General features: G+C 72.6%; 53 protein-coding genes (1 of these 53 cut by a window edge). 24 read left to right on the top strand and 29 right to left on the bottom strand.

Annotated elements, in window-relative coordinates; genetic code table 11:
- Positions 1–136, bottom strand: partial view of an SDR family NAD(P)-dependent oxidoreductase gene (locus ACWD4B_RS10390; protein WP_451420357.1) — the start only. Its footprint begins 626 nt before the window's first position; the window shows 136 of its 762 coding nt (coding positions 1–136); its start codon is at positions 134–136; its stop codon lies off the left edge, out of view.
- Between the two features lie 176 nt (positions 137–312).
- Between ACWD4B_RS10390 and ACWD4B_RS10385 the strand changes: the two genes are divergently transcribed.
- Both ACWD4B_RS10385 and ACWD4B_RS10380 read left to right on the top strand, forming a co-directional pair.
- Positions 313–1,647 (top strand): serine-threonine protein kinase, encoded by a 1,335-nt coding sequence (locus ACWD4B_RS10385; RefSeq protein WP_451420356.1) that lies wholly within the window; start codon positions 313–315, stop codon positions 1,645–1,647.
- A 186-nt stretch (positions 1,648–1,833) separates the two neighbouring features.
- Positions 1,834–2,445: a hypothetical protein gene (locus tag ACWD4B_RS10380; protein ID WP_451420355.1), complete on the top strand. Its 612-nt coding sequence runs from the start codon at positions 1,834–1,836 to the stop codon at positions 2,443–2,445.
- Positions 2,446–2,669: 224 nt separating this feature from the next.
- Here ACWD4B_RS10380 and soxR read toward each other — a convergent pair whose 3' ends face one another.
- Entirely contained in the window at positions 2,670–3,131 is a 462-nt protein-coding gene (soxR, locus tag ACWD4B_RS10375; RefSeq protein ID WP_451420354.1) for a redox-sensitive transcriptional activator SoxR, read from the bottom strand.
- Positions 3,132–3,187: 56 nt separating this feature from the next.
- Here soxR and ACWD4B_RS10370 point away from each other — a divergent pair, with 56 nt between their 5' ends.
- Positions 3,188–3,652 (top strand): MaoC family dehydratase, encoded by a 465-nt coding sequence (locus tag ACWD4B_RS10370; RefSeq protein WP_451420353.1) that lies wholly within the window; start codon positions 3,188–3,190, stop codon positions 3,650–3,652.
- Here ACWD4B_RS10370 and ACWD4B_RS10365 read toward each other — a convergent pair.
- Complete coding sequence (locus ACWD4B_RS10365; protein ID WP_451420352.1) at positions 3,637–4,266, bottom strand: TetR/AcrR family transcriptional regulator; 630 nt, start codon at positions 4,264–4,266, stop codon at positions 3,637–3,639. The genes ACWD4B_RS10370 and ACWD4B_RS10365 overlap by 16 nt on opposite strands.
- 158 nt (positions 4,267–4,424) lie before the next feature.
- On the opposite strand from ACWD4B_RS10365, the gene ACWD4B_RS10360 reads away from it, so the two are divergent.
- From ACWD4B_RS10360 to ACWD4B_RS10350, 3 genes are all read left to right on the top strand, one after another.
- A complete protein-coding gene (locus ACWD4B_RS10360; protein WP_451420351.1) occupies positions 4,425–4,973 on the top strand; it encodes a DUF2165 domain-containing protein in 549 nt (182 codons plus the stop codon).
- Between the two features lie 74 nt (positions 4,974–5,047).
- Entirely contained in the window at positions 5,048–6,406 is a 1,359-nt protein-coding gene (hmgA, locus tag ACWD4B_RS10355) for a homogentisate 1,2-dioxygenase (protein WP_451420350.1), read from the top strand.
- 192 nt (positions 6,407–6,598) lie between these two features.
- Positions 6,599–7,348 carry a GntR family transcriptional regulator gene (locus tag ACWD4B_RS10350; RefSeq protein WP_451420349.1) on the top strand — a complete coding sequence of 250 codons (750 nt, stop codon included), beginning with the start codon at positions 6,599–6,601 and terminating at the stop codon, positions 7,346–7,348.
- 87 nt (positions 7,349–7,435) lie between these two features.
- Here ACWD4B_RS10350 and ACWD4B_RS10345 read toward each other — a convergent pair whose 3' ends face one another.
- On the bottom strand, positions 7,436–7,714 hold the full coding sequence (locus ACWD4B_RS10345; RefSeq protein WP_451420348.1) for a hypothetical protein: 279 nt from the start codon (positions 7,712–7,714) through the stop codon (positions 7,436–7,438).
- A 238-nt stretch (positions 7,715–7,952) separates the two neighbouring features.
- Between ACWD4B_RS10345 and ACWD4B_RS10340 the strand changes: the two genes are divergently transcribed.
- Positions 7,953–9,566 (top strand): serine/threonine-protein kinase, encoded by a 1,614-nt coding sequence (locus tag ACWD4B_RS10340; protein WP_451420347.1) that lies wholly within the window; start codon positions 7,953–7,955, stop codon positions 9,564–9,566.
- Here ACWD4B_RS10340 and ACWD4B_RS10335 read toward each other — a convergent pair.
- On the bottom strand, positions 9,552–10,355 hold the full coding sequence (locus ACWD4B_RS10335; RefSeq protein WP_451420346.1) for an SGNH/GDSL hydrolase family protein: 804 nt from the start codon (positions 10,353–10,355) through the stop codon (positions 9,552–9,554). The genes ACWD4B_RS10340 and ACWD4B_RS10335 overlap by 15 nt on opposite strands.
- 310 nt (positions 10,356–10,665) lie before the next feature.
- Here ACWD4B_RS10335 and ACWD4B_RS10330 point away from each other — a divergent pair, with 310 nt between their 5' ends.
- From ACWD4B_RS10330 to ACWD4B_RS10305, 6 genes are all read left to right on the top strand, one after another.
- Positions 10,666–11,112 carry a hypothetical protein gene (locus ACWD4B_RS10330; protein ID WP_336415801.1) on the top strand — a complete coding sequence of 149 codons (447 nt, stop codon included), beginning with the start codon at positions 10,666–10,668 and terminating at the stop codon, positions 11,110–11,112.
- 1 nt (position 11,113) lies between these two features.
- Complete coding sequence (locus ACWD4B_RS10325; RefSeq protein ID WP_451420345.1) at positions 11,114–12,208, top strand: GNAT family N-acetyltransferase; 1,095 nt, start codon at positions 11,114–11,116, stop codon at positions 12,206–12,208.
- 406 nt (positions 12,209–12,614) lie between these two features.
- A complete protein-coding gene (locus tag ACWD4B_RS10320; RefSeq protein WP_390782411.1) occupies positions 12,615–13,451 on the top strand; it encodes a glycosyltransferase family 2 protein in 837 nt (278 codons plus the stop codon).
- A complete protein-coding gene (locus ACWD4B_RS10315; protein ID WP_451420344.1) occupies positions 13,448–14,518 on the top strand; it encodes a glycosyltransferase in 1,071 nt (356 codons plus the stop codon). Before ACWD4B_RS10320 ends, ACWD4B_RS10315 begins: the two co-directional genes overlap by 4 nt.
- Positions 14,515–15,315, top strand: coding sequence for a polysaccharide deacetylase family protein (locus ACWD4B_RS10310; protein ID WP_451420343.1), 801 nt, complete (start codon positions 14,515–14,517; stop codon positions 15,313–15,315). Before ACWD4B_RS10315 ends, ACWD4B_RS10310 begins: the two co-directional genes overlap by 4 nt.
- Entirely contained in the window at positions 15,308–19,030 is a 3,723-nt protein-coding gene (locus tag ACWD4B_RS10305) for a lipopolysaccharide biosynthesis protein (protein WP_451420342.1), read from the top strand. The genes ACWD4B_RS10310 and ACWD4B_RS10305 overlap by 8 nt, the downstream gene beginning before the upstream one ends.
- Positions 19,031–19,193: 163 nt before the next feature.
- Here the strand turns inward: ACWD4B_RS10305 and ACWD4B_RS10300 are convergent, their stop codons facing one another.
- The 5 genes from ACWD4B_RS10300 to asnB form a co-directional block, all read right to left on the bottom strand.
- Positions 19,194–19,805 (bottom strand): hypothetical protein, encoded by a 612-nt coding sequence (locus ACWD4B_RS10300; RefSeq protein ID WP_451420341.1) that lies wholly within the window; start codon positions 19,803–19,805, stop codon positions 19,194–19,196.
- Positions 19,802–20,059 (bottom strand): hypothetical protein, encoded by a 258-nt coding sequence (locus ACWD4B_RS10295; protein ID WP_336415808.1) that lies wholly within the window; start codon positions 20,057–20,059, stop codon positions 19,802–19,804. The genes ACWD4B_RS10300 and ACWD4B_RS10295 overlap by 4 nt, the downstream gene beginning before the upstream one ends.
- Before the next feature lie 125 nt (positions 20,060–20,184).
- Positions 20,185–21,549, bottom strand: coding sequence for a xylan 1,4-beta-xylosidase (locus ACWD4B_RS10290; RefSeq protein ID WP_451420340.1), 1,365 nt, complete (start codon positions 21,547–21,549; stop codon positions 20,185–20,187).
- A gap of 126 nt (positions 21,550–21,675) precedes the next feature.
- On the bottom strand, positions 21,676–22,050 hold the full coding sequence (locus tag ACWD4B_RS10285; RefSeq protein WP_336415810.1) for a GntR family transcriptional regulator: 375 nt from the start codon (positions 22,048–22,050) through the stop codon (positions 21,676–21,678).
- A gap of 51 nt (positions 22,051–22,101) precedes the next feature.
- Positions 22,102–23,955, bottom strand: coding sequence for an asparagine synthase (glutamine-hydrolyzing) (asnB, locus tag ACWD4B_RS10280; protein WP_451420339.1), 1,854 nt, complete (start codon positions 23,953–23,955; stop codon positions 22,102–22,104).
- Positions 23,956–24,076: 121 nt separating this feature from the next.
- On the opposite strand from asnB, the gene ACWD4B_RS10275 reads away from it, so the two are divergent.
- On the top strand, positions 24,077–25,012 hold the full coding sequence (locus ACWD4B_RS10275) for a GNAT family N-acetyltransferase (RefSeq protein WP_451420338.1): 936 nt from the start codon (positions 24,077–24,079) through the stop codon (positions 25,010–25,012).
- Between the two features lie 69 nt (positions 25,013–25,081).
- Here ACWD4B_RS10275 and ACWD4B_RS10270 read toward each other — a convergent pair whose 3' ends face one another.
- From ACWD4B_RS10270 to ACWD4B_RS10250, 5 genes are all read right to left on the bottom strand, one after another.
- The gene (locus tag ACWD4B_RS10270; protein ID WP_451420337.1) at positions 25,082–26,575 is read right to left on the bottom strand and encodes a carboxyl transferase domain-containing protein; all 1,494 of its coding nucleotides are present in this window, start codon (positions 26,573–26,575) and stop codon (positions 25,082–25,084) included.
- 4 nt (positions 26,576–26,579) lie between these two features.
- Positions 26,580–27,071 carry a DUF402 domain-containing protein gene (locus ACWD4B_RS10265; RefSeq protein WP_451420336.1) on the bottom strand — a complete coding sequence of 164 codons (492 nt, stop codon included), beginning with the start codon at positions 27,069–27,071 and terminating at the stop codon, positions 26,580–26,582.
- A 201-nt stretch (positions 27,072–27,272) separates the two neighbouring features.
- On the bottom strand, positions 27,273–28,157 hold the full coding sequence (locus tag ACWD4B_RS10260) for an esterase/lipase family protein (protein WP_451420380.1): 885 nt from the start codon (positions 28,155–28,157) through the stop codon (positions 27,273–27,275).
- Positions 28,158–28,356: 199 nt separating this feature from the next.
- A complete protein-coding gene (locus ACWD4B_RS10255; RefSeq protein ID WP_451420335.1) occupies positions 28,357–29,433 on the bottom strand; it encodes a DNA polymerase Y family protein in 1,077 nt (358 codons plus the stop codon).
- Positions 29,430–32,897, bottom strand: coding sequence for a DNA polymerase III subunit alpha (locus ACWD4B_RS10250; protein WP_451420334.1), 3,468 nt, complete (start codon positions 32,895–32,897; stop codon positions 29,430–29,432). Before ACWD4B_RS10250 ends, ACWD4B_RS10255 begins: the two co-directional genes overlap by 4 nt.
- Positions 32,898–33,043: 146 nt before the next feature.
- Between ACWD4B_RS10250 and ACWD4B_RS10245 the strand changes: the two genes are divergently transcribed.
- A complete protein-coding gene (locus tag ACWD4B_RS10245) occupies positions 33,044–33,772 on the top strand; it encodes a Crp/Fnr family transcriptional regulator (protein ID WP_451420333.1) in 729 nt (242 codons plus the stop codon).
- A gap of 13 nt (positions 33,773–33,785) precedes the next feature.
- Here the strand turns inward: ACWD4B_RS10245 and ACWD4B_RS10240 are convergent, their stop codons facing one another.
- Positions 33,786–34,271 carry a hypothetical protein gene (locus ACWD4B_RS10240; protein ID WP_451420332.1) on the bottom strand — a complete coding sequence of 162 codons (486 nt, stop codon included), beginning with the start codon at positions 34,269–34,271 and terminating at the stop codon, positions 33,786–33,788.
- Between the two features lie 225 nt (positions 34,272–34,496).
- Here ACWD4B_RS10240 and ACWD4B_RS10235 point away from each other — a divergent pair, with 225 nt between their 5' ends.
- Positions 34,497–35,606: an RNA-guided endonuclease InsQ/TnpB family protein gene (locus ACWD4B_RS10235; RefSeq protein WP_451420331.1), complete on the top strand. Its 1,110-nt coding sequence runs from the start codon at positions 34,497–34,499 to the stop codon at positions 35,604–35,606.
- A 269-nt stretch (positions 35,607–35,875) separates the two neighbouring features.
- Positions 35,876–36,199: a hypothetical protein gene (locus ACWD4B_RS10230; protein WP_451420330.1), complete on the top strand. Its 324-nt coding sequence runs from the start codon at positions 35,876–35,878 to the stop codon at positions 36,197–36,199.
- Positions 36,200–36,365: 166 nt separating this feature from the next.
- Here ACWD4B_RS10230 and ACWD4B_RS10225 read toward each other — a convergent pair whose 3' ends face one another.
- The 3 genes from ACWD4B_RS10225 to ACWD4B_RS10215 form a co-directional block, all read right to left on the bottom strand.
- Positions 36,366–36,503, bottom strand: coding sequence for a lasso RiPP family leader peptide-containing protein (locus ACWD4B_RS10225; protein ID WP_451420329.1), 138 nt, complete (start codon positions 36,501–36,503; stop codon positions 36,366–36,368).
- Between the two features lie 192 nt (positions 36,504–36,695).
- A complete protein-coding gene (locus ACWD4B_RS10220; protein WP_451420328.1) occupies positions 36,696–37,631 on the bottom strand; it encodes a DMT family transporter in 936 nt (311 codons plus the stop codon).
- A 161-nt stretch (positions 37,632–37,792) separates the two neighbouring features.
- Positions 37,793–39,106 carry an MFS transporter gene (locus ACWD4B_RS10215; RefSeq protein ID WP_451420327.1) on the bottom strand — a complete coding sequence of 438 codons (1,314 nt, stop codon included), beginning with the start codon at positions 39,104–39,106 and terminating at the stop codon, positions 37,793–37,795.
- A 78-nt stretch (positions 39,107–39,184) separates the two neighbouring features.
- On the opposite strand from ACWD4B_RS10215, the gene ACWD4B_RS10210 reads away from it, so the two are divergent.
- The 6 genes from ACWD4B_RS10210 (at position 39,185) to ACWD4B_RS10185 (ending at position 43,723) form a co-directional block, all read left to right on the top strand.
- On the top strand, positions 39,185–40,063 hold the full coding sequence (locus ACWD4B_RS10210) for a LysR family transcriptional regulator (RefSeq protein ID WP_451420326.1): 879 nt from the start codon (positions 39,185–39,187) through the stop codon (positions 40,061–40,063).
- A gap of 4 nt (positions 40,064–40,067) precedes the next feature.
- Positions 40,068–40,880, top strand: coding sequence for a maleylpyruvate isomerase family mycothiol-dependent enzyme (locus tag ACWD4B_RS10205; RefSeq protein ID WP_451420325.1), 813 nt, complete (start codon positions 40,068–40,070; stop codon positions 40,878–40,880).
- Positions 40,881–40,970: 90 nt separating this feature from the next.
- A complete protein-coding gene (locus ACWD4B_RS10200) occupies positions 40,971–41,333 on the top strand; it encodes an ArsR/SmtB family transcription factor (protein ID WP_451420324.1) in 363 nt (120 codons plus the stop codon).
- On the top strand, positions 41,330–41,464 hold the full coding sequence (locus tag ACWD4B_RS10195) for a DUF6126 family protein (RefSeq protein ID WP_227724521.1): 135 nt from the start codon (positions 41,330–41,332) through the stop codon (positions 41,462–41,464). Before ACWD4B_RS10200 ends, ACWD4B_RS10195 begins: the two co-directional genes overlap by 4 nt.
- A gap of 269 nt (positions 41,465–41,733) precedes the next feature.
- Positions 41,734–42,729, top strand: a complete 996-nt coding sequence (locus tag ACWD4B_RS10190; protein ID WP_451420323.1) for a DUF3533 domain-containing protein — start codon at positions 41,734–41,736, stop codon at positions 42,727–42,729.
- A 544-nt stretch (positions 42,730–43,273) separates the two neighbouring features.
- Positions 43,274–43,723: a subtilase-type protease inhibitor gene (locus ACWD4B_RS10185; protein ID WP_451420322.1), complete on the top strand. Its 450-nt coding sequence runs from the start codon at positions 43,274–43,276 to the stop codon at positions 43,721–43,723.
- Positions 43,724–43,816: 93 nt separating this feature from the next.
- On the opposite strand, the gene ACWD4B_RS10180 is transcribed toward ACWD4B_RS10185, so the two are convergent.
- The 8 genes from ACWD4B_RS10180 to ACWD4B_RS10145 form a co-directional block, all read right to left on the bottom strand.
- Positions 43,817–44,914, bottom strand: coding sequence for a S1 family peptidase (locus ACWD4B_RS10180; protein ID WP_451420321.1), 1,098 nt, complete (start codon positions 44,912–44,914; stop codon positions 43,817–43,819).
- A 305-nt stretch (positions 44,915–45,219) separates the two neighbouring features.
- Entirely contained in the window at positions 45,220–46,071 is an 852-nt protein-coding gene (locus tag ACWD4B_RS10175; protein ID WP_451420320.1) for a slipin family protein, read from the bottom strand.
- A gap of 168 nt (positions 46,072–46,239) precedes the next feature.
- Positions 46,240–47,133 (bottom strand): S1 family peptidase, encoded by an 894-nt coding sequence (locus ACWD4B_RS10170; protein WP_451420319.1) that lies wholly within the window; start codon positions 47,131–47,133, stop codon positions 46,240–46,242.
- Between the two features lie 249 nt (positions 47,134–47,382).
- Positions 47,383–48,174, bottom strand: coding sequence for a DUF1684 domain-containing protein (locus ACWD4B_RS10165; RefSeq protein ID WP_451420318.1), 792 nt, complete (start codon positions 48,172–48,174; stop codon positions 47,383–47,385).
- Positions 48,171–49,484 (bottom strand): NtaA/DmoA family FMN-dependent monooxygenase, encoded by a 1,314-nt coding sequence (locus ACWD4B_RS10160; RefSeq protein ID WP_451420317.1) that lies wholly within the window; start codon positions 49,482–49,484, stop codon positions 48,171–48,173. Before ACWD4B_RS10160 ends, ACWD4B_RS10165 begins: the two co-directional genes overlap by 4 nt.
- Positions 49,481–50,491, bottom strand: coding sequence for an LLM class flavin-dependent oxidoreductase (locus ACWD4B_RS10155; protein WP_451420316.1), 1,011 nt, complete (start codon positions 50,489–50,491; stop codon positions 49,481–49,483). The genes ACWD4B_RS10160 and ACWD4B_RS10155 overlap by 4 nt, the downstream gene beginning before the upstream one ends.
- A 27-nt stretch (positions 50,492–50,518) precedes the next feature.
- Complete coding sequence (locus tag ACWD4B_RS10150) at positions 50,519–52,363, bottom strand: FAD/NAD(P)-binding protein (RefSeq protein WP_451420315.1); 1,845 nt, start codon at positions 52,361–52,363, stop codon at positions 50,519–50,521.
- A 296-nt stretch (positions 52,364–52,659) separates the two neighbouring features.
- Positions 52,660–53,898 (bottom strand): DUF5685 family protein, encoded by a 1,239-nt coding sequence (locus ACWD4B_RS10145; RefSeq protein WP_451420379.1) that lies wholly within the window; start codon positions 53,896–53,898, stop codon positions 52,660–52,662.
- Positions 53,899–54,184: 286 nt separating this feature from the next.
- On the opposite strand from ACWD4B_RS10145, the gene ACWD4B_RS10140 reads away from it, so the two are divergent.
- Complete coding sequence (locus tag ACWD4B_RS10140; protein WP_336416744.1) at positions 54,185–54,622, top strand: cell division protein SepF; 438 nt, start codon at positions 54,185–54,187, stop codon at positions 54,620–54,622.
- A 35-nt stretch (positions 54,623–54,657) separates the two neighbouring features.
- On the opposite strand, the gene ACWD4B_RS10135 is transcribed toward ACWD4B_RS10140, so the two are convergent.
- Positions 54,658–55,842 (bottom strand): acyl-CoA dehydrogenase family protein, encoded by a 1,185-nt coding sequence (locus tag ACWD4B_RS10135; protein ID WP_451420314.1) that lies wholly within the window; start codon positions 55,840–55,842, stop codon positions 54,658–54,660.
- 81 nt (positions 55,843–55,923) lie between these two features.
- Positions 55,924–56,088 (bottom strand): DUF397 domain-containing protein, encoded by a 165-nt coding sequence (locus ACWD4B_RS10130; RefSeq protein WP_451420378.1) that lies wholly within the window; start codon positions 56,086–56,088, stop codon positions 55,924–55,926.
- Position 56,089 lies beyond the last annotated feature (1 nt).

The following is a 56,089-nucleotide window of genomic DNA, read 5'->3' as shown; positions in this document are numbered from 1 at the left end:
CGGCCGCGGCCTTGTCCGCGTCGAGGTCGTTGACCACGACGCGGGCCCCCTCGGCGGCGAAGCGCCGGGCGAGCGCGGCACCGATGCCGCCTCCCGCTCCCGTGACCACAACTCCCGCGTCCCGCACGCCATTCACTGTCGGCCTCCTCGGCTCGGCTGCACCGGCACACCAACCATTCGGTATGCGACGGTGCTTAGCACACGCGTACCCCTCAGCGGGAGCGAACATATGAACCCGTCACAGAACGGCTGGACACACCCCCTTGACAGCAGGACGATGCGCGCACATCTGACCTTCTTCAGGGGGACGCCATGGCGGGCATAGGCGTGCAGCCGTACTGGGAGTTGACCTTCGACGCGGAGGGGGATGTCGACCCCCACGAGCGCGAACTACTGGTCCAGGGCGTCCTGGAGCGCAATCTCACCGATCTGGTGCTGTTCGCACACGGCTGGAACAACGACCGCTCGTCGGCCACCGACCTCTACCACCGCTTCTACGCCCCCTTTCCCGCCCTGCTCGGCCACGCCTCCCGCGACATCCGGCTCGGCTACGGCGGAGTGATCTGGCCGTCGATGCGCTTCACCGACGAACCCATCCCCCACTTCCCGCCGCAGGCGACCGGCGCGGCCGCCGGGCCCGGGCTCCCGCCGGGCACCCGGGAGGCCCTGCTCAAGGTCTTCCCCGGCAGCCGGGCCGTGGTGAACCGGCTGGCCGAACTGGCCGAGGAGCAGCCGGAGGACCGGGCGCGGCTGGAGGAGTTCGTCTCCCTCGTGCGCACCCTGGTCTCCGAGCAGCGGCGCCGGGTCGCGGTGGCGGGCGCCGCGCCCGACGCGTTCGTCCCCGACCTGGAGCCGCCCGCCGCCGAACCGCCGGGCGCGGAGCCGGTGATGCTCACCGAGGACGCCGAGCGGGTGTGCGCCCGGTTCGCCGACGCCCTGGAGCGGACCGGGGCACGGACGGCCGCGCTGTTCGGCAGTGCGCTGCAGCGGCTGTGGGGCGGGGCCCTCGAAGTGCTGCGCCAGGGCTCGTACTGGGAGATGAAGCGCCGGGCCGGCACGGTCGGCCAGTGCGGGCTGGGCCCGGCGCTCACGGTGCTCGCGCGTTCGGCCCCGGGGTTGCGCGTGCACCTGGCGGGGCACAGTTTCGGCGCCCGGCTCGTGTCGTTCGCGCTGCGCGCCCTGCCGGACGGTGCGGGCGCCGTCCACTCCGTCACCCTGCTCCAAGGCGCCTTCTCGCACTACGTCTTCGCGCCCCGGCTGCCGTTCGACCACGACCGGGCCGGCGTGCTGCGCGGCCTGGAACACCGCGTCGACGGGCCGCTGGTGTGCTGCTATTCGCGCCACGACACCGCGCTCGGGGTGTTCTACCCGCTCGCCTCGATGATGGTGGACGACACGGCCTCGCTGTTCGGCCGGGACGACGACCGCTGGGGGGCGCTGGGCCACGACGGCGTCCTGTCCGTGACGCCCGTCGCCCGGATCCCCCTGGAGCGGGCTCTGGCAGGCGCGTTGCCGTCGCACGGCTTCGCCAGCGTCGACACGTCCGGGGTCGTCCGGCACGGGGGTCCGCCGACGGGTGCGCACGGCGACATCTGCCATCCCGAACTGGCCCGTCTCATCCTGGTCGCCGGGCGGATCGTCCGCTGAACGGAGGGCGAGGATCCGCCAGGTTCGCCCGCACCCCACATCGCTGCGCGCATCGGGGGTAGCAGAGCCGAGTCGGCCGTGACCGCGGCGGCGGCCGGCGGGTCCGAATTTCCGATGGATCCGATTGGCGACGTGTTACGTCCCTTCCATGTCGATCCGAGTCCGCGCTGCCGGAGGTGGGATGCAGTGGCAGGTTTCAGAGCTCTGGCCCGAGAGGTGCGCAATCCACGGAACACGATCGCACTGCGACGTACCTCCTTGCGCAAGTGTCTTGAGCGTTTCGCCCCGTACGGGCACCGCGCCACCTGGCGCCATCTGTGCACCCGGGCCGGCCTGGCCCCCGACGACCGCTCCCCGGACCCGGAGCGGCTCGTCGCGGCACTGGCCGAGCTCGAGGAGGCCCGTGAGGTCTGGCTGGCCTACGAGGTCGAGTTCGCCGTCCGGCGGCGGCGCGAGAAGCACGACGGCATCCGCCAGCCCAGTGCCGTCGACGACTGGCACCGCAACACCTGGGGCGGCTGCGACATCGTGCCCTGCGCGTCCCCCGACGTGCAGCCGGCCGCGAGCCTCGCGGAGGTGCTGCGCCGGGTGATCCGGGCCATGGAGTCCGCACCGGGCAACGCCTGCCCGGTCTGCGCGCAGGAGCGCATCGAGTGGCGCACCGACCTGGAGCGCTACCCGCTGCAGGGACCCGTCTGCACGGACTGCGGCATCGTGGTGCCGGAGTCCGTGCTCACCACCCCCGCCCTGTCGGCGGCCCGCCGCTACGCCCTGGCCGGGCGGTACGCGGCGGTGTGAGAGAGCGCCGGGGGCTTGCGGGCGTCCCGCCGAAGCCTCCCGGCGCACAGTGCCCGCCAGGTCTCAGGACGGCGCCCCGTAAGGGGCGCGGGGAACTGCGCGAGCAACCACGACGCATCCGCAGCCGAAGTACTCGGGGCTGCGCCCCGGACCCCTGGGGTGGTGCGTTCGGCTGCGCGCCGGTGGGGGCTTGTCGCGCAGTTCCCCGCGCCCCTTACGGGGCCCTAGGGGGCCGGCTCGCCGTAGAGCCGCGAGCCGGTGACGAGGCCGCCGAAGCGGTCGTCCGGGTTGGACAGGGCGCACTTGTCGAGCGAGAGGCAGCCGCAGCCGATGCACTGGTCGAGGCTGTCGCGCAGCCGGCCGAGCTGCTCGATCCGCCGGTCCAGCTCCGCGCGCCAGCTCTCCGAGAGCCGTGCCCAGTCCGCGCGGTTGGGGGTGCGCTCGTCGGGCAGCCCGGCCAGCGCCTCGCGGATCGTGGCGAGCGGGATGCCGACGCGCTGGGCGGCCCGTATGAAGGCGACCCGGCGCAGCGCGTCGCGGTCGTAACGGCGCTGGTTGCCGGAGGTCCTGCGGCTGCTGATGAGGCCCTTGGACTCGTAGAAGTGCAGTGCGGACACCGCCGCGCCGCTGCGGGCGGAGAGCTGGCCCACGGTGAGTTCCTGGACCTTCTGGGGGATCTGCGGCACGTGCCGACTGTACGCTCTCCGGCGATGTGCCCTGGTGAGCGGGAGGCGACGCGGACATGACCGAGCCCCGGATCTTCACTTCGCCCGAGGCCCTGCGGGCCGCCGTCGGCGAGGAGTTCGGCCCGAGCGGCTGGCTGGAGGTGGACCAGCGGCGGATCGACCTCTTCGCGGAGGCGACCGGGGACCACCAGTGGATCCACGTGGACCCCGCGCGGGCGGCCGCCGGTCCGTTCGGCACGACGATCGCGCACGGCTATCTGACGCTGTCGCTGCTGCCGTCGTTCGTCCCGATGCTGCTGCGGGTGGAGAACGTCCGGATGGGCATCAACTACGGTGTGAACAAGGTCCGTTTCCCCGCCCCCGTCCCGGTCGGCTCCCGGCTGCGGGCCCGGGCGCGCCTCGCGGAGGTGGCGGAGACCGAGGGCGGGGTGCAGCTGACGACCGTGGTGACCGTCGAGCGCGAGGGCGGCGACCGGCCGGTGTGCGTGGCGGAGTCGGTCAGCCGCTATCTCTGGGCGTAGCCGACCATGCGCAGGGCGAGGTCCGCGTAGAGCTCGCCCACCTCGCCGGGGGTGTGCCTGCCGTCCTCGCGGAACCAGCGGGCCACGTCGATGCACAGGGAGAGCACGGCACGGGTCGTGCCGCGGACGTCCGGGACGTCGAACTCCCCCGCCGCGACGCCGTCCTCGACGATCGAGCGGACCGCGGCGTCGGTCTCCCGGCGCAGGGCGACGATCTCGGTGTGGTGCTCCTCGCCGAGCGCGCCGAGCTCGTACTGCACGACGCGGGCGGTGGTGTGGTGCTCGGCGTGCCAGCGCACGAAGGCCCGGACGGCGGCGGACAGCCGCGCGGCCGGGTCGCCCGCGCCGTCGCGGGCCCGGCTCACGATGTCGAGGGCGAGGCGGTGGCCGATGCCGCTGATGCGGTAGAGGAGTTCTTCCTTGGTGCGGTAGTGGATGTAGAGCGCGGCGGGGCTCATGCCGGCGCGGCCGGCGATGTCCCGGGTGGTGGTGGCGTGGTAGCCGCGCTCGGCGAAGGCCTGGACGGCGGCGGTCAGGAGCCGCCGGGCGGCGTCGGGGGTGACGTCGGCCCACTCCTCGGACCGGCCCGCGTCCCGCTGCGTCTGCGCATCCATCCCGCGCCCTGCCCTCCCGGCCCGCCGCGGGCCTTCCGCCGACAGAACGACCACCATACCGCCGAACCTGAGCAAGCGCTTAGGGGGAGGTCCGCACGAGTGCCGCACCGGTCGTGCGGGCAGCATTCCCGCAGGTCCGGAGCACAGGAGGTCCTCGCATGCCCGACAAACACCCCGGCGGCCTGCCCGTGGCGGCCGCCGCGCTGACCGCGACGGTGGCGCTGTACATATCGCTGGTCGTCTTCGGCAACATCACCGACTTCGACACCAACCGGCAGTTCGTGCGACACGTGCTGGCGATGGACACGACGTTCCAGGACAAGGCCCTGATGTGGCGGGCGATCACCAATCATGCACTGCAGGACATCGCATACGTCGCCGTGATCGTCTGGGAGGCGGTGACGGCCCTGGCGCTCCTCCGGGCGACGGAGCTGTGGGCCAGGGCGCTGCGGCGGGCGCGGCGCGGGGGCACGGCGGAGTACGGTGCGGCGCGGCGGGCGAGCACGCTGGGGCTGGTGCTGCTGATGCTGCTCTTCGGGGCGGGGTTCATCGCCATCGGCGGCGAGTGGTTCGCGATGTGGCAGTCGGCCAAGTGGAACGGGCTGGCGGCGGCGGCGCGGAACTTCTTCCTGGCCGGCTTCGTGCTGCTCCTGGTGCAGCTGCCGTCACCGCAATGGGGCAAGGAGCGGCCCTCCGGGCGCGTCTGATCCGATCCATTGACTCCCACCGCCGCGAATCCTACGGTCATCCATAGGAATCCTCGGCGGGTGGGAGTCATGCCATGACCAGTACGGGCAGCGAGCAGGCGCGCAAGACGGCGGAGGGGCTGGAGTACCTGTCCGGCTTCGGCAACGAGCACAGCAGTGAGGCCGTGCCCGGGGCCCTGCCGCACGGGCGCAACTCTCCGCAGCGCGCGCCTCTCGGGCTGTACGCGGAGCAGCTGAGCGGCACCGCCTTCACCGAGCCCCGGCACAGCAACCGCAGGTCGTGGCTGTACCGCATCCGCCCCTCGGCGGCACACCCGGCGTTCACCCGCATCGACAACGGGGCGCTGCGCAGCGCCCCGTTCCCGGAAGGCGTGGCCGACCCCAACCGGCTGCGCTGGAACCCGGCGCCCGAGCCCGCCGCGGGCACGGACTTCCTGGCCGGGCTGTGGACGCTCGGCGGCAACGGCGACGCCGCCCAGCGCTCGGGCATGGCCGTGCACCTGTACGCCGCCAATGCCTCCATGACCGATCGGGTGTTCAGCGACTCCGACGGCGAGCTGCTGATCGTGCCGGAGCGCGGCGGGCTGCTGCTGCGCACCGAGTTCGGACTGCTGCGCGCCGAGCCGGGGCACGTGGCGCTGATACCGCGCGGGGTGCGGTTCCGGGTGGAGCTGCTGGACGCTGTGTCCGATGGCGGGCAGAGCCCGACCGCCCGCGGCTACGTCTGCGAGAACTACGGTCAGCCCTTCGTCCTGCCCGAGCTGGGGCCGATCGGCGCCAACGGGCTGGCCAACGCACGGGACTTCCTCGCTCCGGCCGCCGCCTATGAGGACGTCGAGGGACCGGTCGAGGTGGTCACCAAGTACTGCGGCAACCTCTGGTCGGCCACGTACGGCCACTCGCCGCTGGACGTCGTCGCCTGGCACGGCAATCTGGTCCCGTACGTCTACGACCTGCGCCGCTTCAATGTCATCGGCTCGATCAGCTACGACCACCCCGACCCGTCGATCTTCACGGTGCTGACCTCGCCGTCGGACACCCCGGGGCTGGCCGGCGTCGACTTCGTGGTCTTCGCACCGCGCTGGCTGGTCGGCGAGGACACCTTCCGGCCGCCGTACTTCCACCGGAACGTGATGAGCGAGTACATGGGCCTGATCGAGGGCGCCTACGACGCGAAGACAGCCGGAGAAGGGGGCTTTGTCCCCGGCGGCGGCTCGCTGCACAACATGATGTCGGCGCACGGCCCGGACCGGGACACCTTCGAGAAGGCGAGCGCGGCCGAGCTGAAGCCGCAGAAGCTGGACGACGGGCTCGCCTTCATGTTCGAGACCCGTTGGCCGGTGATCCTGACGCCGCAGGCGGCGCAGGCCGGTCACTTGCAGCGGGGCTACGACGGGGTGTGGCAGGGTCTGGAGCGTCACTTCCGGCCGTAGGCGGCAGCGCCCCGTCAGGGGCGCGGGGAACTGCGCGACCAGCCCCCACCGGCCCGCAGCCGACACACCACCCCAGGGGTCCGGGGCGAAACCCCGAGAACCTCGACTGCAGGCACGTCGTGGCTGAGCGCGCAGTTCCCCGCGCCCCTTACGGGGCGCGAAGATCCACCGGACACACCAGGAGCCCTCTCCGTGAACACCTTCGCCCCCGACTCCCTCACGCTCAACCGCAAGCTGCCGCTGTGGTACCAGGTGTCGCAGTCGCTGCGCGCCTCGATACTCGGGCGCCGGCCCGAGGACCCGCTGCGGCTGCCCACCGAGGACGCCCTCGCCGCCCACTACGGCGTCAGCGTCCTCACCATGCGGCAGGCGCTCAAGGAGCTGGAGGCGGAGGGGCTCATCACCCGGCACCGGCGGCGCGGCACCTTCATCGAGCCGAGCGCCCGCAGCGGTGCGCCCGTGCGGCTGCTGGGCTCGGTGGACGCGATCGTCGCCCAGCAGTCCGGGGAGCGCACGGAGGTGCTGAGCCACGGCCCGGTCCCGGTGCCGGGCGCGCTGGCCGAGCACTTCCCCGGCCTGGCCGAGGCGGTGCACTACCGGCGGCTGCGCTGCGACGAGACGACCGGCGAGCCGGTGAACTGGGCGGAGAACTTCGTCCGCCCGGAACTGGCCGGGCACATCGGCCCCGCGGACCTGGAGCGCTGGCCGATGACCAAGGTGCTGCGGGACGTGGCGGGCGTGCGCATCGGCCGGATCACGGACACGGTGCAGGCGCGGCTGGCGGACCCGGAGACGGCGCAGCTGCTCCAGGTGCCGCTGCTGAGCCCGATCCTGCACTACACGGGCATCACGAGGGACGAGAGCGGCCGGGTGGTCGACGTCGCCCTGATCCGCTACCGCGGGGACCGGTTCTCCTTCAGCGTCACCGTCGAGGCGCAGTAGCGACGACGGTCACGTGGACGGGTGTGCCGGAGGATCCGGCCGGCCCCGGGGAAAGGGCGGGCCGTGCCGTACGGGCCGGGGCCGGGCTCAGGCGGTGTGGCTGCGGTTGCCGAAGAGCGAGCGCCGCAGCCGGCGCAGCGGGGCCAGCAGGGAGACCCGGGCGGTACGGCCCCGGCTCTTCGCGGCGCGGGCGTGATCACGCGACGTGAGCTCGCGCATCAGCACGGTCGCACCCTCCACCTCCCGCTGCGGCAGGGCGGGGCCGCCCAATACCGCGAGATGACGGTCGAGGCGCGCACTGGACGCACTGCTCCCGTAGCTGATCGCAGGCACACGCGGCCTGCTGCGCATTGCTATCTGGTCCATTGAGACTCCCCACCCGTACGAGGCACCCGGCCAAGGCAGAGTAACCCTATCGCCCCATCGCGTCACCCGCGCATCGGCGGGGCGGATTCACCACCCCGTCAAGGGCGTTGACGCACCTGGCGTGAACCTGTCGTAACAGCCCGCGAGTTGGCCGGTACGAACAGAAACCGGAGAGGAGGCAATCACGCTCCGTTGCGGTACATTCACCCCGAATTGCTCTCTCGGCGGAGGGACGCACATGAGCGGGGAACCGGGTGCCGGGCGGCTTCTGGCGGGCCGTTACCGGCTGCTGGACGGGCTCGGACAGGGCGGGATGGGGACGGTGTGGCGGGCGCGGGACGAGGTCCTGGACCGCGACGTGGCCGTCAAGGAGGTCCGGGCGCCGGACGGAATGCCTGATGAGGAGGTACGCACCCTCTACATCCGGCTGGAGCGGGAGGGGCGCGCGGCGGCCCGCGTGGCGCACCGCAACGTCGTCGGCATGCACGACGTGATCACCGAGGACGGCCGGCCCTGGATCGTCATGGAGCTGGTGCGCGGGCTCTCGCTCGCCGAGATCCTGGAGGCGGAGGGCCCGCTCGCGCCCGCGCGCACCGCGCACATCGGCGCAGAGGTGCTCGCCGCGCTCCGGGCGGCGCACGCCGTGGGCGTGCTGCACCGGGACGTAAAACCGGGAAACGTACTCGTCTCCAACGACGGGCGTGTCGTCCTCACCGACTTCGGCATCGCGACGGTCGCCGGCAGCTCCACTCTGACGACGACCGGACAGCTCCTCGGCTCGCCGGAGTTCCTGGCCCCCGAGCGCGCGCTGGGCGGACCGCCGGGACCAGAGTCGGACCTGTGGTCGCTGGGGGTGACGCTGTACGCGGCGGTGGAGGGCTTTTCGCCGTTCCGTCAGGACACCGCGCTGAGCACGCTGCGCGCCGTGGTGGACGAGGAACTGCCGCCGCCGCGCCGGGCCGGCGGGCTCGCACCCGTGCTGGAGGGCCTGCTGCGCAAGGACCCCCGGCTGCGCATGGGAGCCGAGGAGGCGGCGCACCTGCTGCGGACCGCGGCCGCGGGCGGTGCGCCGCGCGCGGTGCCGGCCGCCTACGCCCCGACGGTGGCGGCGCCGCCGCCTCCGGAACCCCCGCAGGAACCCGGACCGGCCACCACGACGGCCGTTCCCGCGCAGCCGCGCCGGGGGCGGGCGGCGCTGCTCGTGGCCGGGGTGCTCGTCGCGGCGCTCGCGGTGGGCGGGCTGGTGTGGGCGCTGGCGGACCGCGGGAGTTCGGGGAACGAGGGGAAGAAGGGGAGCACATCGTCGGCGGGCAGTTCGGCGCCGGGCGACGACGGGAACAAGGAGACGCCGTCGGGCGGCGCCGCGGAGACGGGCGGGAAGGCTGCCTCTCCTGGCTCCCCCGGCGCCTCCGTCGGCGTCGCCCTCACCGCGGTGCGCGACCACTACAACGGGCCCTGCCCGCCGCCGGACGCCGCCGCCCCCTCCTTCACCGCGGCCCTCACGGTGACCCGCGCCCCGGTGGACGTGGTCTACCGCTGGGTGACGGACAGCGAGGGCGGCGACTGGCAGACCGTCAGGTTCGCGGACACCCGGCCCCGGGTCGTGCAGCACGCGGAGACGGGCAGGAGCTCGGGGAAGGGCTGGGCCGCCGTCGAGGTGAAGAGCCCGCAGCAGGTGACGTCCCGTCATGTCTCCTTCACGCTCACGTGCCGGGCGACGCCGCCGACGAGCAACGCCCCGTCCTCCGGTTCGTCCTCCGGGTCGTCGGGTCCGACGAGTTCGGCGTCGCCCTCGCCGGGCCCGGCGACCGCCTACACCTACAACAGGGCGTACGGCTCAGGCGGCCGATGAGAGGACCGGCAGGTATCCGCCGGACTGCCCGGCGGCGGTGGGGTGGTAGGACTCGTCGACGGGGAAGGTCAGGCTGTTGAGCCAGGGGTCGTCGGAGCAGATCTCGTGCCCGGCGAAGGTGGAGCCGACGTCGCCGTAGGCGAAGCCGTGGTCGGCGGCGCGCTTGGCGATGACGGAGTCGAGGACGTCGGCCGCGTCGTTGATGGCCGTCCTCTTGGTGTCGCTGAGTCCGACGCAGTCGACGCCGGTTCTGTAGAAGCGGGGGTAGCCGAGGACGACCACGTGCGCCGAGGGCGCCTTGGCGCTGATGGCGGAGTAGACGCGGTCGAGCTGTGCGGGCAGCTGATTCTGGACATATGTGCGCGCCTGGGCGATGCGGTCCAGGCAGGAGCTGTCGGAGCCCAGCACACAGCTGGACATGACGTCCGAGAAGCCCGCGTCGTTGCCGCCGATGGTGATGCTGACGAGCCCGGTGGAGGTGGAGAGCGGGCCCAGCTGGCTGTTGAGGACGTCACCCGTCCGGGCTCCCGAACAGGCGGTGAAGGCGAAGTCCGCGGGGGAGTTGGCGGCGGCCCAGAGCGCGGGGTAGGCCTTGGTGCTGCGCTTGCAGTCGCCGCTGGACGAGTCGTAGTCGCCCGCTCCGACGCCGGACGAATACGAGTCACCGAGCGCCACGTAGGCGGGAGTTGTATCCTGCGACGCGGCGTGTGCGGCGCCGGCCCCGCCGAGGGCGAGGGTGGCGGTCAGGGCCAGGGCGGTGAGGGCGCCCTGGAGCCGGGACGGATTCATGGAACCTCCTCTACCAGGCTTTTCTCCTACCTCGGTGGTAGCAGCGACCTGGCGTCGCTGGAAGTGTCCATGCCAAAAGTGGTCCTTGATCCGTCTCCTCGGCGGGCGAGGCGCGAACAGAAGGCGACGAATCGGTGGCCGGAAACACGCCGAACGCGGATTCCCCGGATGTTCATCCGACGGACGTCGTCCGGTTGTGGCGGAAGCGCCGCCCGGAAGCTGCTTGCGTGGTCTTCACACCTTGACGGGCCTCCGGCGACTGCGCGACATTGAAGCCCGGCATCCGGCGCTTCGGGGGGCAAAGTCGCCAATGCAGAGCTTCACAGATCTCCACGGTCCCGCCGAACCTGCGGAATCCGGCGGCACGGACGAGCGCACCGGGGGGAGGCAGCCGCTCGGCGACTCCCTCCCCGTGATCGCGGGAGCCGCCGCGGCCATCGCGGGAGCCGGCTGGGCCCTGGCCCTCGCCGACATCGGCTCGCCGCTGCGGGCGCCGTTCACCCTGTTCTTCCTGATCATGGCGCCGGCGTGCGCCGTGGGGGCCGCGCTGCACGGCCTCGACCCCCTGAGCCGGTCGGTGGTGGCCGCCGGCGGGGCCGTCGCCGTGGACCTGCTGGTCGCGCAGACCATGCTCGCGCTGCACGCCTGGACCGTGCGGGGCGGTGTCGCCGCGGTCGCGGCCGTCAGCCTCCTCGTGTTCCTGCTGGCCCACGCGCGGCGCCACCGGAGCCGCACGACGAGAAGTCGGGCTTCCTGACGTGGACATCAGCGTGTACCGGCCCGGCGAACTCACGGCGGCCGACCGGGCTGCGTGGTCCGCCCTGCAGTCGCGGGCGGTGGAGGACGGCTCCCCGCAGCTCGCGAATCCTTTCCTCGCACCGGAGTTCGCCCTCGCGGTGGGGCGCACCCGGCACGGCACCCGTATCGCGGCCGTCCGGGAGGACGGCGAACCGGCGGCGTTCTTCCCCTTCCAGCGCTCACGGCTGGGCGTGGGCCGGGCCGTGGGGCTGGGCGTCTCGGACGCCCAGGGGCTGGTGCACCGGCCGGGCTTCCAGTGGGACAGCCGCGAACTGCTGCACGCCTGCGGGCTGTCGCTGTGGGAGTTCGACCATCTGGTGGAGGGTCAGAAGCCGTTCGAGCTCGCGGCCTCCGGCTCCTTCGCCTCCCCCGTCATCGACGTCGACCAGGGCTTCGCCCACTATCTGCAGGCCCTGCGCAAGCAGTCGCCCAAGTTCACCCGCACCACGCTGGCCAAGGAGCGCCGCCTCGGCCGGGACGTGGGCGAGGTGCGCTACGTGCACGACGAGCGCGATCCGGCCGTTCTGCGCGTCCTGACCGGATGGAAGTCGGCGCAGTACCGAAGAACGGGACGCAGCGACCGCTTCGCCCGCCCCTGGATATCCCACCTCGTCGACCAGCTCTTCCACACCCGCACGGCGTCCTTCTCCGGGCTGCTGTCCGTGCTCTACGCGGGTGACCGGCCGGTCGCCGCGCACTTCGGGCTGCGCACGCAGACGGTGCTCGCCTGCTGGTTCCCCGCGTACGACCTGCGGTTCGCCAAGTACTCGCCGGGGCTGGTGCTGCATCTGCGGATGGCCGAGGGCGCGGCGGCCGCGGGAATGGCCTATCTGGACCTGGGCCGGGGCGGCAAGTCCTACAAGGACTCCCTGAAGACTCGCGAACTCAGCGTCTCCGAAGGGTGGGTGACGAGGCGTCACCCCGTCGCCCTGGGGTACCGGGCACGCCGTGCGCCGGTGCGTGCGCTGCGCAACACCGTGCTCGCGCGGCCCGAGCTCTTCGACCCCGCCGACCGGCTGCTCAAGCGCGTGGGGCGCATCCGCGAGAGCGGCTGAACCCCCTCGGGTGCCCTGTTCCGCGCCCAACTGCCCGTGCAACCATGGGTGGTTGCATCGGGCATAAACACACCAAAGGAGGAGTCTCCGCCTCAGCTCTTGCCATTCAGTCTCAAGCTTCAATACCGTCGTACATCTACCCGCATCGGCCCATCATGTCCACGCGGCTCGGGGAGGGCTCAGAGCGCCGCCATGGTGTCCGGCGCGGGGCGCGGCAGGGGGTGCCGCGCTCGGCCGTCAACACTGCCGAGTCGCGTGCCGCGCGGCCGGTAACACATGCCAACTCGCCCGGGAACGACGGCGGTTCCCCGCCGTGCGGACGGGGCGAGTACCCCCTTTTCGAACCGGACAACCACCGGACCGCTCTTGGGCGGGCGGTCCACCGGACGAGAGGGAAACAGGACTCATGAGTGCGTTCCTGCGCCCGCCGGCGAGTCAGGACCAGGATCCGGACCCGGAGACATCCGGACGCCGATACCGCCCGGTGACCTCGCAGTTCGCGATAAGGCCACCGGTGAGCGTGGTGATTCCCGCCATGAACGAGGCGGAGAACCTTCCATACGTCTTCAAGACACTTCCCGACTGGATCCATGAAGTGGTCCTGGTCGACGGCAACTCCACCGACGACACGGTCCGGGTCGCCCGCGACCTGTGCCCGGACGTCAAGGTGGTCCAGCAGCTGGGCAAGGGCAAGGGCGATGCGCTGATCACCGGCTTCGCCGCCTGCACCGGCGAGATCATCGTCATGGTCGACGCCGACGGCTCCGCGGACGGGGGCGAGATCCTGCGCTACGTCTCCGCCCTCGTCGGGGGCGCCGACTTCGCCAAGGGATCCCGCTTCGCCAACGGCGGCGGCACCGACGACATGACGCTCATCCGCAAGCTCGGCAACCGTGTGCTGTGCTCCATCGTCAATCACAAGTTCGGGGCCCGCTACACCGACCTTTGCTACGGCTACAACGCGTTCTGGAAGCGCTGCCTGGACGAGATCGCCCTGGACTGCGCCGGTTTCGAGGTCGAGACGCTGATGAACATCAGAGTGGTCAAGGCGGGCCTGCGGGTCCAGGAGATTCCCAGCCATGAGTTCGTCAGGATCCACGGCACCAGCAATCTGCGGGCCGTGCGCGACGGACTGCGGGTGCTGAAGGTGATCCTCCGCGAGCGCGGCGAACGCCGCGGCCGGCCACGGCAGCAGCCCCGGCTCGCGATCGCACCGGCCGCCAACCGCGGGGACGTCTCTTGACCACCGCGGACACGGACCCGGAAGGTCGCCCCGGGGGACGGGCGGCGGGCCCGTCCGTCTCGGTGGTCATCTGTGTCTACACCGAGGACCGCTGGGGCGACATCCTCGCCGCGGTGGCCTCGGTGCACGGCCAGTCCTACCCGGCGCTGGAGACGCTGGTCGTCGTCGACCACAACCCGGCCCTGCTGCGCCGCCTGGCCAAGGCCCTCGGCGACGACGGCGCCGGCGCGGAGCCGGGCCGGGTGCGCGTCCTGGCCAACACCGGCCCGCGCGGCCTGTCCGCCGGGCGCAACACCGGAACGGAGGCCGCCGCCGGCGAGGTGGTGGCCTTTCTCGACGACGACGCGGTGGCCGAGCGGGACTGGCTGCTGCACTTCGCCGAGGGCTACACCGACCCCCGGGTCATGGCGGTCGGCGGGCGCACCATGCCCGTCTGGGCGTCCCGTCGCCGGCCCGCGTGGTTCCCCGAGGAGTTCGACTGGGTCGTGGGCTGCACCTATCGCGGCCTGCCGCCCGGCCGGGTGCAGGTGCGCAACGTCCTCGGCGGCAACGCCTCCTTCCGCAAGTCGGCGCTCACCGCGGTCGGCGGCTTCGCCGGCGGGATCGGGCGTGACGGGCAGCGGCTGCCGCTGGGCGGCGAGGAGACCGAGCTGTGCATCCGGCTGACCAGGGCCGTGCCGGATGCGGTGCTGATCGTCGACGACCGCTCGGTGATCCACCACCGGGTGCCCGCCGTCCGGGAGCGCTTCGGCTACTTCCGCACCCGGGCCTACGCCGAGGGCCTGTCCAAGGCCCTGGTCGCGCGAAGTGTCGGCGCGCAGCAGGGACTTGCCTCCGAGCGCCGCTACACCACGCGGGTGCTGCCCGTGGGCGTGGCCCGCGGGCTGCGGGACGCCCTGCTGGGCCGGCCCGGGGGCGCGGGCCGGGCCGGGGCCATCGTGGCCGGGGTGGCCGCCGCCAGCGGGGGCTACGTCCTGGGCAGCCTGCGGGCGCGCCGGGGCGGGCAGCGGTTCGCGGTGGCACGGCCGGTGCCGCCGGGGGCGAGAGCCGGGGAGGAAGGAGCATGAGCGGCAGCCCGGTCCCGATCCTGATGTACCACGCCGTGGGGCATGCGCCCGCCCGCGCGGCCTACGGCCTCTCGGTCTCGCCGGAGGCCTTCGCCGAGCAGATGCGGCTGCTGCACGGCTTCGGTTTCACCCCGGTGACGGTCGCGATACTGGCCGCCGCCTGGCGCGAGGGGAGCGTGCTGCCGCCCAAGCCGGTACTCATCACCTTCGACGACGGTTATGAGGGCGTGCACCGCTACGCCCTCCCCGCCCTCGCCGAACACGGCTTCGCCGCCACGCTGTTCGCCTCCACGGGCTGGCTGCGCGGCGAGCACGACACGGGCGGCGCGCTCGACCTCATGCTCGACTGGGACCAGGTCCGCGAACTCGCCGCGGCCGGGATCGAGATAGGCGGCCACAGCCACACGCACCCCCAGCTCGACCAGCTGCCCGAGGAACGGCTGGCGTACGAGGTGGAGCGCTGCCGCGAGCTGATCACCGCCGAACTCGGGCGCCCGCCGGTGTCGTTCGCCTATCCGTACGGCTATTCCACCCGGCGGGTGCGCGGGGCGGTGCGGGCGGCCGGCTTCTCCGTCTCGCTCGCCGTGGGCAACGGCATGGCGGTGCGCCGGCAGGGACCGTACGCGCTGCAGCGGGTGACGGTACGGCGCACGACGGGTATAGCCGACTTCGAGCGCATGGTGGAGGGCCGGGCAGTGGGCCGGCTGTTCGCCAGGGACCGGGCTCTGACGAAGGGGTACGCCATCGTCCGCAGGAGCCGCCAGGCCGTCAGGAAGGCAAGCGAAGCACGTGTCTGACACGTCCACCCGGACCGAGGAGCGGGCAGCGGAGCCGAACGGCCGGAGGCTGCGGCTGCCCGGGAGAGGAGGCGGCAGCCCGCTGTTCCGCAATGCCTTCGCGTTGATGCTCAACACCGGCATCAGCGCCGTCCTCGGCCTGGGTTACTGGCTCGTGGCCGCGCGCTACTACACGGAGTCGGCCGTCGGCCAGGGGTCGGCGGCCATCGCGGCGATGAAGCTCCTCGCGGGGATCACCGCGGTGACGCTCACCGGCGCGCTGGCCCGCTTCATCCCGGTCGCGGGGCGCACCACGGGCCGGCTCGTCTTCCGTACGTACGCGGCCAGTTCGCTGGTGGTGGCGGCCGCGGCGGGCGTATTCCTGCTCACGCTGGGGATGTGGGGTCCGTCGTACCGGTCCCTGCACGGGCTGCTGCCCGGGATCGGCTTCGTCGTGGCCGTCGTCGCCTGGTCGGTCCTGACCCTGCAGGACGGGGTGCTGACGGGGCTGCGCAGCGCGCCGTGGGTGCCGGTGGGCAACACCGCCTTCTCGGCGGTGAAGCTGGCGCTGCTGATCGGGCTGGCGGCGGTGCTCCCGGTGTCCGGGGTGTTCGTCTCGTGGGTCGTCTCGATCGCCGTGTCCGTACTGCCGCTGGGCTGGCTGGTCTTCCGGCGGCTGGTGCCCGCGCACGTGCGGGCCACGGAGCAGACGGCCCGGCCCGCCTCCTACCGGGAGATGGGCCGCTTCCTCGCCGGGGACTGCACCGGCTCGCTGTTCTCGCTGGCCGTGGTCTACCTGATCCCGGTGATCGTCGCGGCGCAGGTGAGCTCCACCGACAACGCCTACTTCTACATCACCTCCACCATCGGCGGCACCGTCAACCTGCTCGCGATCAACATGGGCGCCTCGCTGACCGTCGAGGGCTCGCACGACCCGGCCCGGCTGGCGGACAACTGCCGGGCCGCGCTGCGCCGGATGGCCAAGATCATGATTCCGGTCTGTCTGGCGATGTTCTTCCTCGCGCCGTACATCCTGCAGGTGTTCGGGCCGGGGTACGCCCACGCCGCGACGCCGCTGCTGCGCTGGTACGCGGTCGGGGCGGCGCTGCGCGTGGTGATGGAGGTCTACTTCGCGGTGCTGCGGGCGCAGAGCCGCACCGCCGGGCTCGCCTATCTGCAGGGGCTGCTCTGTGTGCTGGTGCTCGGGCTGACGCTGCTGCTGCTCCCCCGGATGGGGATGACGGGCGAGGGCGTCGCGGAGGTCTCCAGCCTGGCGGTGATCTGCTCGGTCGCCGCGGTGCGGCTGCGGGCCGTGCTGCGGGGCGCCTCGCCCGCGCCGGACGCCGCGCAGCGCGCCGACGGGGCCGCTCCCGACGGCGACCTGGCGGACCTGGCGGTGGACGGCGACCGGCACGACGCGCGTCCCGATACGGAGGGCGAGGAACCGCCCGCCGAGCGCGGGCGGTTGCGCGACAGCACCGTCCGGGTGCTGCGCGCCGCGCTCGACGTGGACACCATGCCGCTGGGCGTCCGGGTGGACTTCGACCACCCGGAACGGCGCCCGGACATATGGCGGATGCCGCCACCTGCCGCTTCGCCCGCCGCGGAACCCGAACCCTCTGCACCCTCCGAACCGTCCGAACCCCCCGAACAGCCGGAGCAGTCCGAACAGTCCGAGCGATCCGCACAGCCCGAACCGCCCGCCCCGCGCGAGCAGCAACAGCAGCGCGCATGGCCCCGGCCCGGCCCCGGGGCCGCCGTCTGGGGGCTGCTGGTCGCCGCCCTGGCGCTGTACTGGGTGCCGCTGTGGGCCGCCGGCCGGGTGGACCTGGACGGCATGGGCGGGCTCGGGCTGATCTCCGTCCTGCCGGTGGCGACACTCGTGGGCGCGGCACTGCTGGTGCTCTCGTTCGTCTCCGCCCTGTGGCTGGACCGGCCGCGCACCCTGCTGCTGACGGCCGTCCTGCTGCTGACGGTCGTCTCGCTGCACGCGGTGCCCGCCCTGCTGGAGGGGCAGCCGCGGTTCGCCACGGCCTGGCAGCACGCGGGCTTCATGGACTACATCGACCGCACCGGGGTGGCCGCGCCCGATCTCGACGCGCGCTGGAGCTGGCCCGGCTTCTTCGCCCTCGCCGCGTTCGCGGCCCGTGCCTGCGGCGTCACCGACCTCACCGAAGTGCTGCGCTGGTGGCCGCCGGTGATGCAGCTGCTGTGCCTCGCGCCGCTGGCGCTGCTGCTGCGGGCGGTGCGCGCGGACTGGCGGGCGAAGTGGACGGCGCTGTGGCTGTTCGTGCTGTGCGGCTGGGTCGGGCAGGACTACTTCTCGCCGCAGTCGCTCAACTACCTGTTCTACCTGCTGTTCGTGGCCGTGCTGCTGGTGTGGTTCCGCTGGCCCGGGCAGCTCCGCGGCAAGCTGCTGCCCGGCGAGCAGGAGGTCGCTCCCGTCGGACACGGGCAGCAGGCGGTGCTGCTGGCGCTGCTGGTCGCCCTGTTCGCCGCATCGGTCTCCAGCCACCAGCTGACGCCGTTCGTGATGCTGGGCGTGCTGACCGTGCTCGTGCTGGTACGCCGCTCGACCCTGCGCGGGCTGCCGCTGCTGTGCGGCGTGATGCTGGCGGTCTGGATCGGCTTCCTCGCCGAGCCCTACTGGTCCGGGCACTTCAACGAGCTGTTCGGCGGCCTCGGTTCGCTCGGCGGCAACGTCTCCTCGTCCGTCTCGGGCCGCATCCAGGGCGGCAGCAGCACGCACAAGCTCGTGCTGTACGTACGGGTCCTGCTCGCCGGCGGCATGTTCGCCTTCGCCGCCCTCGGCTGGTGGCGGCGGCGCCGCGCCGGGGTCGGCGACCTGTCGCTGCTGGTGCTGACCTGTGTGCCCTTCCTCGCCTTCGGCGCGCAGTCCTACGGCGGCGAAGTCGCCCTGCGCGTCTTCCTGTTCGCCGTGCCCGGCGCGTGCGTCCTCGCCGCGCTGGCGCTCTTCCCCCGCACACGCACGGGGAAGGGGCACGGCCCGGTGGTCCCGACGGCGGCGGCCCTGCTCGCCGGGCTCGTCCTCGTCTTCGGCTTCCTCGTGGCCCGCTGGGGCAACGAATCCTTCGAACAGGTCCGCCCCGGCGAGGTTGCCGCCATGGACTACGTCTACGCCCACGACCGGCCGACCGTGCGGCTGCTGTGGATGAGCAGCAACACCGTCAGCGACGTCACCCCCGCCATGCCCTGGGGTTCGCGCGACATGGAGCGGGTGTTCTACGACCCCGTCCTGGCACCCCGCACGCCGGTCGACGTCCCCGGGCTGGTGACCCGGCTGCGCGAGGCCGGGCCGAACGCTTATCTCATGATCAGCACCGGCCAGTCGATATACCTCGAACTGAGCGCCGGCTACTCCCCCGGCTGGGAGCGGGAGATCCGCGGCGCCCTCGACAAACGGCCGGAGCTGCGCCGGGTGCTGTCCAACGAGGACGCGGTGCTGTACGAGCTGAAGCAGAAGCCGTCCGGGGAGGCGGCCCGGCCGCGGCCGGGCCCGGCGGGGCCGCGGGTGACGTGGACGCCGGCGTCGGTGATCGGCGGGCTCGCCGCGGCGGCCCTGCTGGCGCTGCTGACGGCGCGCGAACTGGTACGGGTCGGCCTCCGGCCGGGGGTGCGGCAACTGCGGTGGATGCAGGGGTCGTTCTGGTTTGCGTTGCCGCTGTTGGGGGTGCTGGTGGTGGTGTTGGTGCAGCGGTTGGTGACGATGTCGTAGCCCCTAAGGGGCGCGGGGAACTGCGCGAGCAACCACAGCCGGCCCGCAGCCGACACACCACCCGGGGTCCGGGGCGAAGCCCCGGGGCAGCACCTCATCTGCGGGCGCGTCGTGGCTTGTCGCGCAGTTCCCCGCGCCCCTTACGGGGCACGGAAAAGTCCGCTCAATAGAGCGCGCGATAGCAGAGTGCGGCCACCGCATTCAGCCCGGGCGCCGGCCCGCCGGGCCGGTGGTGCGGGACGCGGTACCCGTTGAGGGCGGCAACCCCGGTCGCCGGGTAGCGGACGCGAGTCCCCCCGGTGCGGTCCCAGCTCGGATCGCTCTCCAGCGATCCGAGCTCCGCCGCGGTCCGGCCGGCCAAGTCCGGGTGCACGTGCAACGGACCCACCGCACCGCAGGCCGTGGTGAGCAGCGTGAGGTCGCACTGTGCGGTGTCGGTGTGCAGATACACCGCGTCGTCGCCCTCGTAGTAGCCGTAGGCCGCGAAGGTGGGCACCAGGAGCCGTCCGCTCAGGGCCCGTGCCGTGCCGGTCAGGGCCAGGTGGAGCCGGGCGAGCAGCGGGCCGTTGGCGGCCGGGGTGCCGGGGCGTCCGGTGCGCCGCCGGGCGGTGACGGGGGTGCGGGGTCCGTACTCGGGTATCCGGGCGTGGGGGCGGCGCGCGCGGGCCTCCGCGGCGAGCCCGTCGGCCAGGTCGCGGTCCCACAGGCCGGGGAGGCGGACGAATCCGTCGGCGGCGAGGGCGCGTTGGTCGGCTCGGGTGACGGTGACCGTCACGAGGCGTCGGCGGCGTTCGGCCAGGACACGTCCGGTGTGTAGTGGGCCAGTTCGCTCTCGGCCGGGACGGTCAGCACTCCGGCGAAGCAATAGCCCTCGGCCAGCGGCACCTTGGCGCGGTCGGCCAGCCGCTCGGCTATCGCGTCCCTGGCCTCGGGGGCCGCCTTGGCCAGGGAGATGACCTCCCCGGGCAGCACGTAGTAGTTGTCTTCCGCATCGACGATGACCAGCGCCTTGGTCGCGCTTTCGCACATGGGTGGAGCCCTTTCGGACACGGCGGGGAAGTGGGGGCGGTCCGGACGCCGCTCGCAGTGTTGCGGCGCCCGGGGCCGTAAGGCAACCGCCGGGACGCTGCCCCACCCGGCGCACGGGAGGCGCCCTAGGTCAGCCAGCGGACCTCGTACGCCCCCAGCCCGATGTCGTGCCCGTCCACCTTGGCGGTGACGGGCCGGTCCAGCGTGTTGACGACCAGCGCCGTCCGGTCCGAGGCGAGGGCGCGCACGTGATCGGCGTCGGACCCGCCGACGTCGGGCGTGCGCAGGTGCGTGCCCGGGTGGAAGGCCGTGACGAAGCGCTGCAGCAGGTCCATCATCGGCAACTTGCCACCGCCGCCGCCGAGTTGGGTGGCGCTCCACAGGCAGCCCGGGCAGTCGGCGGTCTGCTCCTCGGGGTTCCAGTAGAAGGCGGTGGCCACGCCGGCCCCGGCGAGCTCCATCATGGCCGTGGCCTGGACGGCGATGCGGTGCGGCTCGGTCCAGCCGCGGCGGTTGTCCTGGGCGTCGGGCGGCTCGACGTACCACTCGGCCCACCACACGGGCAGCCCCGTGGTCTTCGTCAGCCACGTGCTGACGTCGGCGAACTTACGGGTGGCCGCGAACTCGTCGGGCAGCATCCGGCTGCCGTCCCGCGTGTAGCTGGAGCCGTCGACCACGACGAAGTCGGCTCCCGCCTTGTGCTTGTCCCAGTACTCCAGGGCGTCGACGGCCCGTTGGTCCACCACCCCCCACGGGCCCTGCAGGGAGGAGGCGTTGGAGGCATTGCCGGGTGTCTCGGTGTCCATGACGACGTACGGACCGCCGACGAGGGCGTTCCTGTTCTGTTTCTTGATCTCCGCGTAGACGAGGTTGTAGAGCTCGGTGTACCCCTCGTAGTCCCAGCGCTTCCTGGAATCGTCGTAGAAGCCCTTGAACTCGTTCCACACGATGAAGTGCCGCACGTCCGGGTAGCGTTGGGCGATCACGCCCGCGAGGTGGGCGAAGTCCTTGTAGTGGGCCCGGTCGGGGGCCGTCTCCAGGGACTTCTGGGACCAGTTGGTACGGTCCCCGCCGCCCTTCATCCAGTCCGGGGCGCAGCACAGCGTCAGCACCGGCGTGGCGCGGGTGCTGCGCATGAGGGCGACGCGGCGGTCGAGGTCGCCGAAGTTGTAGGACCCCGGTCTGGGCTCGGGGTTGTCGGCGCCCCAGCCCATGATGTGCTGGTTCTGCGGCATGGGGTCGGCGGAGAGCACGCCGGCGGCGTTGCTGCGGGCGCCGTCGTTGCCGAGGTCGGCGCTGTACTGGGTGTGCGTGAACCCGAAGCCGAGGTAGGCGGGGGTGCCGCCGCCGGTGTTGCCGGGTGCGCCCTGGGCGCCACGGGCACGGCCGCCGGACTGGCAGCCGCCGGCACAGAGCAGCAGTACGAACGCGGCGACGACGGCCGCGACCAGGGCGACGAGGCGCGCCCGATTTCCGTCATGACGTCCCATCACGGGCCAGGGTATCGCTCGCGCTTCCGCTGCCGGGCACAATCGCGCCCCGTAAGGGGCGCGGGGAACTGCGCGAGCAACCGGCGACGGGCCGCAGCCGAAGAACTGTGCTCCCGTCGGAGGCGCTCAGCCCTCGTACACGGCCCGCAACGCGTCCTCGGCGGCGGCGAGGGCCGCAGCCCGGTCCAGGCCCAACCGATGGGCCCGCTCGGCAAACGCCCGCGCGGCGTCCGCAGCCGCACGGGCCCCCGCATCGCCCTGGGCCGCAATGAACGTACCGTTGCGGCCCCGGGTCTCGATCACTCCGTCCGCCTCGAGCGCCCGGTACGCCTTGGCCACCGTGTTGGCCGCGAGTCCCAGGTCCTCCGCGAACCCCCGTACCGTCGGGAGCTTGTAGCCCACCGGCAGTTCGCCGGAGCGGGCGCGCTCCGCGATGCGGGAGCGGATCTGCTCGTAGGGCGGTTCGGCCGCTTCCGGGTCGACGGTCAGGTGCAACGCCACGGTGGAACTCCAGGCTGTGGGATGTGGTCGCACCTATTGTGCGTCAGGACGCTACAGCGCGAGCGCCGTTCCGTACGACGCGAGCCACGTGTTGAGCCCCAGCACGAGCTCCGTGCTCGTCCGGAAGCCCTCCCCCGCGTCCTCGGAGAGGGCGCGGGCGACGGCGGCGGTGTCGAGCAGCGGCCGTACGGGGGCGTCCTGGTCGGCGAGCACGCGCCGCAGCTCGGCACCGAGGGCGTCCGCGTACCGCGGGTCCTGGGTGCTGGGGTACGGGCTCTTGACCCGGTCGGCCACGATGTCGGGGAGCACGTCGCGCACGGCGGCGCGCAGCAGGGACTTCTCGCGCCCGTCGAAGGTCTTGAGCGCCCAGGGGGTGTTGTAGACGTACTCGACCAGCCGGTGGTCGCAGAACGGCACCCGCACCTCCAGCCCGACGGCCATGCTGGCGCGGTCCTTGCGGTCGAGCAGCAGCTGCACGAAGCGGGTCAGGTGCAGATAGCTGACCTCGCGCATGCGCCGCTGCAGTCCGCTCTCGCCGGGCAGGTACGAGATCTCGGCGAGGGCGTCCCGGTAGCGGGCGTCCTGGTAGCCGGGGAGGTCGAGCTTGGCGAGGACGCCCGGGTCGAGCAGGGCGGTGCTGCCGCCGCTCTGCTCCCCGGCGAAGCTGTCGAAGATGCCGCCCGCGATCCACGGGAAGGTGTCGGCGTGCACGGCCTCGGGGTCGTGGAACCAGCGGTAGCCGCCGAAGACCTCGTCCGCGGACTCCCCGGACAGTGCGACCGTGGACTGTTCGCGGATCGCCTTGAAGAGGAGGTAGAGCGAGGTGTCCCCGTCGCCGAACCCCATGGGCAGGTCACGGGCGTTGAGGACGGCGTCGCGGTTGGCCCGCTCCATCAGCGCGGCGGTGTCGAGCACGATGTCGCTGTGGTCGGAGCGCACGTGCTCGGCCAGGGCGTGGGCGTACGGCCCGTCGGGGGTGGGCCGCAGCGTGTCGGCCTTGAAGTTCTCCGTGTAGCCGGTGAAGTCGACCGAGAAGGACCGCACCGGGCCTCTGCCCGCGTCGGCCAGGCCCTTGGCGGAGAGGGCGGTGATGGCGGAGGAGTCGAGCCCGCCGGAGAGCAGGGTGCACAGCGGGACGTCGGCTATCAACTGGCGGGCGACGATGTCGTCGAGCAGTTCGCGGACGTGCCGGACGGTGGCGGCGGTGTCGTCGGTGTGCTCGCGGGCTTCGAGGGACCAGTAGCGCCGGACGGTCAGCCCGGTGCGGCGGATGCGTGCGGTGTGGCCGGGGCGCAGTTCGTACATGCCCCGGTAGACGGCGTGACCGGGCGTCTTGGTCCAGCCGACGAGCTCGGCGAGGCCCTCCGCGTCGACGGCGGGGCGCACGGCGGGGTGGGCGAGGATGGCCTTGGGCTCGGAGCCGAAGAGCACGCCGTCCGAAGTGGGCCAGTAGTAGAGGGGTTTGATGCCCATGCGGTCGCGGACCAGGAGCAGTTCCTCGGTGCGCGGGTCCCACAGGGCGAAGGCGTACATGCCGTTGAGGCGCCGGGTGAAGTCCTCGCCCCATTCGAGGTAGGCGTGCAGCACCACTTCGGTGTCGCTGCTGGTGCGGAAGGTGTGGCCGTGGGACTCCAGTTCGGCGCGCAGCTCGCGGTAGTTGTAGACCTCGCCGCTGTAGGTGGTGGCGAGCAGCGTGCGCCCGTCGTGTTCGACGAGCATCGGCTGCCTGCCGCCCTCGATGTCGATGACGGCCAGCCGGCGGTGCCCGAAGGCGGCGTGGGTGTCGAGCCAGATGCCCGCGGCGTCCGGGCCGCGGCAGGCCATGGTCCGCGTCATCGCGTCAAGGGTGCCGCGCTCGGTGGTGAGATCCCGGTCGTAGGAAACCCATCCCGCGATACCGCACATTGCTGTACCCCTCTCTTCGACGGATCGGGGCATGACGCTACGCCGATATAAGTGCACACACCATCTATGAGGAGGTAAAACCTTTTGAATCCGGCCAGTTGAGCCGCTTACGGTTCGCGGCATGACTTCGACGACACACATTCTGGTCCGCGACCTGCGCCCCGGCGACCCCGAGGACGCGGCGGCCGCGGCCGGGACGCGGCGCGCGGCCCTGCCGTTCATGCTGGTCACGCCCGAACTCCTGGCCTGGGAGGCGGAGCACTCGCCCGCGGAGGCGCACTACCGGCTGCTGGTGGCCGAGCTGGACGGCACGGTCGTGGGCACCGCCCGGACCGGCCTGTTCTTCGACAGCCCCGAGCCCGGAAAGGCCTATTGCAACCTGTACGTCCATCCGGACGCGGCCGGCCGGGGCGCGGGGTCGGCGCTGCTGGCGGCGGCCGAGGAACACCTGGCCGGGCTGGGCGCCCGGTCCGTGTACGCGTGGGCCCTGGAGGACGGCCGCTCCGTCGCCTGGGCCGGACGCCGGGGCTACGAGCCCCGGCGCCGGGCCCGCTTCCTGCGCCTCGACCTCGCCGCGCTGCCGCCGGAGACGGCACCGCCGGCCGGGATCGAGCTGCGGACGGTCGCGGACTTCGCGGACGATCCGCGGCCGTTGTACGAGCTGGACGCGGCGGTGTCGCTCGACGAGCCGGGGGAGGTGGAGACGGAGCCGATCCCGTACGAGGAGTGGCTGGCCGCCCACTGGGAACGGCCGGGCACGGACCGCGACCTGTCGGTGGTCGCGGTGGCCGACGGCACCCCGGTCGCGTATTCGCTGGCGCGGACGGACGGTCGGGGCCGGTACATGTCCGCGATGACGGGCGCCCTCCGGGCCTGGCGGGGGCAGGGGTTGGCGCGGCTGGTGAAGAACCGCTCGCTCCACCTGGCCCGCGAGGCGGGGTGCACGGAGGCCTTCACGGGGAACGATGCGGGGAACGTGCCGATGCTGGCCGTGAACCGCTGGTTCGGGTACGAGCCGGCGGCGGACGAATGGCATTGCGTGCGGGTACTGGGGTGACCGCGGGGTGGTGCGCCCCGTAAGGGGCGCGGGGAACTGCGCGATCAGCCACAGCGGACCCGCAGTCGCTCACAAGCGCCGGTACCGTGCCCGCCGCTCCGCGCGCCGCGCCTCAGGCGCACGCACCCGCAACGCGCTCAGCTCCGCACCGGCCACCCGCCCGAGCCGCGACAGGAAGTCGTCACCCCCCTCCTCCACGATCCGGTCCACGATCCCCCGCCCCAACAGGTCGGCGGACCGCACCCCTTGCCGGTCGGCCACCTCGAACGCCCGCTCCGTGGTGCGGTGGAGGATCGCCGAGGCACCCTCCGGCGGCAGCGGTGACAGCCAGGCGTGCCGCGCCGCGACCACCCGGTCGGCCGGGAGCAGGGCGAGCGCGGCGCCGCCCGCGCCCTGGCCCAGCAGCAGGCACAGGGTCGGCGCGTCCAGGGTCACCATGTCGGCGAGGCAGCGCGCGATCTCGCCCGCGAGCCCGCCCTCCTCGGCCTCGCGGGACAGCGCGGCGCCGGCCGTGTCGACGACGGTAAGCAGCGGCAGCCCCAGTTCGGCCGCGATGCGCATGCCCCGCCGCGCCGCCCGCAGCCCGGCGGGCCCGAGCGCCTGCCCGTGCTCCGGGACGCCCGCGGCGGGCGTGGCCCGGCTGCCGCGGTCGTGACCGAGGACGACACAGGCGGCACCGCCGACCCGGGCGAGGGCGAGCAGCAGCCCCGGGTCGCGCTCCCCGGCGCCCGTACCGCTGAGGAGCGTGACGTCATCGGCGGCGACCGCCAAGAACTCCCGCACACCGGGCCGTTCGGGCCGGCGCGAGCGCCGGATCGACTCGGCGGTGGACGGCGGTTCCCCTGCGGGGGGCTCCACCACAGCGGGCAGCGGCAACGGCAACGGCTCCGCACCGTCGTCGCACAGCACCGACAGCGCCCGCGCCGCAACCCCGGCCAGGCGTGCCGCAGGCAGCACCGCATCGACGAGCCCGTTCGCCAGCAGGTTCTCCGCGACCTGCACGCCCTGCGGGAACTCCTCGCCGTACAGCGCCTCGTGGACCCGGGGGCCCAGGAAGCCGATGAGCGCGCCGGGTTCGGCGGAGGTGAGGTGGCCGAGGGAGCCCCACGAGGCGAGGACGCCGCCGGTCGTGGGGTGCCGGAGGTGCACCAGGTAGGGCAGCCCGGCGGCCTTGTGCTCGGTGATCGCGGCGGCGACCTTCACCATCTGCAGGAAGGCGATGGTCCCTTCCTGCATCCGGGTGCCGCCGGAGGCGGGCGCGGCCAGCAGCGGCAGCCGCTCGGCCGTCGCCCGCTCCACGGCCCGCACCAGCCGCTCCCCCGCCGCGACCCCGATCGACCCGGCCAGGAAGCGGAATTCGCAGGCCACGACGGCCACCCGGCGTCCGTGCAGCAGCCCTTCGCCGGTGATGACGGACTCGTCGAGCCCGGTGCGCCTGCGCGCGGCGAGGAGGTCGGCGCGGTAGTCCGGGTCGTCCTCGGTCAGCGCGAGGGGCTCGTCCCAGCAGCGCCAGCTGCCGGGGTCGACGACGGCCGCGACGAGGTCGAGTGCGGGAGTGTGCATGGGGTCACCCTGCCACGGGAAGGCGGAGCAGTTCCTCGAACCCGCCTGCGGTGCGGGCGAGGTCCTCCAGCTCGTCGAGCGCCGCGACGGCCCGCGCCGCTGCGACGGGGTCGCGGTCGGCCAGGCCGCTCTCGGCGAACTCGTCCTCGTCGAGGCGGAGGACGGCGGTGCCGTCCGCGGAGCGCCACAGGTCGAGGTCGAGGTCGGTCACGACGAGCGTGCCGTCCTCGACGCGGGCGGGCCGGGTGATGTCGCAGTACCAGCCCTTGAGCGTGCCGTGGGCGTCGCGGACCTCCTTGACGGAGTACCAGCGGTCGCGCCAGTAGTGCTCGGTGAACACGTCGCCCTCCTCGAAGCGGACGAAGCCGAAGTCCCGGGCGGCCGTGCCGGCCCAGGGGGCGCGGACGACGACACGGGTGCCGTCGTCGTGGACGAGGGTTGCGGGGTAACGGGTGTCGGGGCGGGGGGTCTTGACGAGCCGCACGGTAGTGATCATGGGTGCAGCGTCTCCCGCGAACGGCGGGCCGGGCCAGTGGTTTTCGCCCCGTAGGGGCGCGGGGAACTGCGCGACCAGCCCCCACCGGCCCGCAACCAGACGCACCACCCCAGAGGTCCGGGGCGAAGCCCCAAGCAGCTCAGCTGCAGGCGCGTCGTGGCTGAGCGCGCAGTTCCCCGCGCCCCTTACGGGGCGCAGCCCCTAACCCCGGACCATCGCCGAGCAGTCGCTCGGCGTCGCGTTCTCCGGATCGAGCGCATTGGCCGCCTCATGGAAGGCCACCCGGTCGATCGTCCCGATCGCCAGGTGCTCCGAGATGTCCACCGGGCACAGGTCCTGCAGCAGGACGTTCTTCACATCGGGCCCCGACAGGAACTGCGTCTGGTAGGGGGTGACGACCTCGTCCCACTTGGTGGCGATCACCGTGTAGCGGATCCCGGGCAGCGTGTCCCCGCCCTCGTTGAGCTTCCGCATGAACGGCGAGCCCACCACCTGGTCCGTCAGGCCGGGTGCGGTCGCGTTGATCACCTTCCGCGCGGCGGGGCCGATGCCGGGGACGATGTCCATCAGCTTGGCGATCCCGGACAGCGTCGTCCCATGGCTGTTGGGCGCGATGCCGACGATCGCGTTCACCTTGTCGGCGCCGCCGAGGAACTTCGTGTAGTAGCGCGGCAGCATGCCGCCCTGCGAGTGCCCGACCATGTCGACCTTCGAGGCTCCGGTCTCGGCGAGCACCTTGTCGACGTACGCGGCGAGCTGCTCGCCCGACTTCTCGATCGAGCCGAGCCCGTAGAAGACCGGCACGCCGGGCAGCTGGCCGTAGTCGAAGGAGAAGACGCAGTAGCCGCGGCTGGTCAGGTAGGGGGCGAAGGACCACCAGTTGGTGGAGCCGTTCTCCATGGTGCCGTGCACGAGGACGACGGGGCGCGGGTGCGCGGCGGAGGGCTTGCAGGAGTAGTCGTTCCAGCCGCTGGTGACGGCGGACGCGGCGCTGCTCCGCGGGGCCGCCACGGCCTCCGGTGCGGCGGCGACCATCGTCGTCAGGGCGACGACGGGCAGCAGGGCACGGAGGGATCTCCAGCGCATCTTCGGGCGCAGCTTCACAGGGACTCCTTGCTGTGGGGGAATCGGTGGGGAAGGCATGGCGGAGCAGCGGAGTGAGACGGCTCACTCGCGCGTGAAAAGTTGGTTAACTTACCTGCGAGTAGGTTGCGGGCGATCTTTGCTTGCGTCAAGGAAAATTTCCGAGGTTCCCCACCCGAATCACGACGTAACGCCGAACGTTTCAGGCCACATTGGTCCAGGCCTGGTCCAGGGTCGCCGCGGGCCCCGCCGCGCCCGGGCCGAAGAGCTCCCGCACCCGGTCGACCGCTTCCTCGATGCGGCGCGCCTTCTCGTCGGCGGGGTCGAAGGTCAGCTGGTGCGCAGCGTGCCCGGCGTCCGTCAGCCCCTCGGCGCGCAGCGCCACGGCCCGTACCCGCGCCCGCTGCAGACCGAGCGCGGCGTGCAAGGCGTAGGCCGCCGCGGTCAGTTCCGGCGTGTGCGCGGTCGGCTCGGCGAAGGTCCGCGCGCGGGTGGTCGACGAGCCGTCCGCGTACCGGACGGTGAGCTTCAGGCCGTGCGCGACCCGGCCGCTCTCCCGCAGCCTTGCCCCGAGCCCGTCGGCGAGCGTGAGCAGCGCACGGCGCCGGTACTCCGGGTCCAGTTCGTCGGCGGCGAAGCGGTGTTCCGCGCCCATCGAGCGGGCCTGCGCGGCCGGGCCGACGGGGGTGGGGTCGATGCCGTGCGCCAGTTCGTGGACCCGCCGCCCGGCGGCCGCACCGAGGATGCGCTGCAGCACGGGCAGCGGTGCGGCGGCGATCCTGCCGATGCTGTCCAGCCCGTAGGCGCACAGCGTACGGGCGGTGGCGGGCCCGACCCCGTACAGCGCGGCGGCCGGCCTGCGCGCCAGGAAGGCGGCCGCCGCCCCCGGCCCGGCCGGAACCGTCCGCACGCCCCCGGCCGGCCCGTCCTGGGCGGCCATCCGCGCCAGCATCGGGTTGCCGCCGATCCCCACCGTGCAGTCGGCCCTGTACCGGGCGAGCGCGCGCACCCGCAGCAGGGTGGCCAGTTCCTGCGGGCCGTGCCCGAAGTACCGCACGGCACCGCGCACTTCGGCGAGCGCGGCGTCCGGCGGCAGCGCCTGCACCAGCGGCGTCAGTTCGCCGAGCAGCGCGAGCAGCCCGTCGTAGGCGTCCTCCCCCAGGGGGCCGCCCGCGACGGGCCGGAAGTGGACGTACAGCACGGTGGGGGCCGGCGGCTCCGGTTCGTATACCGCTTCGTATACCGCCGGGACCGTGGAGAGGTGCGCTTCGCCGTTCATCCCGCGCTCCCCGGGCTCGCGTGCCACAACTTGCGTCCGGTGGCCGGGCCTTCGCCCGCGGGCTGCAGGTCGGACCAGGGGTGCAGGGTGTAGCCGGTGGACAGGGCGATGCGGCGGCCGTCCACGGCGTCCGGCCCCGTCGCGAGCGGCCGCGCCAGCTCCGCGGCCACCGCGTCGAGTCCGCCCTCCGCCCGCAGCCGGGTCAGCTCCCCGAGGTCCCAGGCCGCCGAGCCGACCACGCTGAGGCTGCGGGGGCCGCGGCGCTGGACGACGCCGCGCACGAGCAGCAGCCAGGAGTGGAAGACGGTGCGGGCGCAGGCCGGGTGGCTGTCGTCGAAGAAGGCGCAGTCGACCAGGCCCGTGCCGTCGTCGAGGGTGGTGAAGATGACGCGCCGGCCCGACCGGACCGGCGGCGTCTGGATGGCGGCCTTGGCGCCCGCCACCAGCACCGTCTCGCCGTGCCGCGCATCGCGCAGCCGGCGGGCCGGGATCGCGCCCAGCTCCGCCAGGAACGCCCGGTGGTCGGACATCAGGTGGCGCGAGGCGTCCATGCCGAGCACGCTCAGCTCCGCGCCGAGCCGTTCGGCCGCGTCGAGGTCGGGCAGGCCGATCGGCTCGGCGCGGGCGCTGTCGACCAGCGTGGGCTGGGCCGGGGACACCGGCCCGTGGTGCCGCCGGTGCAGCTCGGCGATGTGCAGCAGCAGGTCGCGGCGGTTGGCGCCGAAGGCGTCCAACGCGCCGACGCGGGCGAGCCGTTCGGCGACGGGTCTGCGGGGGCGGCCGCGCTGCCACAGGTCCTGCAGCGAGGTGTACGGGCGCCCCTCGACGAGGCGCCGGGTCTCGGCCTCGGTGATGCCCTGCACCTCGGAGAGGGCGAGCCGGATGCCGTACCCCTTATTCCCGGACACCAGTTCGATCCGATAGGCGGCGTCCGAACGGTTCACGTCCAGCGGCAGGATCGGCACCCCACGCCGCCGCGCGTCCGCGAGCAGCAGCCGCTTGGGGTACATCCCCGGGTCGTGCGTGAGCAGCCCGGCGTAGAAGGCCGCCGGATGGTGGGCCTTGAGCCAGGCCGACTGGTAGGTCGGCACCGCGAAGGCCACCGCGTGCGCCTTGCAGAACCCGTACGAGCCGAACGCCGCGACGATCTCCCAGGTGCGCCGCACGACGTCTTCGCCGTACCCGCGGGCGGCCGCACGCTCGGCGAACCAGGCCCGTACCCGGCCCACCAGTTCGGGATCCGACAGGGCGCGCCGGGTCTCGTCCGCGAAGCCGCGGTCGCAGCCGGTCATGATCCGCAGGATCTCGATGATCTGCTCGTGGAAGACGACCACGCCGTACGTCTCGCGCAGGGTGTCCGCCAGGTCCGGGTGCGGGAGGCGGACGGGCGCGCGGCCGTGCCGGGCCTCGATGAACGGCCGCACCATGTCGGCCGCGACCGGGCCGGGCCGGAAGAGCGAGATGTCGACGACGAGATCGTGGAAGCCGGCCGGCTGGAGCCGCCCGATCAGGTCGCGCTGGCCCGGCGACTCGATCTGGAAGCAGCCGAGCGTCTCGGCGGACCGGATCAGCTCGTACGTGGCCCGGTCCCCCGGCGGCACCTGCGCGGGGTCGTCCAGGTCGAGGCGGCGGCCGGTGGCCCGTTCGACCTCGCCCACCGCGTGCGCCATCGCGGACTGCATCCGCACGCCGAGCACGTCGAGTTTGAGCAGTCCGAGCCGTTCGACGTCCTCCTTGTCGAACTGCGACATCGCGAACCCCTCGCCGCTGGTCGGCACCACGGGCGTACGGGCCCGCAGCGAGGCGTCCGACAGCAGCACCCCGCACGGGTGCATGGCGACCCCGCGCGGCAGCGCGTCCAGCGCCTCGACCAACTCCCACATCCGCCGCCCGTAGCGGGCCGCGTCGATGCCGCGCAGCTCGGGCAGTTCGGCCAGCGCGGCCCGGGCGTCGCGGGCCCGGATGTGCGGGAACGCCTTGGCGAGCCGGTCCGTCTCGGCCGGGTCCATGCCGAGGGCGGCGCCCACGTCGCGGATCGCGTGCCGCACCCGGTAGGTCTCGGGCATGGCGACGGTCGCGACCCGGTCCTCGCCGAAGCGGGCGAAGACGGCGCGATAGACCTCCAGGCGGCGCGCGGACTCGACGTCGATGTCGATGTCGGGCAGCGCGCGGCGGTGCGGCGACAGGAACCGCTCCATCAGCAGGCCGTGTTCGACGGGGTCGGCGTGCGCGATGCCCAGCAGGTGGTTGACGAGGGAACCCGCGCCGGAGCCGCGGGCGGTGACGCGGATGCCGAGCGCGCGGGTGTCGTCGACGACCTGCGCGACGGTGAGGAAGTACGAGGCGAAACCGTGCCCGTCGATGATCCGCAGCTCCTCGTCCAGCCGGTCCCAGTAGGTGCGGTCGCGGTCGTGGCCGCGCAGCACCAGGGCCGCCGCGCAGCGGGACCGCAGCACCCGCGCCGCGGTGCGGGGCCCGGCGCCGACCAGGTGCGGCTCGGGGAAGTGGACGGTGCCGAGGCCCAGGTCGCCCTCGGGGTCGACGCGGCACTCGGCTGCGGTCTCCTCGGTCGCGGCCAGCAGCCGGCGGGCGGCGTCCCGGCGGAGGCCGGCGGCCTCCGCGATCCGCTCGGCGACGGCGGCCATGGCCTGCGGCCCCTTGAGCCAGCGCTCCCCGCTGTCGCGGGCCTCGGGCCGGCGGCGGTCGACGGGCACCAGCCGGCGGGCCGCGTCGAGCACGTCGGCGACCGGCCCCTGCCCCGGGTCGGCGTAGCGCACGGCGTTGCCCAGGACGGCCCGCACCCCCTGCTCGGCGGCGAACCCGGCGGTGCGCGCGGCGAGCCGCAGCGAACCCGGTCCGGTGCCGGTGCGCCCGTGGCAGACGACCTCCAGCCGCAGCGCCGCGTCACCGAACATTTCGCGCCAGGGCGCGAGCAGCCGGGCGGCCCGGTCCGGGCGCCCGGCGGCGAGCGCCCGCCCGACCTCGGAGTCGGGCCCGAGCAGCACGGTCAGCGGGGCCCGGATCCCGGCGGCGGCGTGTGTCAGATCTTCGTGGTCCAGCGCGGGCCGCTGGGCGCCCCCCGCATGGGCGGCGGAGACGAGCCCGCACAGGGCGGCCCAGGCGGCCGCCCCGTCGCGGGCGAGGAAGACGGCGCGGGGCGCGGACTCGTCGACGAAGGCGCCGCCGCGGACGGGGGTGCGCGGGCGGGCTGCCTGCTGTTTCTGCTCCTGCTCCTGCTCCCGCACGGCTTCCCGCACGGCCAGGTCCACCCCGAACAGCGGCCGCACCCCGGCGGCGGCCGCGGCGTCGGCGAACCGGACCGCGCCCGCGAGGGTGTCGCGGTCGGTGAGGGCGAGCGCGTCCATGCCGCGCTCGGCGGCCCGGGCGGCCAGCTGCCCCGGGTGCGTGGCGCCGTACCGCACCGAGAAGCCCGATGCGGTGTGCAGGTGCGTGAACGCCGCCATCGCACCTCCTGCGCTTGCCGTGCTGTTGTCTGTTGCCTGCCGCTCCCCCCCTGGCCGGATTTCGACCCTCCGAGCTCCACGATAGACCACTTCTCGAAAATTAGTTCGACTGCTTGTTCGAGGATGTCACGCGCTACGTTGCCCCCATGAGGCTGGACGTCCCGCACGGCGGCCGTCGCCATGACTGGCAGCCGCAGACCTTCATGACCCGGCTCCCCGAAGACGCTCGCCGCGAGCTGCTCGCCATGGCCCGCACCAGGCATCACGGCGCCGGTGAACTCCTCATGATGCAGGGGGACATGGCGGACCACGTCCTGGTGCTCGGCTCCGCCCGGGACGCCGGATCGTCGGCCTGCGCCAAGATCACTTCAAGCCTGGCGGACGGGACAGAGAGCCTCCTGGGCATCAGGGTGAGCGGGGACGTCGTCGGCGAGACGGCCGCCGTCCGCGGGTCGGCACGCTCGGCGACGGTCACGTGCTGCAGCCCCGTACACGTCCACGTGCTCACCCGGGACGCCTTCGTGGGGTTCCTCGACCGGCACCCCACCGCCTGGCGGGCCCTGGCCTGCACACTCGCCGACCGGCTCGACGCCGCCAACCGCCGCCGGCTGGACTTCGCCGCCTTCAGCGTGGCCGTCCGACTGGCGCGCGCCCTCGTCGAACTCGTCGAGCGGCACGGCTGCCGCACCGCGAGTGGCCACGAGCTGGGCGTCCACCTGTCCCAGACGGAACTGGGCCGGCTGATCGGGGCCCGTGAGGACGCCATCGGCCTGGCGATGCGGCAGCTGAAGCGTGACGGCCTGGCCGTCACGCACTACTGCGGGGTGACCATCACCGACCTCGACGGGCTCCGACGCTTCGCCCGGCTCCTCTGAAGCACCCGCTCAATCACCCCCCGGCGACGGCCGCGGCGATCCCCAGGCACAGCATCAACGCCGTCCAGGGCACGGCCCGCTGTACGTGCCGGTTCTTGACCAGCGCGATCTCCCCCAGCAACTCCGCCATGGCCCAGGCCTGTTCGCACTGCGCCTGCCGGCAGGGCGGGGGCGGAAGGCCGACTCCCGTGATGCCGAAGGGATTCAGCGGGGTGGGTGCATGCAGCCGCGGCCTTATCGCCTGCACGATATGGAAACCCGAGATGAGGAATGCGACACCGAATGCTGCGATCAGGACACCAACAACAGGCGTCCATCGAATACCCGCTCGACCACCCAATGTGGTAACCGCCGCCACCACGCCCCCGGTATGCACCATGAGCAGGGTATTGACCTTGGCGTCGGCCTGCTGGACATAGCCCTGGAAGGCTGTGAGCGCGCCGAGCGCGACCTTGACCGAGGTCTCGTCGGCTTCCCTCCGTTCGATTTCTCGGGGCAACTCCCCGAACCTCCTCTCCAGAAAGGGTGAGGAGTCCATGAAATACCCGGCGGTATCGAGTGAACACCGTATGGATCAGGCATTGTTCGAGGTGACCGCCGACGCTGCGGGACGAAGCCGGATCCGTACGGGATCCAGCTCCGGGCTCCGTGCGAGCGTGTCCAGTGGAGTTCCAGTGCGCAGGGAGTGATCACCCTTGCCTGAAGACAATGCTGAGCGCCGTCTGTGGCTCGCGATCGACACGGTCGGCTATGGAACCGGCACCCTTCGAAGACGAGCATCAAGTACGGGCAGCAGTCCGCGCAGCTCAAGGAGATCCGGGCATTCGACCCGGAGCGTCAGGGCCGCTGGTCCTTCTCTTCCCAGCAGGCGACCTTGCGGCGGCTGGACAAGGCGTTCGCCGCGTTCTTCCGCCGGATCAAGGCCGGTGAGAAACCTGGATACCCGCGCTACCGTGGGGTCGGCCACTTTGACACGGTGGACTTCCCCAAGGACGGCGATGGCTGCCGCTGGGACTCCACGCCGCGCGACCCGGTGACCCGTGTCCGGCTGCAAGGTGTCGGGCACGTCCGCGTGCACCAGCACCGGCCCGTGGTCGGCAAGGTCAAGACGATCTCGGTCAAGCGTGAGGGAAAGCGCTGGTACGTGATCCTGACCGCCGAGCAGACCGAGCCCAGGCCGCTGCCCGCAACGGGCTCTGTGGCCGGTATCGACATGGGCATAGCAAACTTCCTCGCCGACTCCAACGGAGGGTTCGTCGAGAACCCGCGGCACGGCCGGAAGGCCGCCACGAAACTGGGAGAGGCGCAGCAAGCCCTGAGCCGGTGCAAGCGCGGTTCCAAGCGCCGCCGCAAGGCGGTCGAGAAGGTGGCTCAGCTGCACCGTAAGGTGCGTCGCCAGCGGCTCGACCACGCACACAAGACCGCGCTTGGCCTGGTGCGGGAACACGATTTCATCGCGTACGAAGACCTCAAGATCCGCAACATGAGCAAGACCCCCGCACCGAAGCCCGACCCCGACAAGCCGGGCGCCTTCTTGCCCAACGGGGGTGCCGCCAAGGCCGGGTTGAACCGCTCGATCACTGATGCCGGATGGGGGGTGTTCCTCGCGATCCTGAACGCAAAGGCTGGAAGTGCCGGGCGGGAAGTGATGGCCGTGGACCCCCGCAACACTTCTCGGCGGTGCCCCGAATGCGGGCACACCGCTGAGGAAAACCGGCCCACACAGGAGAAGTTCCACTGTCAGGCGTGCGGCCACAACGCGCACGCGGACACGGTGGGCGCCCTGAACGTTCTACGGGCCGGGCTGGTCCGTCGCGAAGCTCAACCGGCATAGCGAGAAGCCACCCCGTTTACGGGGTGGAGGAGTCACGTACACCCCGACGAGTACCGGGCCGTCACCGACCCCGCGGCACCGCACCACCGGGACAGCCTCGACCGCTTCATGCCGACGCACCGGGCACACAACCCGCTGCTGACACCCGCACCCGTGGAGGAGCACACAGAGTGGTTCGGCTTCCCCGGCGTGGCTCGGCCGCAGGGGCTGGCGCGCGAGTTGCGCTGGTGCCGCTGCCTGGCCATTCGGCGGGACACGCAGGCGTCGCCGTGCGCGACGGCGACGGACGGTGGCTGTTGCACGCGGGCGACGCGTACATGTACCACGGCGAGCTCGAACACACCCCGCCCCTTTCCCACCCTGCCCTCGATCCGGTCCATCAGGGAGCACAGACCGATGCCGCAGCTCGCGTGACGGCCCGCGACCGACTGCGCGCCCTTCACCGCGACCGTGCGGACGCGGTCACCGTCTTCAGCGCACACGACCCGTGGGAGCTTGCCCGCCTCACAACCCTCACGGGCCAGGGCGTGTCCGACGGGCCGGTCCGCGGCGTCCGGCGCGGTGCGGACGAGCCCGCCCTGGCTGTCGGCTGAGGCGACCGCGTGGAAGCTCCCGGCCAGGCATGCGACTGCCCGTTCCGCGTCGGCAACATCGCGGAACGGGCAGTCGCGCCATCAACAGAGCTGATTCCCGGGTGGTGTTGCGCTCCCGCTCCCCGTCCGGCAGTATCGCGAAATCCGCCTCACGGGTCACGGGGATTCAGCCCTGGGCAACGCCCGGGACGTAGTAATAGGTGTATAGGTCGGCCATGCCCGAGCCATAGGAGCCGCATGTCAGCTCGGCGAATCCACCGATTTCCAGCAGCACCGGGGGCTCGTACACCTCGATGTTTTCCACGGGAGATCCTCTTTCTGGTACGGTATTTTTACCGTGACTCGAAGTGCGTCACATCGCGCAAATCCCCACGCGCGTCCGCTTCACACGAAACGGCGGGATCTGCCACTCGAAAGAGTGGTAAGACCGATGAGAAGACAGTTTGACGACCTGTCTGCCGACGGCAGGGCCCTCGGGCAGTTCGAAGCCCGCCGCTCAGCCACTCAACTCCCCCCCCCCCGACTCCGCCACCGCAAGCCCGCCAATGGCGGCGAGCAGCACCGCAGTTCCCGCGACCGTCGCCACGGTGAGCCGTTCGCCGAGCAGCAGCACGGCAAGCACGGCAGCACTCACCGGTTCGATCAGCATCACCACCGATGCCGTGGCCGCACGCACCGCCGCCGCCCCGGCGAAGTACAGCGGATAGGCGAGCGCGGTGGTGACGGCGGCGACGTACAGCAGCATCAGCACCACTCGGCCGGGGTGGGCCATGTGCGGCACGAGCCCCTCGCCGCAGGCGAACGGCAGCAGCACCGCTGCTCCGATGCCGAACGACCACAGTGTCAGGGTGTACGGGTCCTCCCCCGTGCCGTGCCGTCCGGTCCAGCGGCCCAGGAGGCTGGATGCGGCGAATCCGGCGGCGGACAGCAGCGCCAGCCCGATCCCGAGAGGGCGTACGGCGCTCTGCTGGTTGCCCAGGACCAGGACCGCGAGGCCGGTCAGCGCGCCGCCGACCGCCAACATCCCGCCGCGCCCGGTGTGTTCCCCCAGGAACAGCCGGCCCCCGGCGGCGGTGAGGACCGGGGCCGCCCCCAGGGCGACGATGGTGGCGACGGCCAGTCCCGTCTCCTCGACCGCACCGAAGTAGGCGGTCTGGAACACGGCCAGGGCGAGGCCGGTGCCCGTGAGCAGCAGTACTCGCTCACGGCCGAGTCGGCGGGGGCGGCAGTGTCGGCGGGCCGGACGCAGTGCGGCGCCCGCGATCAGCAGCGTCATTCCGCCGAGGAAGCGCCAGAACGACACGGCCATCGGCCCGAAGTCGCTCGACCGGTAGACGATTTCCACGGCGGCGCCGGTCGTCCCCCAGGTGGTGCCGGCCATCGCCAGACAGGCGAGCCCGCGCAAGGCAGTTGCAGTTGCAGTTGTGGACACAGTGCGTTCTCCGATGACATGGAGCAGTCGGTCGTGGTCTCCCGTGTGCGAGCACGACCAAGAAGCGCGCCGGGCCCCTTGGTTGAGGGCCGGCGCGCCGGCGACCTTGGCGTCCCCGCTCTAGGCGGCGGGAGGCGCGAGCACTGTCGAACGCATGGTCACTACTGTACGGACCCGGTGAGCGCGGTGCTCTCGGACTGCGCCACGGTGCGGGATGCGACCGGGGCCGGGGCCGGACGGCGCTTCCGGAAACGGCGTTCGGCCAGCCACGTCGCGGTGAGCAGTGCCGACAGGGCGGCGCCCAGCGTGCACACTCCGGTCCAGCCCGCCGCGCCCCACGTCGCCGAGGTGAGGGCGGATCCCAGCGCGCCGCCCGCGAAGTAGCTGGTCATATAGGCCGCGTTGAGGCGGTTGCGGGCTTCGGGGCGCACCGCGTACACCAGGTTCTGGTTGCTGATCTGCACGCCCTGCACCGCGGCGTCGAGCACGAGGATGCCGGCCAGCAGTGCGGCCAGCGACCAGTGGCCGCCGGATCCGCCCAGGGCGAGCAGGGCCCAGGAGCCCAGGAGCAGGAGGGCCGCGATGCCGGTCACGTGGTGGACGAGCCCCCGGTCGGCCAGGCGTCCGGTGACCGATGCCGCGAGCGAGCCCGCCGCGCCCAGCAGGCCGAGCAGGCCGATCGCCGATTCGGACCAGCCGTAGGCGGGGCCGGAGAGCAGGAAGGCCAGGGCCGTCCAGAGCACGCTGAACGTGGCGAAGGACAGCGCGCCCAGCGCGGCCCGCCACCGCAGCACGGGTTCGCGGGCGAAGAGCGTGACGGTCGACCCGAGCAGCTTGGGGTAGCCGAGGCCGGCGTCGGTGCGCAGGCGGGGGAGGACGCAGCGCAGCAGGACCGCCATGCCCGCCATGAGCACGGCGTTCACCCAGTACACGGTGCGCCAGCTGCCGAGGTCGCTGAGCAGTCCGGCGGCCGTGCGGGCGAGCAGGATGCCCAGCAGCAGGCCCGTCATGACCGTGCCGACGGTGCGGCCACGCTTCTCGGGAGCGGCGAGCGTCGCCGCGTAGGGGACGATGACCTGGGCGGCGACCGAGGTCAGCCCGGTGAGGGCGGTGCCGATCAGCAGCACGGTGGTGCTGGTGGCGCTCGCCGTGACCAGCAGGAAGACGGCGGTGGCCGCGCACAGCGCCACGGCGAGCCGCCGCCGTTCCAGGAGGTCGCCGAGGGGCAGGAGCAGGATCAGCCCGAGCGCGTAGCCGGTCTGGGCGGCGGTGACGACCAGCGCGGAGACGGCCGTGCTCATGTGGAGTTCGCGGCCTATCACCCCGAGCAGGGGCTGCGCGAAGTAGTTGCCCGCGACGGACAGTCCGCAGGCGACCGCCATCACGAGGAGCGTGCCGCGGCCCAGTTCACCGTTCCCCGGCGAGCCGCTGTCCGGTCCGCCGTCCGATCCGTCGTCTTTCCGTACGTGCGTCATGAAAGCAAGTGTCCCGGCCAGGCACTCATGAATCCAATGCATTGTTTTCATCGAGCCATCGCGTTCTACGATGGATGCATGGAACTGCAACAGATGCGCTATGTCGTCGCGGTGGCGGAGACCGGTGGTTTCACGCGCGCAGCCGAGCGGTGCCACGTGGTGCAGTCGGCACTCAGCCACCAGATCGCCCGCCTGGAGAAGGAGCTGGGAACGCGGCTGTTCGACCGCACGAGCCGCGCGGTGCGGCTCACGGCGGCGGGCGAGGCCTTCGTCCCCGTCGCGCGGCAGGCGCTGGACGCCGCCGAACGCGCCCGCGCCGAGGTCCGGGCCGCTACGGGCAAGGTGTCCGGGAATCTGGCCGTCGGCGCCATCTCCACCGTTGCCGCGGTCGACCTCGCCGACGCGCTGCGCCGGTACCAGACCCGCTATCCGGACGTGCGGATCCGCCTGGTCGGCGGCGTCAGCGAAGAACTCATCGAGCGCGTACGGGACAGCTCGCTCGACGTGGCCTTCACCGGCCTGGACCCGGGCACCGTGCCGAAGGGCGTCCGTCACCGGGAGCTGGCCCGCGGGGAACTGGTCGCCATCGTGGCGCCGGAGCATCCCCTCGCCGGCCGGAAGCGGACGGATCTGCAGAGGCTGGCGCGCGAGCCCTTCATCGACTTCCCGGCCGGTTCGGCGGCCAGGCGGCAGCGCCAGTCGGCCTTCGAGGCCGCAGGCCTGGCCACCGACGCGCCGTTCGAGGTCACCACCGTGGAGTTCCTCGCCCGGCTGGTGCGCGCCGGCCTGGGCGTCGGCATGGTGCCGGAGGCCATCGCGGCCGAACTGCCGGGCGTGCACATCCTGAAGGTGAAGACCCCGCCGACCCGCGTGGAGATGCTGGTGTGGGGCAAGCTCGGGCCGTCCCCCGCCGCCGCGGCATTCCTGTCCCAACTAGGCGTCGGCGCGGCACAGTAGGTCCATGGACTCCACGGACTGCATCGCCCAATTCCACAGCGACACAAGCGCGTTCGCGGCCGCCGTCCGCCGGGCCACCCCCGACGGCACGCCCGCACCCCCCGTTCCGTCCTGCCCCGGCTGGTCCGTGGGCGATCTCGTCGTACACCTCGCCACCGTGCAGCGGTACGTGGCCCGGCTTGTCAGGGAACGCCTCACCGAGCAGCCGGACCAATCCGACCTCTCCTTCCTCCAGCTCCCCCCGGACACGGACGGCTGGCCCCACCCGGACAACGCGCCGAACCTCACCCCGCTCCCGGCGACCCTGCTCGACTGGTTCACGGACGGGGCCGCCGCGCTGGAGGAGCAGTTCCGCAGCAGCGCACCGGACGAGCCGGTGTGGACCTGGGCACCGGACCGGACCGCCGGTTTCTGGATGCGGATCCAGGCCATCGAGGCCGCCGTGCACCGCTGGGACGCCGAGAACGCCGCCGGGACCGCCCGGCCGGTCGCCCCCGCGCTCGCGGCCGATGCCGTCGACCAGAACTTCCGGGTGATGGCACCGTTCCGACGGGCCCTGCGGCAGGCACCGCCCGGCTCGGGCGAACGCTTCCGGTTCCGCCGGACCGACGGCACGGACCTCTGGACCGTGCACTTCGACGGCGACGCCGTCCGGCTCGACGAAAACGGCGACGGCCCCTGCGACGTCGAGCTCGCCGGCACCGCCTCCGACCTGATGCTGTTCCTCTGGCAGCGCATCCCCGCCGGGCAGCTCGCCGAGGTGAAGGGGGACCCGGGCGTCCTCGACCGCTACTTCACCCTCGTTCCGCCCGTATGAGCCCCTCGCAGGCGTCACTCCGGCACCGGCTAGAATTGAAGAGTTCTTCAATTCATGATGTGCGGCGACGGCTGTGGAGGAGGGTGGAGAGTGGCGGGGAAGCAGGTTCCGCTGTACCAGGCGAAGGCGGAGTTCTTCCGGATGCTCGGACATCCGGTGCGCATCCGGGTGCTGGAGCTGCTGCAGGACGGGCCCATGCCCGTACGCGATCTGCTGGCCGCGATAGAGATCGAGCCCTCCAGCCTGTCGCAGCAGCTGGCGGTGCTGCGCCGCTCCGGGATCGTCACCTCCACCCGCACCGGGTCGACGGTCGTCTACGAGCTCGCCGGGGGCGACGTCGCCGAGCTGATGCGCGCCGCGCGCCGCATCCTCACGCAGATGCTCAGCGGACAGAACGAGCTGCTGGAGGAACTCCTCGAAACCGAGACCGGGACGAAGGCGGGGCGGCGATGACCGAGAAGACCAGTGAGCGGTGGGCCGAGAAGCAGCTCGCCCTGCGCGTCGGCGTCTACGTCTTCGTCACCCATCTCATCGCCGGGTTCATCTGGTTGCTGTTCTACCTCGGCGATCACGCCAACAAGTAGGCCGGCGCCACAGCGCCCCGTAAGGGGCGCGGGGAACTGCGCGATCAGCCACGACGGCCCGCAGATGAATGCTGCGCTGCCGACGGAGTTCCCGGAGGCTTCGCCCCGGACCCCGAAGTGGCGCATCAGCTGCGGGCCGTCGGTGGCTGGTCGCGCAGTTCCCCGCGCCCCTTACGGGGCGCCGTACCGCACCGGACTTCGGCAAGTCCGCCTACCCCGAACGGCCCGCACCGCCTGCGGCCACCCCCCGCACCCCGCACGCTCGGGGCATGCCCTCATTCCCCGACGAGGTCAGGAGCGCGGTGACCGGCCGCGCCGCGCTCCTGGTGATCGGCGCGCTCGTCCTCCAGCTCGCCTTCATCACGTCGTACATCGGCGCCTTCCACGACCCCAGGCCCACCGACATCCGCCTCGGCGTCGTCGCTCCCCCGCAGGTCCGCGGCACCCTCGTCGAACGGCTGGGCAGCCTGCCCGGGAGCCCGCTGGACCCGCGCGCGACGGACGACCGGGCCGCGGCCGTGCAGCAGCTCCGGGAGCGCGAGCTGGACGCCGCGCTGGTGGTCGACCCGCGCGGCACCACCGACACCCTGCTCACCGCGGGCGCCGCGGGGGCCTCGCTGGGGCAGGCTGCCGAGGCGGTGCTGGTCCGCGCCGAGGCGGACGGGAAGCGGTCGGTGAAGGTGACCGACGTGAACCCGGCGAGCGGCGGCGACGCCCGTGGGCTGAGCTCGTTCTACCTGGTCGTGGGCTGGTGCGTGGGCGGCTATCTGTGCGCGGCGATTCTCGCCGTCAGTGCGGGCGCGCGGCCCGCCAACGTCCACCGGGCCGTCATCCGGCTCGGCGCGGTCGCCGTCTACGCGGTCGCCGCCGGGCTGCTCGGCGCGGTCGTCGCGGGCCCGGTGCTCGGGGCGCTGCCCGGCAGCGTTGCGGGGCTGTGGGGGCTGGGCGCCCTGGTGGTGTTCGCGGTCGGGGCCATGACGCTGGCGCTGCAGGGGCTGGCCGGCGTCGTCGGGATCGGGCTGGCCATCGCGATCGTCGTGGTCCTCGGCAACCCGAGCGCGGGCGGCGCCTACCCGTATCCGCTGCTGCCGCCGTTCTGGCGCACCATCGGCCCGTTCCTGCCGCCGGGCGCGGGCACCTGGTCCGCGCGCTCCGTCGCCTACTTCGGGGGCAACGCCCTCACCGGCCCGCTCCTCGTGCTGTCCGCCTGGGCGGTGGCGGGTGCGGCGGTCGCCGTGGCGTCCGCGGTACGGAAGGCCCCGTAAGGGGCGCCGCCCCACAGCGCCCCGTCCCGCGTCGCCGCCCGCCCCCTCCACGGGCGGCGACGCGGACGTCTCATGTGACGGAGGGGACTCCCGCACACAGACCGACCGTTCGGTCTGAGAAGTGTTCGGCCATTGCTGCCGCCTTCCCGGATCGCCCCACCCGCCGCGCGCACGCACGGCGGGCCATTTTCGGCCGGTCCGCGGGGCCTCCCGGGCCGCGCACAGGGATCATTAGATCCAATGGTCATCGACCGCGCAAATCACAATTTCGAAGGCTCGTTTGATATTTCAACAATGAATCCACGGCATATCCGCTGGTCAACACTCCCGTAACATCAATTGCCCCCTTTCCCGCACAAATCGGGCGTCGATGTAAGCGCGAGGTTTCACGTCCTCCCCTTCCGGGACATTCCGCCCGCCGGTTCGAGCCAATTACCGAGTGCTTTCAACCGGCGACTGAAAGTGTTCGATCGGCGTGCGTTCATGCCCAACTTGGGCAAGACTGCCGTCCGTTATCTGACCCGCGAACAAGGGAGTGTTCGGAATGCGGTACATCACTCGGGGGATCGCGCTGGGCGCCGCGCTGGCACTGGGCGGCGGTCTGGCGGTGGCCGGAACGACGGCCGCGAGCGCCGCGCCCGCAACCGGGGCGCACACCCAGAGCCTGTACGCACCGTCCGCTCTGGTCCTGACCCTCGGCCAGGGCGACGACGCGGCCACCGCCGGCATCCAGCGCGCGGTCACCCTCAACTGCACGCCGGGCCCCAGCGGCACCCACCCGGCCGCCAAGGCCGCGTGCGCCGATCTGCGGTCCGCGGGCGGGGACTTCGAGAAGCTCACGACGGTGAAGACGGGCGTCCTCTGCACCAAGGAGTGGAACCCGGTCGTCGTCACCGCGCAGGGCGTATGGGAAGGCCAGCGCGTGAACTTCGAGAAGGTCTTCGGCAACCCGTGCGAGATGAAGGCGGCCAAGGGCACGGTCTTCGAGTTCTGACCGGTCCCGCACACGCGGCGGCCCGCACGAGCAGCGGCCCCCGGACACCGTGGAGGTGTGTCCGGGGGCCGCGTCCATGGGGCCGGGGCACGCTCAGGGAATCCGCGTGCCGGTCGCGGCCAGGGCCGCCCTCACCGGTTGATAGTAAGTCGTCCCGCCCAGCGTGCAGTTGCCGCTGCCGCCCGATGTGAGACCGAGGGCCTTGTCCCCGTCGAAGAGAGGGCCGCCGCTGTCGCCGCCCTCGGCGCAGACGTTGGTCTGGATCAGCCCGTAGACCGTGCCCTCCGCGTAGTTGACCGTGGCGTCGAGGCCGGTGACCTTGCCCCCGTGCACCCCGCTCGTGGAGCCGCTGCGCTGCACGGCCTCGCCGATCTCGGCGTCGGCCGCCTGCTTGATCTCCTGGGCGCCGGCACCCAGGACGCCGTGGAGGTTCACCTGGCTCGGGTGGGGAACGTCCGCGATGTACTTGACGAGGGCGTAGTCGTGCTCCGGGAAGGTGTACGACTCGGTGGTCCCGATCTGCCGGCCGCCCTTGCTGTCGGACCAGCCGTTCTCGACCGCGCCGCAGTGCCCCGCGGTCAGGAAGTAGCCCCCGTCCCACTTGGGGGCCGTGCCGTCCTTGCTGACGTTGAACCCCAGCGAACAGCGGTACTTGGCACCGTAGATCCCGTCACCGCCCGCGATGAACCGGGTGAGCCTGGCGGCCGTTCTGCGCACGACGGCCTTCTCGCCGAGCCCCGAGACGACCCGGTTCAGCCGTGCCATCCGGTCACCCGTGACCGTGGGGTCGGCGGTCACGACGACCTGGTTCAGTCTGGGGTCGGTCACCCAGGCGGTGCCGGGGATGGCGGCCGACTTGTCCAACTCCGCACGCGCCGCATCCAGTTGCGGGAGGGAGAACCGTACGGCCCGGGCCTCGGCGCCGGTCGCGCGGACGGCGTCCCCGGCGCCCGGGTCGAGGACGTTGACGACGAGCCTGCGGGTCTTCGTGTCGTAGTACGAACCTGCCGTCGCGCCCTTGAGACGGTCGACGAGGGCCGCGGCGAGCTTCCCGGCGGCGGATTCGGAGAGGGCCTCCGAGGCGGGGCGGGGAGCGGCCCCTGCGGGCTGCGGTGCGAGGGTGACGGCCGCGAGAGCGGCCGCGGCGGCACCGCCGAGGGCGGCGCGCACGAACGACCAACGGTTCTTCAACTCGGCACCTCCAGTGGGGGGTTGGGCCACACGCGCGGATGCCGGGCCCGGAGGACGAACGACACAGCCGCACCCCCGATAGGAGGTCGCGTCCATGCCAAGTTGTCCGTCGAGTGTCCCGAGCGGAGGAGGGAGTGCACAAGGGCGAATTTCGGTAGCGCGCAAATCTATGCGCGCGCCGTAGCGCCCCGTAAGGGGCGCGGGGAACTGCGCGAGCAACCACGACGCGCCCGCAGTTGACGAAGTGCATCGGCTGCAGGCCGTGGGTGGCCGATCGCGCAGTTCCCCGCGCCCCTAACGGGGCGCTACGCGTGCCCGATGCCCGTCTCCTCCTCGCCCCCCGTTTCAGGGGACGACGGCTCGACCGGGATGTGCTCGCTCTCCACCGAGGAGGTGCCCTGCCCCGCCCGCTCCAGGAAGCGCAGCAACTCCACCGGGAACGGCAGCACCAGCGTCGAGTTCTTCTCCGCGGCCACCGCCACGATCGTCTGCAGCAGCCGCAGTTGCAGGGCGGACGGCTGGTCGGACATCGTCGCCGCCGCCTCCGCCAGCTTCTTCGACGCCAGCAGCTCCGCGTCCGCGTTGATGACCCGGGCCCGGCGCTCCCGCTCCGCCTCGGCCTGCCGGGACATCGAGCGCTTCATCGTCTCCGGCAGCGAGACGTCCTTGATCTCGACGCGGTCGATCTGCACGCCCCAGCCGATGGCCGGGCTGTCGAGCATCAGCTCCAGGCCCTGGTTGAGCTTCTCCCGGTTGGAGAGCAGATCGTCCAGGTCGCTCTTGCCGATGATCGAGCGGAGCGAGGTCTGGGCCATCTGCGAGACCGCGAAGCGGTAGTCCTCGACCGCGATCACGGCCTCCGCCGGGTTCACGACCTTGAAGTAGACGACCGCGTCGACGCGCACGGTCACGTTGTCCCGGGTGATGCCCTCCTGGGCCGGCACCGGCATGGTCACGATCTGCATGTTGACCTTGCGCAGCCGGTCCACCGCGGGAACGATCATGGTGAATCCCGGCTGCCGGATCTCCGGGTGCAGCCGTCCCAGTCGCAGCACGATGCCGCGCTCGTACTGCTTGACCACCCGGGCCGCCGCCATCAGATACACGAGCCCGACGGAGCCCGCGGCCACCACTGCCACCACGAGGTCTTCGACCATCACGGCCCCCTGCCGTCACACGTCAGGTGATACGTCCACGGTATGCCCGTGTCCGGGCGTGGTCGAGCCCCCGGCCCCGCAGGGCCGGGGGCTCTGTGCTGCTGGCCGCAGGCGATGGGGAAGGGCGGAGCGCGCTCGCGGTCAGACGGCTGGGAGGGGCGGGCGGAGTCAGAAGACGCTCACCCCGTAGGCGCCGAGCGCCTGGGTGACGGGCTGGAAGAAGGTCGTCCCGCCGGAGCGGCAGTTGCCGCTGCCGCCGGAGGTCAGGCCGAGGGCGGTGGAGCCGGAGAAGAGCGCGCCGCCGCTGTCGCCGGGTTCGGCGCACACGTTGGTCTGGATCAGGCCGCGCACGATCTGTCCGTTGCCGTAGTTGACTGTGGCGTTCAGGCCGGTGACCTTGCCGCCGTGCACCCCGGTCGTGGAGCCGCTGCGCTGGACGCTCTGCCCGACGCGGGCGTTGCCCGCGGAGGTGATGCGCTGCTGGCGGCCGTTGTAGAGGTCGACCGCGCTCGGGTGCGGGAGGGAGCCGTTGGTGTACTGCACGATCCCGTAGTCGTTGCCGGGGAAGCTGGTCCCGGTGGTCGGGCCGATGCTCGTGGAGTGGTTCGCGTTGGCGTAGTAGGGCGGCTTCCCCTGGGTGCAGTGGCCTGCGGTGAGGAAGTAATAGGTGTTGCCCTTGCGGACGTTGAAGCCGACGGAGCAGCGCCACGAGGGCGCGTAGATCGCGTCGCCGCCGGCGAGGAGTGTGCGGAAGGCTCCGGGGGTGCGCTCGATGCGTATCGCCTCGGCGCCGGAGCCGGCCCGGTGTCTGAGTCTGGTCAGGTCACCGGCGGAGACGGTGGAATCGGCCGTCACCACAAGGGTGTCGGTCGCCGGGTCGACGGCCCATGCCGTGCCCGCGACGTCCGCGGACTCCACGGCCGCACGCGCCGTGGACAGTTGCGCGGCCGAGTGGACAGCCGCGGAGGCGCCGTCGGCGTGGGCGCTGCCGACGGTGAGGGCGGAGGCGGCCAGCAGGCCGCCGGCCACGGCGATCACCGGGGTGGGGCGCTTGATCCTCACGTTCTTCCTCCCGTGGGGGGTCGGAGGGGCGCAGCCGAAAGGGCACGCCGCATTCCGATTTCGCCGTGCCCCTGACAAGCGCCTGTGCTCGGGAGTATTCGGGCCGGGAGGCGCAGGGCGCAAGGGCCTCTTTCGGACGCCGGGCCCGTACGCGGGCGCGCGCCCCGAAAGGGGCGCGGGGAACTGCGCGATCAGCCACGAACGGCCCGCAGCCGACAGCCGCGGGCGCGCACCACGTACCCCGAACCGTCAGAGGATCGTGTTCCGCTCCCCCGCCGGGACGGCAAACGGCAGCGTGTTCCCCGGTGGCGGGAACGGACAGATGAAGTGCTCGGCGAAGGCGCACGGCGGCAGGTGGGCGCGGTTGAAGTCGACGGTCACCCCGCCGTCCGCCGCCGGCGCGGGCGGGCGCAGGAAGCGGAAGCGGTAACTGGAGCCGCCGCTGGTGCCGTCGGCGAAGACCGCCCACAGCGAGCCGTCCTCCTCCGCCGCGACCTGCAGGGTGTACTCGCCGCCGCCGAGGGCCAGTTCGCCGGCCAGGCTCAGGCCGCGCTCGCGCCCGTCCGCGTTCTCCACCGGCACGACCGTGCGGCCGCCCGCGTACGGCCGGAACGTCCCGGGCAGCACCCAGCGTTCGTCGTAGTCGAAGGCGTCGATGCCGCCGAACTCCTGCCGGGCCGCCGACTGCGGGTCGAAGACGCGGACCGCCCACCGGCCCTCGCGCCGCAGCACCAGCAGCCGGCGCTCGCCGTGCGCGACCCACACCGCACCGGCCGAGGCGTCGGGCCCGAGCCGGATCCAGCCCTCGAACGGCTCCCCGTTCACGGTCAGTCCGTCCTCGGCGAGGGCGGTGAGCAGGACGGCGTCATCGGTCCCCGGATCCTCGGTCCAGCGCCCCGGAACGCCCGGGATCCGGCCGTCGGGGGCGTCGGCGAGCCAGTACGTCCCGGTCAGCGCCAGCGGCCCGTACGGCGCCGAGACCGTCCTGGTGCGCTGCTCGCGCCACGCGGCCCACTGCTGTTTCGCATCAGTCGTGCTCATGGCCGCCCACTGTTCCATACGGGGACGGGAAGACCGAGGTGCTCGCGCAGCGTCGCGCCGCTGTACTCCGTACGGAACGCCCCGCGCTCCTGCAGCAGGGGCACCACCCGGTCGACGAAGTCGTCCAGCCCGCCCGGGGTGAGGTGCGGGACGAGGATGAAGCCGTCGGCGGCGTCCCGCGTCACGAACTCGTCCATCCGCGCCGCCACCTCCTGCGGCGTGCCGACGAACGACTGCCGGCCCGTCGTCTCGATGACGGTCTCCCGGATCGACAGCCCCTTGGCCTCCGCCAGCGCGCGCCACTGCGCGGCGACCGCCGACGGGTCGCCGATCCGCACGCGGCCCTGCGCGAGTTCGCCCCCGGGGTCGGGGTCGACGTCCGGCAGCGGGCCGTCGGGGTCGTAGCCGGACAGGTCACGGCCCCAGACCTGCTCCAGCGCCAGGATCGCGTTCTGCGGCGAGACCTGCTGCCGGCGGATCTCCGCGGCCCGTTCCTGGGCCTCGGCGGCGGTGTCGCCGAGCACGAAGGTCACCCCCGGCATGATCTTCAACTCGCCCGGCCCGCGCCCGTATGCGGCCAGCCGTCGTTTGACGTCGGCGTAGAAGGAGCGGCCCGACTCCAGGGTGCCGTGCCGGGTGAAGACGACGTCGGCGGCCGAGGCGGCGAACTCGCGGCCCTCGTCGGAGTCGCCGGCCTGGATGACCACGGGGTGGCCCTGCGGACTGCGCCGGACGTCGAACTCTCCCGCGACGGTGAAGTGCCGGCCGTGGTGGGCGAAGGGACGCGCCCGGCCGCACGGCGTCCAGGAGTCCCACAGCTCCCGGGCGGTGGCGACGAACTCCGCGGCGCGCGTGTACCGGTCGGCGCGGTCGAGGTAGCCGCCGCGCCGGAAGTTCTCGCCCGTGAACGCGTCGGAGGAGGTCACCACGTTCCAGGCGGCGCGCCCGCCGCTGAGGTGGTCGAGCGAGGAGAGGCGCCGGGCGAGTTCGTAGGGCTCGTTGAAGGTCGCGTTCACGGTGGCGGCCAGGCCGAGCCGTTCGGTGACGGCGGCCAGCGCGCTGAGCACCGTGATCGACTCGGGCCGGCCGACGACGTCCAGGTCGTGGATGCGGCCCTTGTGCTCGCGCAGCCGCAGCCCCTCGGCGAGGAAGAAGAAGTCGAACAGGCCGCGTTCGGCGGTGCGCGCGAGATGCTCGAAGGAGGAGAAGTCGATCTGGCTCCCGGAGCGCGGGTCTTGCCAGACCGTGGTGCTGTTGACGCCGGGGAAGTGCGCGGCGAGGTGCATCTGCCGGCGGGCGGTGCGGGTCATGCGGTCTCCCTTGCCGGTGCGTAACGGTTGGCGGGGCGCGGCAGTCCGAGGTGCTCGCGGAGCGTGCCGCCCGCGTAGAAGCGGCGCAGCAGGCCGCGGTGCTGGAGCACGGCCACGGTGCCGTCGACGAGGAGCGGCAGGTCGCGGCCGGGCTCCTCGGGCCGGAGGTGGAGGCCGTCGACGACGCCGTCCTCGTACCAGCGCCCGGCCAGGTCCGCGAGCGCGACCGCGTCGGCGGCCGCGTGCAGGGCGACGGGCACGGAGGCGAGGACGCGGAGCCGGCGCGGGTCGCGCCCGTGGGCGCGGGCGCGGCGGTGCAGTTCGTCGCGGACGGCGGCGAGTTGCCCGGGGTCGCCGGTCCGTTCGGTCCGCACCAGGGCGACGTCGGCGTGGCGGGCCGCGGCCTCGCGCGGCGGCCCGGCGGTGGCGTCGACGGCGACGACCGGCCGGCCCTGCGGGGGCCGGGGCACGATGGACGGGCCGCGGACGCGGAACCCGGGTCCTTCGAAGTCGACGTAGTGCAGCTTGTCGCGGTCGACGAAGCGGCCGGTGGCCCGGTCGCGGATCTCGGCGTCGTCCTCCCAGCTGTCCCAGAGCCGGGCGACGACGTCGGCGACGGCGTCCGCCTCGCGCCACAGCACGTCGTCGGGCGCCGCGGGCCGCCGGCCGAAGAGCCGGGCGGCGGTCTCGCCGCACGACACGTCGACGGTCCAGCCGGCCCGGCCGCGGCTGACCCAGTCCAGGGTGGAGAGGGCGGAGGAGACGTGGAAGGGCTCGGTGTGCGTGGTGGTGACGGTCGGGACGAGCCCGATGCGCTCGGTCGCGGGCGCGACGCGGGCCAGCACGGCGAGCGCGTCGATCCGGGACTCCCGCGGGGTGCGCGGCCCGAAGGCGTCCCCGAGCGTGACGAAGTCGAGCCGCCCGCGCTCCGCGAGGCGGGCGGCGTGGAGGTAGGGCCGGGGGTCGGTGGTGCCCGGCTGGTCGATGGCGACGGCGAGGTGCAGCATGCGAACTCCTGGGAGAGGAAAGAACTTTCAGACCGAAGGCCCGGACAGCAGCCGCAGCACCGCCCGCGCCACGGCGTCGTTCTGCCGGAACCCGGCCGACCCGCTGTGCGGCCGCGCGAACGCGGGGGCCCGCGCCGTGGTGTGCGGTCCCAGTGCGAACCGGCGCGGATGCGGCCGCCCGTCCCGGCCCACGACCCGCCCGTCGTCCGGGCCGACGACGAGCAACCCCGAGCCGTCGACGGCCACTTCCCCCGCCAGTCCCCGCAGCAGCGGATCCGCCGACCTCCCCACGCTCGCCGCGGGCAGCCGCGCCTCGACCAGCGCCCGCGCCTCGACCGCCCGCCCCGGCACGCTGACGCTCCCGGCCCGGAACACCCCGCGCCCCGCATCGGCGGCGATGCGCACATCGGCGCCGAGGAAGCGCACCACTCCCGCCCGCGAGAGCGCGAGCAGCTGCCGCAGCCGGGGCCCGGGCGGGCCGGAGGCCAGGTAGTTGAACAGGCCCTGCCACTGCTCCCCGGCGTCGCCGAGGCGGGCGAGCTGCCCGTGGACGGAGAGCAGCCCGAAAAAGACGGCCAGGTCCGGGCTGTGCCGGGGGTCGTGGCGCCGTGCCACGTCCGCGGCGATGTGCGCCCGCACACCGTCCTGCAGCGCTTCCGCGTCCGGGAAGCGCAGCCCGGCGAGCGGCAGATCGAGGGCGTCCAGGTCGAGCCGGTCGGCGGGGTCGGGCACGGAGGAGGCGACGAGGACGTCGAGTTCGGCGCTGCCGGGTTCGCAGGCCGCGTACTTCTCCTCGAAGTCGGGCCAGTTGACGCGGGTGCGTTCCGGATGGACGGCGAAGAGCCGGTGGTAGTGGGCGAAGCCCAGTTCCTTGGCGACGAGCGGGCGTACGTCGCGCTCGAAGTCGGACGAACCGGGCCGGCGGCGCAGTTCCGCGGTCTCGGGCGGCCCGAGGAAGCGGGGCAGCGGGGGCCGCTCCCCCTGCCACCGGTATCCCGTCTTCGAGCGGTACGGGACGCCGCGGCGCGAGCCGACGTGCAGAACGGGTTCACGCCCGGAGGGGTGGTACGTCAGCGTGCCGGTGCCGTCGTCGGTGTACCGTCCGCCGCGGCCCTCGGTGAGCAGCACCATCAGGTCGACGAAGGCGAGCCCCATGCCCCGGACGAGGACGGGCTCCCGGGGCCGTAACCCGCTCAGGTCGCTGTCGGCGGTGAACTCGGGCGGCAGGTGGACGAGTCCGTGTGCGGCGGCGAAGGAGGCCAGCGCCTGCTGTTCCGGGTCCGGCCGGGCGGGGAGGTGTCCGAGGGTGAGCACGACGGCGTCGGCGAGCAGGGGTTCGGCCCGCCCCGCCAGCCACACGCGTTGCCGCCCGTCGCGCGGTCCGGAGAGCCGCACGGCCCGGCGGCGGTGCTCGTGGACGGCGACGCCGGGCGGCAGTGCGGCCACCGCACACCGGTGGAACCAGCGGAGGTAGGCGCTCTGCAGCCGCCGCCCGGCGAAGCTGCGCGGGGTCAACGCACGGGCCTCCGCGGCGACTTCGGGATCGTCGGGCGGCTCGACGACGCCCTCGCGGACCTGTGCCGCCCACGCGGCGAGCGAGGGTCCGGGGCGGACCGGGCCCACGGTCCCGACGGTGTCGTCGGTGAACATCGTGACGTCCTCGGCCATGGAGTTCATCCACAGCAGCGGCGACTGGCCGTGCCGCCAGATCCGTCCGGCACCGGGCGGGTACGGGTCGACGAGGTGCAGGTCGAGACGGCGCTCCCCGAGCAGTGCGGGGGCGTTGGCGGCGATCCGTTCGACGAGACCGGTGCCGCGCGGGCCCGCGCCGACGACGACGAGCGACGGGACGGGCAGGACGGGAGAAGGCATGCGAAGGCACTCCGTGGATGCGGGGATCGAACACGGACGGTGCTGCCTTCGCACGGGCCGCGCCCCTCAGCGCGGACCCGTCGTCGAGGCTACGTCGGTTGACGCGGAAACGGAAGGCTGTTCCACTTGGGGCATGGCATCGACGCAGCGGCTGGTGACGCGCAGCCACATCGACTTCGGTCGGGTGTGGTCGGCGTCCTGTACGGGTTGAGGATTCCCCGCCGCGCTGCCTTCGCCTTGCGGCCGGGGTCGTTCGACCCCGGCGCCGCACTCCCCCTCAGTGCTCAGCTCAGTGCTCAGCAGTCACAGCAGCTGCAATCACAGTCGCATCCGTCGCCGCAATTGCTGCAACAGTCACAGCAGTTGCAGCAGTCACCACAACCCCCGCATCCATCACAGCTGTCGCAGCAGTCGCACTTGTAGCACCAGCCCTCCCTCGGCAAGCCGGTCCACGGGTCGAAGTAGGGGTCCTTGCAGCACACCTGGCACGTGCAGAACAGCCCCGTCCACACCAGACACCCCGACAGCAGGTCCCGCTGCGGACCGCGGCGCGGCGGCTCCGGCGGGGCGGGCGGAGGCGGCATCACCGGCGGCGGACCGAAGGATGCCTGCTGTTCGGAATGAGTCGATTGCCCTGAATGCCCGTCATGTCCGCAGGCGTTGCCGCCGCCGAACGCACGGTCCACCGCCCGCTCCAGCTCATGGACCAGCAGCACGTGCGCCAGCCTGCCCTGCGCCTTGCTCCCGAAGTCGGCCTCGCGCAGCGCCAGCCGCACACCGTGCACCGCGTCGTCGCACAGCCGCCGCACCTCCGCCAGGTCCGTGCCCGTCGCGGCCACCGGGTTCCACGCGCCCGTGCGCGCGTCCTCCTCCAGGTCCTCGACGGCGTCCAGCAGATGCGCGAGCCGGCCGAAGAGCCGGCCGGCCTCCTCCAGCGGGGCCTTGTTGGCGGGGCGCCCGGCCAGAACGGCCGTATAGCCGAAGGCCGCTGCGGTCGCCGTCTCCGTCGGCTCGGTCACCGCCAGCAGCGGCGTACCGGCTCCGGCCAGCGCCTCGATGCCCGACTGCCGTTCGACCGCGTCCACCAGAACGGCCGTGTCGAAGCCGAGCTCCGACCCGGTCCGCGCCCCGGCCCGGTCCCAGCGGGCCGCCATCCGGCGGGCCGCGGCCGCGACCGGACGCCGCGCCAACAGCCCGTCGCGGTCCGTGACATGGTCACGCATCTTCGCCGAGGCCAGCACGAGCGAGACGGACGCGGCCAGCCGCGCGCCCTCGCCGTGCGCCACGGACGCACTGCGCATACCGCGCAGCGCACACGGACCGGCCGTGCGGCGCCAGGCGTTGGCACCCTCGGTGCGCGGCGACTGCGCCTCCACCAGAACGGATATGACCAGTCCGTCATAGTTCGTGGCGATACGGGCCATTTGCCCGTGATCCCCCTTCAACGCCAGGCAGAGGCCGCACAGATGGGCCATCCACTCCGTCCGCATCGCCTCGGACAAGCGGTGCCTGCATGGCCTGATGATCCCGAACAAAATGTGCCCCCGTGGTGTGGCGACGTGTGTGGTGCCGATGTGCCCGGGCATCCTAATCACCGGGGCAGGACACCGGGCCGGTGCCCGCCCGTCCCCCGAAGACACCGCATATGCCCAGGTCCAGCGCCTACGGCCGACTCCGGGAGTTTCTGACGCAGCGCCAACCGCTTTGCACCAGATACGTCACGAAATCCTCGCTTGGCGGCCATCCACTTGGCACATCATCCGCATCATGGACGACCATAGAGGGGCGGGCGGAACACACCGCGTGTGAGAGGAGGCGTCCATGGGATCGGTGCGCAAGGCGAGTGCGTGGCTTGGCCTCGTCGACGACAACAACGATGACGAGCGCTACTACGACGACGAGTACGCCGAGGGGCCCGAGCCGGGCGACTCCTGGGTGACCAACCCCAAGGTGCGGGTGGCCGACGAGGTCGCCCAGGAGCAGGGCACCCGGATCGCCACGGTCACCCCGGACGGCTTCCGGGACGCCCGCGGCATCGGCGAACTCTTCCGCGAGGGCGTCCCGGTCATCGTCAACCTCACCGCCATGGAGCCGAACGACGCCAAGCGCGTCGTGGACTTCGCGGCCGGTCTGACGTTCGGCCTGCGCGGCTCGATCGAGCGCGTGGCCACCCGCGTGTTCCTCCTCACCCCCGCCGACTACCAGGTGGTCAACGGGGAGCCGGTGGGGCGGCGCGGGGGGTTCTTCAACCAGAGCTGACCCTTCGGAGCTGACCCTTTACGGGGTCGGGGTGCTCACCGGAACGCGTCGATGCCGGTGAGCGCCTTGCCCAGCACCAACTGGTGCATTTCGACGGTGCCCTCGTACGTGAGCACCGACTCCAGGTTCGTGGCGTGCCGCATCACGGGGTACTCGAGCGAGATCCCGTTGGCGCCCAGGACCGTGCGCGCGGTGCGGCAGATCTCGATCGCCTCGCGCACGTTGTTGAGCTTCCCGAAGCTCACCTGCTCCGGCCGCAGCCGGCCCGCGTCCATCCGCCGGCCCAGGTGGTGCGCGAGCAGGATCCCCTTGTGCAACTCGACCGCCATGTCGGCCAGCTTGGCCTGCGTCAGCTGGAAGCCGGCGATCGGCTTTCCGAACTGTTCGCGCGTGCCGGCGTAGTCGAGCGCCGTTTCGAAGCACGTGCGCGCGGCGCCCATGGCGCCCCAGACGATGCCGTAGCGGGCGTGGCTCAGGCAGCCGAGCGGACCGCGCAGCCCGATCGCCTCCGGCAGGACGGCGTCGGCGGGCAGCCGCACCTCGTCCAGGACCAGTTCACTGGTGACGGATGCGCGCAGCGACCACTTGTGCCGGATCTCCGGCGCCGAGAGGCCCGGGCTGTCGGTCGGGACGACGAAACCCCGGATGCCCTCGTCGGTCTGCGCCCAGACGACGGCCACCCCGGCGACCGAGCCGTTGGTGATCCACATCTTGCGGCCGGTGAGCACCCAGTCGGCGCCGTCGCGCCGGGCGTGGGTGCGCATGCCGGCGGGGTCCGAGCCGTGGTCGGGCTCGGTGAGCCCGAAGCAGCCGATGACGTGGCCGGACGCCATCTCCGGCAGCCAGCGCTGCCGTTGCTCCTCCGAGCCGAAGCGGTGGATCGCGTACATCGCGAGGGAGCCCTGCACGGAGACGAGGGAGCGGATGCCGGAGTCGGCGGCCTCCAGCTCCAGGCAGGCCAGCCCGTACTGGACGGCGGTGGCCCCCGCGCACCCGTACCCGTCGAGCTGCATCCCGAGGGCGCCCAGGGCGCCCAGTTCCCGGGCGAGTTCACGGATGACGGGGAGCTCACCGCTCTCGTACCACTCCGCGACGTGGGGCAGCACGCGGTCGGCCGCCCACTGCCTGACGGCGTCCCGGATGGCGCGGTCCTCGTCGGACAGAAGGTCGTCGATCCCGAGCGGATCACGGGGATCGAAGGCGGGGAGGGCGCGAGTCATGCGCCCGACGTTACGGGTGAGTAACCCGTAACGTCCAGTGCCGGCTTGGGGCTTGCGCCCCCGTAAGGGGCGCGGGGCTGTTCACATATGCGGCTCCGCCGCGTGGGCGCGACCAGGGCGCCCCGTAGGGGCGCGGGGAACTGCGCGATCAGCCGCGCCCTCCGCCCGGATGTCCATGACGAACGCGGCCCAGGCCTGGGCAGGGAATGCCAGAGCCGGACCGCGAGAAGCCTTGGAGTCCCGCACC

It is taken from the genome of Streptomyces sp. NPDC002536 (genome assembly GCF_053594995.1).
This window is presented reverse-complemented; position numbering and strand designations above follow the sequence as displayed.

What these genes read in the sequence shown, in the direction of transcription:
- ACWD4B_RS10150 (WP_451420315.1), bottom strand. Translation starts at nt 52,363, where the DNA reads ATGCCTTCTCCCGTCCTGCCCGTCCCGTCGCTCGTCGTCGTCGGCGCG.
- ACWD4B_RS10270 (WP_451420337.1), bottom strand. Translation starts at nt 26,575, where the DNA reads ATGCACACTCCCGCACTCGACCTCGTCGCGGCCGTCGTCGACCCCGGC.
- ACWD4B_RS10295 (WP_336415808.1), bottom strand. Translation starts at nt 20,059, where the DNA reads ATGTGCGAAAGCGCGACCAAGGCGCTGGTCATCGTCGATGCGGAAGAC.
- ACWD4B_RS10385 (WP_451420356.1), top strand. Translation starts at nt 313, where the DNA reads ATGGCGGGCATAGGCGTGCAGCCGTACTGGGAGTTGACCTTCGACGCG.
- ACWD4B_RS10340 (WP_451420347.1), top strand. Translation starts at nt 7,953, where the DNA reads ATGAGCGGGGAACCGGGTGCCGGGCGGCTTCTGGCGGGCCGTTACCGG.
- ACWD4B_RS10275 (WP_451420338.1), top strand. Translation starts at nt 24,077, where the DNA reads ATGACTTCGACGACACACATTCTGGTCCGCGACCTGCGCCCCGGCGAC.
- ACWD4B_RS10210 (WP_451420326.1), top strand. Translation starts at nt 39,185, where the DNA reads ATGGAACTGCAACAGATGCGCTATGTCGTCGCGGTGGCGGAGACCGGT.
- ACWD4B_RS10160 (WP_451420317.1), bottom strand. Translation starts at nt 49,484, where the DNA reads ATGACCCGCACCGCCCGCCGGCAGATGCACCTCGCCGCGCACTTCCCC.
- ACWD4B_RS10330 (WP_336415801.1), top strand. Translation starts at nt 10,666, where the DNA reads ATGCAGAGCTTCACAGATCTCCACGGTCCCGCCGAACCTGCGGAATCC.
- ACWD4B_RS10360 (WP_451420351.1), top strand. Translation starts at nt 4,425, where the DNA reads ATGCCCGACAAACACCCCGGCGGCCTGCCCGTGGCGGCCGCCGCGCTG.
- ACWD4B_RS10205 (WP_451420325.1), top strand. Translation starts at nt 40,068, where the DNA reads ATGGACTCCACGGACTGCATCGCCCAATTCCACAGCGACACAAGCGCG.
- ACWD4B_RS10190 (WP_451420323.1), top strand. Translation starts at nt 41,734, where the DNA reads ATGCCCTCATTCCCCGACGAGGTCAGGAGCGCGGTGACCGGCCGCGCC.
- ACWD4B_RS10265 (WP_451420336.1), bottom strand. Translation starts at nt 27,071, where the DNA reads ATGATCACTACCGTGCGGCTCGTCAAGACCCCCCGCCCCGACACCCGT.
- ACWD4B_RS10310 (WP_451420343.1), top strand. Translation starts at nt 14,515, where the DNA reads ATGAGCGGCAGCCCGGTCCCGATCCTGATGTACCACGCCGTGGGGCAT.
- ACWD4B_RS10195 (WP_227724521.1), top strand. Translation starts at nt 41,330, where the DNA reads ATGACCGAGAAGACCAGTGAGCGGTGGGCCGAGAAGCAGCTCGCCCTG.
- hmgA (WP_451420350.1), top strand. Translation starts at nt 5,048, where the DNA reads ATGACCAGTACGGGCAGCGAGCAGGCGCGCAAGACGGCGGAGGGGCTG.
- ACWD4B_RS10215 (WP_451420327.1), bottom strand. Translation starts at nt 39,106, where the DNA reads ATGACGCACGTACGGAAAGACGACGGATCGGACGGCGGACCGGACAGC.
- ACWD4B_RS10175 (WP_451420320.1), bottom strand. Translation starts at nt 46,071, where the DNA reads ATGGTCGAAGACCTCGTGGTGGCAGTGGTGGCCGCGGGCTCCGTCGGG.
- ACWD4B_RS10245 (WP_451420333.1), top strand. Translation starts at nt 33,044, where the DNA reads ATGAGGCTGGACGTCCCGCACGGCGGCCGTCGCCATGACTGGCAGCCG.
- ACWD4B_RS10260 (WP_451420380.1), bottom strand. Translation starts at nt 28,157, where the DNA reads ATGCGCTGGAGATCCCTCCGTGCCCTGCTGCCCGTCGTCGCCCTGACG.
- ACWD4B_RS10365 (WP_451420352.1), bottom strand. Translation starts at nt 4,266, where the DNA reads ATGGATGCGCAGACGCAGCGGGACGCGGGCCGGTCCGAGGAGTGGGCC.
- ACWD4B_RS10155 (WP_451420316.1), bottom strand. Translation starts at nt 50,491, where the DNA reads ATGCTGCACCTCGCCGTCGCCATCGACCAGCCGGGCACCACCGACCCC.
- ACWD4B_RS10335 (WP_451420346.1), bottom strand. Translation starts at nt 10,355, where the DNA reads ATGAATCCGTCCCGGCTCCAGGGCGCCCTCACCGCCCTGGCCCTGACC.
- ACWD4B_RS10290 (WP_451420340.1), bottom strand. Translation starts at nt 21,549, where the DNA reads ATGGGACGTCATGACGGAAATCGGGCGCGCCTCGTCGCCCTGGTCGCG.
- ACWD4B_RS10165 (WP_451420318.1), bottom strand. Translation starts at nt 48,174, where the DNA reads ATGAGCACGACTGATGCGAAACAGCAGTGGGCCGCGTGGCGCGAGCAG.
- ACWD4B_RS10135 (WP_451420314.1), bottom strand. Translation starts at nt 55,842, where the DNA reads ATGACTCGCGCCCTCCCCGCCTTCGATCCCCGTGATCCGCTCGGGATC.
- ACWD4B_RS10140 (WP_336416744.1), top strand. Translation starts at nt 54,185, where the DNA reads ATGGGATCGGTGCGCAAGGCGAGTGCGTGGCTTGGCCTCGTCGACGAC.
- ACWD4B_RS10370 (WP_451420353.1), top strand. Translation starts at nt 3,188, where the DNA reads ATGACCGAGCCCCGGATCTTCACTTCGCCCGAGGCCCTGCGGGCCGCC.
- ACWD4B_RS10185 (WP_451420322.1), top strand. Translation starts at nt 43,274, where the DNA reads ATGCGGTACATCACTCGGGGGATCGCGCTGGGCGCCGCGCTGGCACTG.
- asnB (WP_451420339.1), bottom strand. Translation starts at nt 23,955, where the DNA reads ATGTGCGGTATCGCGGGATGGGTTTCCTACGACCGGGATCTCACCACC.
- ACWD4B_RS10255 (WP_451420335.1), bottom strand. Translation starts at nt 29,433, where the DNA reads ATGAACGGCGAAGCGCACCTCTCCACGGTCCCGGCGGTATACGAAGCG.
- ACWD4B_RS10250 (WP_451420334.1), bottom strand. Translation starts at nt 32,897, where the DNA reads ATGGCGGCGTTCACGCACCTGCACACCGCATCGGGCTTCTCGGTGCGG.
- ACWD4B_RS10345 (WP_451420348.1), bottom strand. Translation starts at nt 7,714, where the DNA reads ATGGACCAGATAGCAATGCGCAGCAGGCCGCGTGTGCCTGCGATCAGC.
- ACWD4B_RS10320 (WP_390782411.1), top strand. Translation starts at nt 12,615, where the DNA reads ATGAGTGCGTTCCTGCGCCCGCCGGCGAGTCAGGACCAGGATCCGGAC.